General features: G+C 54.2%; 53 protein-coding genes and 1 tRNA gene (2 of these 54 cut by a window edge). 20 read left to right on the top strand and 34 right to left on the bottom strand.

Annotated features, from left to right (window positions below):
• The 5 genes in view from USH94_RS03040 to hemW are tightly spaced (at most 21 nt apart) and all read left to right on the top strand, a layout consistent with a single transcriptional unit that may run on beyond the window.
• Positions 1-589, top strand: partial view of a YggS family pyridoxal phosphate-dependent enzyme gene (locus tag USH94_RS03040; RefSeq protein ID WP_111963225.1) — the 3' portion only. The gene continues 113 nt to the left of window position 1, outside the view; only the last 589 of its 702 coding nucleotides appear in the window; its start codon lies beyond the left edge, outside the window; it ends in the stop codon at positions 587-589.
• A 21-nt stretch (positions 590-610) separates the two neighbouring features.
• Entirely contained in the window at positions 611-1,177 is a 567-nt protein-coding gene (locus USH94_RS03035) for a YggT family protein (RefSeq protein ID WP_111963226.1), read from the top strand.
• The gene (yggU, locus tag USH94_RS03030) at positions 1,174-1,470 is read left to right on the top strand and encodes a DUF167 family protein YggU (protein WP_023309131.1); all 297 of its coding nucleotides are present in this window, start codon (positions 1,174-1,176) and stop codon (positions 1,468-1,470) included. The genes USH94_RS03035 and yggU overlap by 4 nt, the downstream gene beginning before the upstream one ends.
• A gap of 3 nt (positions 1,471-1,473) precedes the next feature.
• A complete protein-coding gene (locus USH94_RS03025) occupies positions 1,474-2,067 on the top strand; it encodes an XTP/dITP diphosphatase (protein WP_111963227.1) in 594 nt (197 codons plus the stop codon).
• A complete protein-coding gene (gene hemW / locus USH94_RS03020) occupies positions 2,060-3,202 on the top strand; it encodes a radical SAM family heme chaperone HemW (RefSeq protein ID WP_111963228.1) in 1,143 nt (380 codons plus the stop codon). Before USH94_RS03025 ends, hemW begins: the two co-directional genes overlap by 8 nt.
• Positions 3,203-3,410: 208 nt before the next feature.
• Here hemW and USH94_RS03015 read toward each other — a convergent pair whose 3' ends face one another.
• From USH94_RS03015 to trmB, 3 genes are read right to left on the bottom strand one after another with little or no spacing between them, the layout of a single operon-like run.
• Positions 3,411-4,127 (bottom strand): DUF2884 domain-containing protein, encoded by a 717-nt coding sequence (locus USH94_RS03015; RefSeq protein ID WP_008499762.1) that lies wholly within the window; start codon positions 4,125-4,127, stop codon positions 3,411-3,413.
• Positions 4,128-4,183: 56 nt separating this feature from the next.
• Complete coding sequence (locus tag USH94_RS03010) at positions 4,184-4,510, bottom strand: YggL family protein (protein ID WP_003862421.1); 327 nt, start codon at positions 4,508-4,510, stop codon at positions 4,184-4,186.
• Entirely contained in the window at positions 4,510-5,229 is a 720-nt protein-coding gene (gene trmB / locus USH94_RS03005; protein WP_048224819.1) for a tRNA (guanosine(46)-N7)-methyltransferase TrmB, read from the bottom strand. Before trmB ends, USH94_RS03010 begins: the two co-directional genes overlap by 1 nt.
• Before the next feature lie 144 nt (positions 5,230-5,373).
• Here trmB and mutY point away from each other — a divergent pair, with 144 nt between their 5' ends.
• The 4 genes from mutY to USH94_RS02985 all read left to right on the top strand — a co-directional run bounded on the left by mutY (position 5,374) and on the right by USH94_RS02985 (position 9,385).
• On the top strand, positions 5,374-6,426 hold the full coding sequence (mutY, locus tag USH94_RS03000) for an A/G-specific adenine glycosylase (protein ID WP_181574011.1): 1,053 nt from the start codon (positions 5,374-5,376) through the stop codon (positions 6,424-6,426).
• Positions 6,427-6,452: 26 nt separating this feature from the next.
• Positions 6,453-6,725, top strand: a complete 273-nt coding sequence (locus USH94_RS02995; RefSeq protein WP_023309138.1) for an oxidative damage protection protein — start codon at positions 6,453-6,455, stop codon at positions 6,723-6,725.
• 56 nt (positions 6,726-6,781) lie between these two features.
• Positions 6,782-7,858, top strand: a complete 1,077-nt coding sequence (mltC, locus tag USH94_RS02990; protein ID WP_111963230.1) for a membrane-bound lytic murein transglycosylase MltC — start codon at positions 6,782-6,784, stop codon at positions 7,856-7,858.
• A gap of 270 nt (positions 7,859-8,128) precedes the next feature.
• Entirely contained in the window at positions 8,129-9,385 is a 1,257-nt protein-coding gene (locus USH94_RS02985; RefSeq protein ID WP_111963231.1) for a nucleoside permease, read from the top strand.
• Positions 9,386-9,464: 79 nt separating this feature from the next.
• Here USH94_RS02985 and citG read toward each other — a convergent pair whose 3' ends face one another.
• Genes citG through USH94_RS02945 form a run of 8 tightly spaced genes read right to left on the bottom strand, consistent with a single transcriptional unit; the run spans position 9,465 to position 16,776 of the window.
• A complete protein-coding gene (gene citG, locus USH94_RS02980; protein WP_111963232.1) occupies positions 9,465-10,268 on the bottom strand; it encodes a triphosphoribosyl-dephospho-CoA synthase CitG in 804 nt (267 codons plus the stop codon).
• Positions 10,246-10,785 (bottom strand): citrate lyase holo-[acyl-carrier protein] synthase, encoded by a 540-nt coding sequence (citX, locus tag USH94_RS02975; protein WP_111963233.1) that lies wholly within the window; start codon positions 10,783-10,785, stop codon positions 10,246-10,248. Before citX ends, citG begins: the two co-directional genes overlap by 23 nt.
• Positions 10,786-10,787: 2 nt before the next feature.
• On the bottom strand, positions 10,788-12,305 hold the full coding sequence (citF, locus tag USH94_RS02970; RefSeq protein ID WP_111963234.1) for a citrate lyase subunit alpha: 1,518 nt from the start codon (positions 12,303-12,305) through the stop codon (positions 10,788-10,790).
• Between the two features lie 10 nt (positions 12,306-12,315).
• Complete coding sequence (gene citE / locus USH94_RS02965; protein ID WP_039269783.1) at positions 12,316-13,191, bottom strand: citrate (pro-3S)-lyase subunit beta; 876 nt, start codon at positions 13,189-13,191, stop codon at positions 12,316-12,318.
• On the bottom strand, positions 13,188-13,481 hold the full coding sequence (citD, locus tag USH94_RS02960; RefSeq protein ID WP_111963235.1) for a citrate lyase acyl carrier protein: 294 nt from the start codon (positions 13,479-13,481) through the stop codon (positions 13,188-13,190). Before citD ends, citE begins: the two co-directional genes overlap by 4 nt.
• Before the next feature lie 16 nt (positions 13,482-13,497).
• On the bottom strand, positions 13,498-14,520 hold the full coding sequence (gene citC / locus USH94_RS02955) for a [citrate (pro-3S)-lyase] ligase (protein ID WP_111963236.1): 1,023 nt from the start codon (positions 14,518-14,520) through the stop codon (positions 13,498-13,500).
• 13 nt (positions 14,521-14,533) lie between these two features.
• Positions 14,534-15,397: a fumarylacetoacetate hydrolase family protein gene (locus tag USH94_RS02950; RefSeq protein WP_111963237.1), complete on the bottom strand. Its 864-nt coding sequence runs from the start codon at positions 15,395-15,397 to the stop codon at positions 14,534-14,536.
• Between the two features lie 17 nt (positions 15,398-15,414).
• Positions 15,415-16,776 (bottom strand): 2-hydroxycarboxylate transporter family protein, encoded by a 1,362-nt coding sequence (locus USH94_RS02945; protein WP_047173580.1) that lies wholly within the window; start codon positions 16,774-16,776, stop codon positions 15,415-15,417.
• Between the two features lie 345 nt (positions 16,777-17,121).
• Between USH94_RS02945 and USH94_RS02940 the strand changes: the two genes are divergently transcribed.
• The gene (locus USH94_RS02940; protein ID WP_111963238.1) at positions 17,122-18,747 is read left to right on the top strand and encodes a sensor histidine kinase; all 1,626 of its coding nucleotides are present in this window, start codon (positions 17,122-17,124) and stop codon (positions 18,745-18,747) included.
• Positions 18,737-19,429, top strand: a complete 693-nt coding sequence (locus USH94_RS02935; protein WP_111963239.1) for a response regulator — start codon at positions 18,737-18,739, stop codon at positions 19,427-19,429. The genes USH94_RS02940 and USH94_RS02935 overlap by 11 nt, the downstream gene beginning before the upstream one ends.
• Positions 19,430-19,483: 54 nt before the next feature.
• Here USH94_RS02935 and USH94_RS02930 read toward each other — a convergent pair whose 3' ends face one another.
• Complete coding sequence (locus tag USH94_RS02930; RefSeq protein ID WP_111963240.1) at positions 19,484-21,619, bottom strand: ornithine decarboxylase; 2,136 nt, start codon at positions 21,617-21,619, stop codon at positions 19,484-19,486.
• Positions 21,620-21,800: 181 nt separating this feature from the next.
• Here USH94_RS02930 and USH94_RS02925 point away from each other — a divergent pair, with 181 nt between their 5' ends.
• Both USH94_RS02925 and USH94_RS02920 read left to right on the top strand, forming a co-directional pair.
• A complete protein-coding gene (locus USH94_RS02925) occupies positions 21,801-22,514 on the top strand; it encodes a DUF554 domain-containing protein (RefSeq protein WP_111963241.1) in 714 nt (237 codons plus the stop codon).
• A 95-nt stretch (positions 22,515-22,609) separates the two neighbouring features.
• A tRNA-Phe gene (locus USH94_RS02920) sits at positions 22,610-22,685 on the top strand.
• Positions 22,686-22,923: 238 nt separating this feature from the next.
• Here USH94_RS02920 and USH94_RS02915 read toward each other — a convergent pair.
• The 10 genes from USH94_RS02915 to USH94_RS02870 form a co-directional block, all read right to left on the bottom strand.
• Positions 22,924-26,574: an ATP-binding protein gene (locus USH94_RS02915; protein WP_111963242.1), complete on the bottom strand. Its 3,651-nt coding sequence runs from the start codon at positions 26,572-26,574 to the stop codon at positions 22,924-22,926.
• The gene (locus USH94_RS02910) at positions 26,549-27,181 is read right to left on the bottom strand and encodes a response regulator transcription factor (protein WP_111963343.1); all 633 of its coding nucleotides are present in this window, start codon (positions 27,179-27,181) and stop codon (positions 26,549-26,551) included. Before USH94_RS02910 ends, USH94_RS02915 begins: the two co-directional genes overlap by 26 nt.
• A 100-nt stretch (positions 27,182-27,281) precedes the next feature.
• The gene (locus tag USH94_RS02905) at positions 27,282-27,755 is read right to left on the bottom strand and encodes a hypothetical protein (RefSeq protein ID WP_111963243.1); all 474 of its coding nucleotides are present in this window, start codon (positions 27,753-27,755) and stop codon (positions 27,282-27,284) included.
• Positions 27,755-28,354 (bottom strand): helix-turn-helix transcriptional regulator, encoded by a 600-nt coding sequence (locus USH94_RS02900; RefSeq protein ID WP_146749021.1) that lies wholly within the window; start codon positions 28,352-28,354, stop codon positions 27,755-27,757. The genes USH94_RS02905 and USH94_RS02900 overlap by 1 nt, the downstream gene beginning before the upstream one ends.
• A gap of 24 nt (positions 28,355-28,378) precedes the next feature.
• Complete coding sequence (locus tag USH94_RS02895) at positions 28,379-29,167, bottom strand: molecular chaperone (RefSeq protein ID WP_111963245.1); 789 nt, start codon at positions 29,165-29,167, stop codon at positions 28,379-28,381.
• Entirely contained in the window at positions 29,167-30,495 is a 1,329-nt protein-coding gene (locus USH94_RS02890) for a fimbrial protein (protein WP_111963246.1), read from the bottom strand. The genes USH94_RS02895 and USH94_RS02890 overlap by 1 nt, the downstream gene beginning before the upstream one ends.
• 19 nt (positions 30,496-30,514) lie before the next feature.
• Positions 30,515-33,082, bottom strand: coding sequence for a fimbria/pilus outer membrane usher protein (locus USH94_RS02885; RefSeq protein ID WP_111963247.1), 2,568 nt, complete (start codon positions 33,080-33,082; stop codon positions 30,515-30,517).
• A 52-nt stretch (positions 33,083-33,134) separates the two neighbouring features.
• Positions 33,135-33,845, bottom strand: coding sequence for a molecular chaperone (locus USH94_RS02880; RefSeq protein ID WP_111963248.1), 711 nt, complete (start codon positions 33,843-33,845; stop codon positions 33,135-33,137).
• Positions 33,846-33,913: 68 nt separating this feature from the next.
• A complete protein-coding gene (locus USH94_RS02875) occupies positions 33,914-34,444 on the bottom strand; it encodes a fimbrial protein (protein WP_111963249.1) in 531 nt (176 codons plus the stop codon).
• A 646-nt stretch (positions 34,445-35,090) separates the two neighbouring features.
• The gene (locus USH94_RS02870; RefSeq protein ID WP_181574013.1) at positions 35,091-35,618 is read right to left on the bottom strand and encodes a LuxR C-terminal-related transcriptional regulator; all 528 of its coding nucleotides are present in this window, start codon (positions 35,616-35,618) and stop codon (positions 35,091-35,093) included.
• A gap of 672 nt (positions 35,619-36,290) precedes the next feature.
• Here USH94_RS02870 and pgaA point away from each other — a divergent pair.
• From pgaA to pgaD, 4 genes are read left to right on the top strand one after another with little or no spacing between them, the layout of a single operon-like run.
• On the top strand, positions 36,291-38,729 hold the full coding sequence (gene pgaA, locus USH94_RS02865) for a poly-beta-1,6 N-acetyl-D-glucosamine export porin PgaA (protein WP_111963251.1): 2,439 nt from the start codon (positions 36,291-36,293) through the stop codon (positions 38,727-38,729).
• 8 nt (positions 38,730-38,737) lie between these two features.
• Complete coding sequence (pgaB, locus tag USH94_RS02860) at positions 38,738-40,675, top strand: poly-beta-1,6-N-acetyl-D-glucosamine N-deacetylase PgaB (RefSeq protein ID WP_111963252.1); 1,938 nt, start codon at positions 38,738-38,740, stop codon at positions 40,673-40,675.
• Entirely contained in the window at positions 40,668-41,999 is a 1,332-nt protein-coding gene (pgaC, locus tag USH94_RS02855) for a poly-beta-1,6-N-acetyl-D-glucosamine synthase (protein WP_111963253.1), read from the top strand. The genes pgaB and pgaC overlap by 8 nt, the downstream gene beginning before the upstream one ends.
• Positions 41,996-42,427, top strand: a complete 432-nt coding sequence (pgaD, locus tag USH94_RS02850; RefSeq protein ID WP_111963254.1) for a poly-beta-1,6-N-acetyl-D-glucosamine biosynthesis protein PgaD — start codon at positions 41,996-41,998, stop codon at positions 42,425-42,427. Before pgaC ends, pgaD begins: the two co-directional genes overlap by 4 nt.
• A 52-nt stretch (positions 42,428-42,479) precedes the next feature.
• Here the strand turns inward: pgaD and gss are convergent, their stop codons facing one another.
• The 6 genes from gss to USH94_RS02820 form a co-directional block, all read right to left on the bottom strand.
• Positions 42,480-44,342 carry a bifunctional glutathionylspermidine amidase/synthase gene (gene gss, locus USH94_RS02845; RefSeq protein ID WP_111963255.1) on the bottom strand — a complete coding sequence of 621 codons (1,863 nt, stop codon included), beginning with the start codon at positions 44,340-44,342 and terminating at the stop codon, positions 42,480-42,482.
• 110 nt (positions 44,343-44,452) lie between these two features.
• Complete coding sequence (locus tag USH94_RS02840) at positions 44,453-45,430, bottom strand: ABC transporter ATP-binding protein (RefSeq protein ID WP_111963256.1); 978 nt, start codon at positions 45,428-45,430, stop codon at positions 44,453-44,455.
• On the bottom strand, positions 45,427-46,404 hold the full coding sequence (locus tag USH94_RS02835) for an ABC transporter ATP-binding protein (protein WP_111963257.1): 978 nt from the start codon (positions 46,402-46,404) through the stop codon (positions 45,427-45,429). Before USH94_RS02835 ends, USH94_RS02840 begins: the two co-directional genes overlap by 4 nt.
• Positions 46,397-47,242, bottom strand: a complete 846-nt coding sequence (locus USH94_RS02830; RefSeq protein ID WP_111963258.1) for an ABC transporter permease — start codon at positions 47,240-47,242, stop codon at positions 46,397-46,399. The genes USH94_RS02835 and USH94_RS02830 overlap by 8 nt, the downstream gene beginning before the upstream one ends.
• A 5-nt stretch (positions 47,243-47,247) precedes the next feature.
• Positions 47,248-48,201, bottom strand: a complete 954-nt coding sequence (locus USH94_RS02825; protein ID WP_111963259.1) for an ABC transporter permease — start codon at positions 48,199-48,201, stop codon at positions 47,248-47,250.
• Between the two features lie 45 nt (positions 48,202-48,246).
• The gene (locus USH94_RS02820) at positions 48,247-49,836 is read right to left on the bottom strand and encodes an ABC transporter substrate-binding protein (protein ID WP_111963260.1); all 1,590 of its coding nucleotides are present in this window, start codon (positions 49,834-49,836) and stop codon (positions 48,247-48,249) included.
• Positions 49,837-50,081: 245 nt separating this feature from the next.
• Here USH94_RS02820 and yghU point away from each other — a divergent pair, with 245 nt between their 5' ends.
• Positions 50,082-50,948, top strand: a complete 867-nt coding sequence (gene yghU, locus USH94_RS02815; protein WP_111963261.1) for a glutathione-dependent disulfide-bond oxidoreductase — start codon at positions 50,082-50,084, stop codon at positions 50,946-50,948.
• Positions 50,949-51,108: 160 nt separating this feature from the next.
• The gene (locus tag USH94_RS02810) at positions 51,109-51,441 is read left to right on the top strand and encodes a hypothetical protein (RefSeq protein ID WP_029740720.1); all 333 of its coding nucleotides are present in this window, start codon (positions 51,109-51,111) and stop codon (positions 51,439-51,441) included.
• A gap of 73 nt (positions 51,442-51,514) precedes the next feature.
• Here the strand turns inward: USH94_RS02810 and USH94_RS02805 are convergent, their stop codons facing one another.
• Genes USH94_RS02805 through USH94_RS02795 form a run of 3 tightly spaced genes read right to left on the bottom strand, consistent with a single transcriptional unit; the run spans position 51,515 to position 54,383 of the window.
• Positions 51,515-52,417, bottom strand: a complete 903-nt coding sequence (locus USH94_RS02805) for an alpha/beta hydrolase (protein ID WP_111963262.1) — start codon at positions 52,415-52,417, stop codon at positions 51,515-51,517.
• Positions 52,407-53,303, bottom strand: a complete 897-nt coding sequence (locus tag USH94_RS02800) for an alpha/beta fold hydrolase (protein ID WP_111963263.1) — start codon at positions 53,301-53,303, stop codon at positions 52,407-52,409. The genes USH94_RS02805 and USH94_RS02800 overlap by 11 nt, the downstream gene beginning before the upstream one ends.
• Positions 53,304-53,327: 24 nt before the next feature.
• A complete protein-coding gene (locus USH94_RS02795; RefSeq protein WP_111963264.1) occupies positions 53,328-54,383 on the bottom strand; it encodes a sugar phosphate isomerase/epimerase family protein in 1,056 nt (351 codons plus the stop codon).
• Positions 54,384-54,524: 141 nt separating this feature from the next.
• Between USH94_RS02795 and USH94_RS02790 the strand changes: the two genes are divergently transcribed.
• Positions 54,525-55,115 carry a TetR/AcrR family transcriptional regulator gene (locus USH94_RS02790; protein WP_111963265.1) on the top strand — a complete coding sequence of 197 codons (591 nt, stop codon included), beginning with the start codon at positions 54,525-54,527 and terminating at the stop codon, positions 55,113-55,115.
• Positions 55,116-55,198: 83 nt separating this feature from the next.
• Here the strand turns inward: USH94_RS02790 and USH94_RS02785 are convergent, their stop codons facing one another.
• The 3 genes from USH94_RS02785 to USH94_RS02775 all read right to left on the bottom strand — a co-directional run.
• A complete protein-coding gene (locus USH94_RS02785; RefSeq protein WP_111963344.1) occupies positions 55,199-55,465 on the bottom strand; it encodes a hypothetical protein in 267 nt (88 codons plus the stop codon).
• Between the two features lie 137 nt (positions 55,466-55,602).
• Positions 55,603-55,857 carry a hypothetical protein gene (locus USH94_RS02780; RefSeq protein WP_111963266.1) on the bottom strand — a complete coding sequence of 85 codons (255 nt, stop codon included), beginning with the start codon at positions 55,855-55,857 and terminating at the stop codon, positions 55,603-55,605.
• Positions 55,858-55,986: 129 nt separating this feature from the next.
• Positions 55,987-56,817, bottom strand: the 3' portion of a protein-coding gene (locus tag USH94_RS02775) for a methyl-accepting chemotaxis protein (protein ID WP_045403971.1). Its footprint extends 717 nt past the window's final position; the window shows 831 of its 1,548 coding nt (coding positions 718-1,548); its start codon lies beyond the right edge, outside the window — the gene reads right to left on this strand; the stop codon is at positions 55,987-55,989.

Here is a 56,817-nt window from a genome sequence, read left to right as displayed (position 1 = left end):
GCCTGCGAGCGCCATCGCAGAAGCTATTGACGCAGGCCAACGCGCGTTTGGTGAAAACTACGTCCAGGAAGGCGTGGATAAAATTCGCTACTTCCAGGAACAGGGGAATACGGATCTGCAGTGGCACTTTATTGGTCCACTGCAGTCGAACAAAAGCCGTCTGGTGGCGGAGCACTTTGACTGGTGCCATACCGTTGACCGTCTGCGCATTGCGACACGCCTGAACGACCAGCGTCCGTCAGAGATGCCAGCGCTTAACGTGCTGATTCAAATCAACATCAGCGACGAAAACAGCAAGTCCGGCATTGCGCTGAGCGAGCTGGATGCGCTGGCAGCCGAAGTGGACGCCCTGCCGCGTTTAACCCTGCGTGGTTTGATGGCAATCCCGGCGCCTGAGTCAAGTTATGAAAGGCAGTTTGCCGTGGCACAGCAAATGGCTGTAGCATTTGAGGCGCTTAAAGCGCGCTATAACACGGTAGACACGCTTTCTCTGGGCATGTCGGATGATATGGAAGCCGCCATCGCGGCAGGCAGCACTATGGTGCGCATCGGCACGGCAATTTTCGGTGCGCGCGACTACTCAAAATAATAAGGAAACCTGAGGAACGCCATGAAGACGTTGACTTTCCTGCTCTCAACTGTGCTTGAGCTGTATACGATGGCGCTTTTGCTGCGCGTCTGGATGCAGTGGGCCCGCTGTGATTTTTACAATCCGTTCTCGCAGTTTGTCGTGAAAATCACGCAGCCTGTTGTCGGACCGCTGCGTCGTATTATCCCGGCGATGGGTCCCATCGACAGTTCGTCTCTGCTGGTGGCGTTTATTCTGAGCGTTATCAAAGCGATTGTGCTGTTTATGGTCATCACCTTCCAGCCGATTATCTGGATTGCTGCGGTCCTGATTTTAATCAAAACCGTCGGTCTGCTGATTTTTTGGGTGCTGCTGGTCATGGCCATCATGAGTTGGGTAAGCCAGGGCCGTAGTCCGGTAGAATATGCGCTGATCCAACTGGCCGAACCGCTGCTGCGCCCGATTCGCAACCTGCTGCCTTCGATGGGCGGTATTGATTTCTCGCCGATGATCTTGGTACTGCTGCTCTATGTGGTCAACATGGGGATCGCTGAGCTGCTGCAGTCCACGGGCAATATGCTGCTGCCGGGGCTGTGGATGGCGCTATGAGTGCAGTAAGCACCTGCGCTGACGGGCTGGTTTTGCGGCTGTATATTCAGCCCAAAGCCAGCCGTGACGGTATTGTTGGGCTGCATGGCGACGAGTTAAAAGTCGCCATCACCGCCCCGCCGGTTGACGGCCAGGCGAACGCGCATCTGACCAAATATCTGGCAAAACAGTTTCGCGTCGCCAAAAGTCAGGTCATCATTGAAAAAGGTGAACTTGGGCGACATAAACAGGTAAAAATCCTTAATCCGCAATCTATCCCGACGGAAGTCGCGGCACTGAAAGAACAGGACTAAACCATGCAGAAAGTTGTTCTCGCGACCGGCAACGCCGGTAAAGTGCGCGAGCTGGCCTCGCTATTAAATGATTTTGGTCTGGACGTGGTCGCCCAGACCGATCTTGGCGTGGATTCCGCCGAAGAGACGGGGCTGACGTTTATCGAAAACGCGATCCTCAAAGCACGCCATGCCGCGCAGATTACGGGCCTGCCCGCGATTGCCGACGACTCCGGCCTGGCCGTAGACGCCCTTGGCGGCGCGCCGGGGATCTACTCTGCGCGCTATTCTGGCGTTGACGCTACCGACCAGCAGAATCTGGAAAAGCTGCTTGTCGCCCTTAAAGACGTACCGGACGAACAGCGCTCCGCGCAGTTCCACTGCGTGCTGGTCTATATGCGTCACGCGGAAGACCCTACTCCGATCGTCTGCCACGGCAGCTGGCCGGGCGTGATTACTCGTGAAGCGGCTGGCAACGGCGGCTTTGGCTACGATCCGATTTTCTTTGTCCCGACCGAGGGCAAAACCGCTGCGGAACTGACCCGCGAAGAGAAAAGCGCGATATCCCACCGTGGAAGCGCGCTGAAACTGTTACTGGAAGCACTGCGTAATGGCTAATTTGCCGCCTCTGAGTCTTTATATTCACATCCCGTGGTGCGTGCAGAAATGCCCGTACTGCGATTTCAACTCGCACGCGCTGAAGGGCGAAGTGCCGCACGATGACTACGTTGCGCATCTGCTGGCCGACCTGGACGCCGATGTACCTTACGCACAGGGACGTGAAGTTAAGACCATTTTCATAGGTGGCGGTACGCCGAGCCTGCTGTCAGGCCCGGCGATGCAAACGCTGCTGGACGGCGTACGTGCGCGCCTGAACCTGGCAGCGGATGCTGAAATCACGATGGAAGCCAACCCCGGTACCGTTGAGGCCGACCGTTTTGTCGACTATCAGCGCGCGGGCGTGAACCGCATCTCCATCGGCGTGCAGAGCTTTAGCGAGCCGAAACTGAAGCGCCTGGGGCGTATTCACGGCCCGGAAGAGGCGAAGCGCGCGGCAAACCTGGCGACCGGTCTGGGCCTGCGCAGCTTTAACCTGGATTTGATGCACGGCCTGCCGGATCAGTCGCTGGAAGAGGCGCTGGACGACCTGCGCCAGGCGATCGAACTGAACCCGCCGCACCTGTCGTGGTACCAGCTCACCATCGAGCCCAACACCCTGTTTGGCTCGCGTCCGCCGGTGCTGCCGGATGACGACGCGCTGTGGGATATCTTCGAGCAGGGTCACAGGCTTTTAACCGCTGCGGGCTATCAGCAGTACGAAACGTCGGCGTATGCAAAGCCGGGCTACCAGTGTCAGCACAACCTGAACTACTGGCGTTTTGGCGACTATCTCGGGATTGGCTGCGGCGCGCACGGCAAGGTGACCTTCCCGGACGGGCGTATTCTGCGTACTGCCAAAACCCGCCACCCTCGCGGGTATATGGAAGGCCGCTACCTGGAGCGTCAGCACAACGTCGAGGCGGCGGATAAGCCGTTTGAGTTCTTTATGAACCGCTTCCGTCTGCTGGAAGCCGCGCCGCGCGCTGAGTTTGCGCTGTACACCGGGCTGGCGGAATCGGTGATTCGCCCGCAGATCGACGAAGCGCTGGCGCAGGGGTATCTCACGGAATGTGCGGAATACTGGCAGATCACCGAGCACGGCAAACTGTTCCTCAATTCCCTTCTTGAGCTGTTCCTCGCCGAAGAATCCTGAAGGCGGATTCAGGATTTTGCATCCCGTTCTGCCAGCTGAGGGAAAGGTTGGCAGAGTGTGGGGATGATCGACCTGAAGAGACAGTCGATCACCATGGGTAAAGGATGTTAAAAATTGTTCGCCATGTCCCCGGACCGTACACCCTGAAAGGGAGAGGGAGCAAACCATCCCCTCGCCCCTTTGGGGAGAGGGATAGGGTGAGGGGACCTTACTTCAGCGTCCCCACCAGCGCCTTACGGCTGTCTTCCAGCGACACCACGCGTTTACAAACGTCTTTGCCGAACTGCTGGAAATCATCTTCCTGGTTTTTCCACTCGTTCTGAATGGAGGTTTGCAGGCCGCCCAGACTGCCCAGCACGCCCTGCAGCGGGTTACCGCCGCCTTTCAGCACCGCTTTGGCACCCATCTCGTTGATGCTGTCCTGCAGGATGCCGCCCATCGCCTGGTTCACCAGCTGCTGCCCGTCGGCACGGACCTGATCGATCGCCTTATAGTGGAACGTCAGGCCGTCGGAGCGCGTCTCGATAATACGGTTCATCTGCTCTTTAAGCTGCTTGTCCAGCTTCGTCAGGCGGGTGCGCATGTTGCTGCTCTCCCCCACCTCTTTGGTGATGATCTTATCCAGCGCCACGCGGCTCTTTTCGACGCGCGTCAGGGCACCTTCATTAATCCACGGCAGCGCGGTACGCAATTCGGACTGATAGTCTTTCGCCTGCTCGCGCTGTGCGGCAGTCAGGTTGTACTGCTTGCCGTTATAGGTGACGTTCCCTTCTGGCGTAATCACCAGATTGCCGTTCTCGCCTTTGACCTGCACGGTTTGCGGGCTTAACACCACGTCATCACGCGGGGTGACGCTACATTGATAATCCGCATGGGCGGTGAATCCGGTTGCCATCAAAGCAACGGCCAGCAACGTTTTGCGCATCTTAAACACTCCCTCAGACAAAACGGGCCAGCTAATGCTGGCCCTTGACTGCTTTATTAGTCCCACCAAACGTCGAAAAGTTCGCTGACGCGGACATCTTCGAGCTTGTGGTCTTCAAGCCATTTACGGACCAGAGCCTGATGTTCTTCGGTGCATTTACCCACTTCCTGGGTGCAGATCAGACCTTCCCAGGCCAGATAGCCGCTACCGTCGAAGGCCAGTTTGTTTGGCTCGATCACCTCGTTGATGAACGCATCCACGTCCTGATCGATCTGCTCAACGCTGGTGCCTTCCGGGAAACGCCACGCAACGGAGAAGCCCACTTCCTGGAATTCTTCGATGTGCATCTTTTTACGCAGACGACGGCTACGATTCTTTGCCATTATTTCACCCTCTCGAACATTAAGTCCCATACACCGTGACCAAGACGATGGCCACGCTGTTCAAATTTCGTTACCGGACGCGATTCCGGACGCGGTACATAGTCGTTGCTCGCAGACTGGTTTTTGTAACCGTCCAGCGACGACATCACTTCCAGCATATGTTCCGCATACGGTTCCCAGTCGGTCGCCATATGGAAGACACCGCCCAGCTTCAGCTTACTTTTAACCAGCTCGGCAAACGGCGCCTGAACGATACGGCGTTTATTATGACGCGCTTTGTGCCACGGGTCAGGGAAAAAGAGCTGAACCATGGTTAAAGAATTGTCAGGAATCATTTTGTGCAGCACTTCCACCGCGTCGTGACACATCACGCGCAGGTTCTCAACGCCCTCTTCATGGGCCGTTGCCAGACACGCACCGACGCCCGGGGAGTGGACTTCGATACCGAGGAAGTTCTGCTCCGGGCGCGCTTTCGCCATGGTCACCAGCGAGGCGCCCATACCGAAGCCAATTTCCAGCGTGATCGGCGCGTCGCGGCCAAACAGCTCGGCAAAATCCAGAGGCTGCTCGCTGAACTCAACGCCCATCACCGGCCAGTAGTTGTCCAGCGCGTGTTGCTGACCTTTTGTCAGGCGGCCCTGACGACGGACAAAGCTGCGAATACGGCGCAGCGGGCGACCGTTTTCATCAAATTCCGGTGAAATGACGTCGTTTTTCATAAAAGAGTTGTCTGCTTGTGAGAATGTTCGGGAAACGGGCATTATCCAAAGTTAAGGCTTCTATGCAAGCATGGGAAAGATCCGGTTTACAGCAGATTGACGCTGTGCTGCAATCTGCGTCCCTGATTATGCGAATCGATGACCATGCAAGCATCTCAATTTTCAGCCCAGGTGCTGGACTGGTACGACAAATACGGGCGTAAAACCCTGCCCTGGCAAATTGAAAAAACGCCTTACAAAGTATGGCTCTCCGAGGTGATGTTGCAACAAACGCAGGTCGCCACGGTGATCCCTTACTTCGAGCGTTTTATGGCGCGCTTCCCGACGGTGACCGATCTGGCCAACGCGCCGCTGGACGAGGTCCTGCACCTGTGGACCGGTCTTGGCTATTACGCCCGCGCGCGTAACCTTCACAAGGCCGCACAGCAGGTCGCCACGCGCCACAGCGGGAAGTTCCCGGAAACCTTCGATGAGGTGGCCGATCTCCCCGGCGTCGGACGTTCAACCGCAGGCGCTATTCTCTCCCTGTCTTTAGGCAAGCATTTCCCGATCCTCGACGGCAACGTGAAGCGCGTGCTGGCGCGCTGCTATGCCGTCGACGGCTGGCCGGGGAAGAAAGATGTTGAAAAACGTCTTTGGGAAATAAGTGAAGCGGTTACTCCGGCTAACGGCGTCGAGCGTTTCAACCAGGCGATGATGGATCTCGGCGCAATGGTCTGCACGCGCTCAAAACCAAAATGCGAACTCTGCCCGGTGAATAATCTCTGCGTGGCGTATGCCAACCATTCATGGGCGCAGTATCCGGGTAAGAAACCCAAGCAGACGCTGCCGGAGCGCACCGGCTATATGCTGCTGATGCAGCACGGTGACGAGGTCTTCCTCGCCCAGCGTCCGCCGAGCGGTCTGTGGGGTGGTCTATACTGCTTCCCACAGTTTGAAGATGAAGACTTGCTGCGTGAATGGCTTAAAAAGCGCGGGATTGCTGCCGATAACCTGACGCAGTTGACCGCGTTTCGCCACACCTTCAGCCATTTCCATCTGGATATTGTGCCGATGTGGCTTCCCGTGTCCTCCTTCGCCTCGTGCATGGATGAAGGCACCGCTCTCTGGTATAACTTAGCGCAACCGCCATCAGTCGGACTGGCGGCTCCCGTGGAGCGCCTGTTACAGCAATTACGTGCCGGTGCAATGGTTTAGCATCGACAAGAAAAAGAGGAATGAGTATGGCCAGAACGATTTTTTGTACTTTCCTGCAGCGTGACGCTGAAGGCCAGGATTTCCAGCTTTATCCGGGCGACCTGGGTAAACGCATCTACAATGAAATCTCCAAAGAAGCCTGGGGACAGTGGCAGAAAAAGCAGACCATGCTGATCAACGAGAAGAAACTCAGCATGATGAACCCGGAACACCGCAAGCTGCTTGAGCAGGAGATGGTGAGCTTCCTGTTCGAAGGTAAAGACGTGCACATCGAAGGCTATACGCCACCGGAAAAATAACAGCGTGCGGGGGAAACCCCGCCGTTAAAGCAAACACAACACGCACTCCCGGAATGATGAAAAAACTTTTAGCGCTAGCCCTTGTTGCGCCGTTGCTTGTCTCGTGTTCGTCAAAAAAAGGCGAAGATTACAACGAAGCCTGGATCAAGGACACCAACGGTTTTGACATTTTGATGGGGCAGTTTGCCCACAACATCGAGAACATATGGGGATTTAACGAAGTTCTTATTGCCGGACCTAAGGACTACGTTAAGTACACCGACGCCTATCTGACCCGTAGCCACATCAACTTTGATGAGGGGACGATCACGATTGAGACCATTGCAGGCACGGACCCTGCGGCACGACTCCGTCAGGCGATAATCAAAACCCTGCTGATGGGTGACGATCCTGGCTCTATCGATCTCTACTCCGATGCCGACGATATCACCATCTCGAAAGAGCCGTTCCTGTACGGCCAGGTCGTCGATCAGACCGGCCAGCCGATCCGCTGGGAAGGCCGCGCCACGAAATTTGCCGACTACCTGCTGCAGACGCGCCTGAAGAGCCGCTCTAACGGTCTGAAGATCATCTATAGCGTCACCATCAACCTCGTCCCGAACCACCTCGACAAGCGTGCGCATAAGTATCTGGGCATGGTTCGTCAGGCCTCGCGTAAATACGGCGTGGATGAGTCGCTGATCCTGGCGATTATGCAGACCGAATCCTCGTTTAACCCGTATGCGGTAAGCCGTTCCGATGCCCTGGGGCTGATGCAGGTTGTGCAGCACAGCGCCGGTAAAGACGTCTTCCGCGCGCAGGGTAAATCCGGCACGCCGAGCCGCAGCTATCTGTTCGACCCGCAGAGCAACATTGATACCGGCACGGCCTATCTGGCGATGCTGAACAATGTCTACCTCGGCGGCATAGACAACCCGACGTCGCGCCGCTATGCGGTGATCACCGCCTATAACGGCGGCGCGGGCAGCGTGCTGCGCGTCTTCTCAAATGACAAAGTGCAGGCCGCGAACATCATCAACAGCATGGCGCCGGGGGATGTCTACTCTACCCTCACCACCCGCCACCCGTCTGCGGAATCCCGTCGCTATCTGTATAAGGTGAATACGGCGCAGAAGAACTACCGTCGTCGATAATCAACACACCTTTTCCTGCAAGGGGAAGGTGTTCTGCTTTCCCTCTCCCCGTGGGAGAGGGTCAGGGTGAGGGCATCAGACCGCACTCACTCACCCCACCCATACGAAAATGTTATTTGCATCACAATCCAAACTGCAAATTAATGTGGATTGCATTTTTTTGCGGGAGGTAACAAAACATATCGTTGCCAACTGATAGAATTGCATCAAATAACAACCCTGAATGTTCCCAAAACAACATATCTCCCGCTCACTTGTGAGGAAAGTAACATGAACCTTAAGCTGCAGCTTAAAATATTGTCGTTTCTGCAGTTCTGCCTGTGGGGTAGCTGGCTGACTACACTCGGCTCCTATATGTTTGTGACGCTCAAGTTCGATGGTGCGTCAATCGGTGCCGTCTACAGCTCGCTCGGTATTGCGGCTGTCTTCATGCCAACGCTGCTGGGCATCGTGGCGGATAAATGGCTAAGCGCAAAATGGCTGTACATGCTTTGTCATCTGGTGGGTGCGGGGACGCTGTTTATGGCAGCCCAGGTGACCACGCCGGGGGCGATGTTCATGGTGATCCTGCTTAACTCGCTGGCATATATGCCAACGCTTGGGCTGATCAACACCATCTCCTACTACCGCCTGAAGTCTGCGGATATGGATATCGTGACCGATTTCCCGCCAATCCGTATCTGGGGCACCATCGGCTTTATTATGGCGATGTGGGGCGTGAGCTTCGCGGGCTTCGAACTGAGCCATATGCAGCTCTATATCGGTGCGGCGCTCTCCGTGGTGTTGGCGATCTTGACCCTGACGTTGCCGACCATTCCGGTTTCTAACCAGCAGAAAAACCAGAGCTGGAGCACCATGCTCGGCCTGGACGCCTTCGCGCTGTTCAAAAACAAACGCATGGCGATCTTCTTTATCTTCTCCATGCTGCTGGGCGCGGAGCTGCAGATCACCAACATGTTCGGCAACACCTTCCTGCACAGCTTCGATAACAACCCGCTGTTCTCCGGCAGTTTTATCGTTGAACATGCGTCGGTGATGATGTCCATCTCTCAGATCTCTGAGACGCTGTTCATCCTGACCATCCCGTTCTTCCTGAGCCGCTACGGCATCAAGAACGTCATGCTGATCAGTATCGCGGCGTGGATGTTGCGCTTCGGCCTGTTCGCCTACGGCGATCCAAGCCCGTTCGGCACCGTGCTGCTGGTGCTGTCGATGATTGTTTACGGCTGCGCCTTCGACTTCTTCAACATCTCCGGTTCGGTGTTTGTGGAAAAAGAAGTGAAGCCTGAAATCCGCGCCAGCGCGCAGGGTATGTTCCTGATGATGACCAACGGCTTCGGCTGTATTCTGGGCGGCGTGGTGAGCGGTAAAGTGGTTGAGATGTACACCACTAACGGTATCACCAACTGGCAGCCGGTGTGGCTGATCTTCGCGGCGTACTCGCTGGTGCTGTTCTTCGCGTTCATCGCGCTGTTCAAGTACAAGCACGTGCGCGAGCCGCACGGTGCGCAGCCGATCGCGCATTGATTGTTGTGCCCGGTGGCGCTGCGCTTACCGGGCCTACAAAACAAGACCGTAAGCCGGGTAAGGCGAAGCCGCCACCCGGCTATTTTATTCCAGACAGCACCCAACCCACCGACAGCAAATCCGCGCTACCGCCCGGGCTCAGGTTCCGTTCAATCAGTGCGTTATCCATCTTAAGCAACGCCTCGCGGTCCCAGCCGTTAGCCAGCAGTTCCCGCGCGTAGCCCTGAACGTAGCGCAGCCCTTCCATGCCGCCGCGTGAAACCAGATTACTGTCCTGATTAACCGCCATCAGGCGTAACAGCAGGCCGTGAAGTGAATGTCCGTTCCACTGCGCCAGCGCCTTACGGACCGTCGCAAAGCCGCTCTCAGCCTCGCCGCGCGCCCCGGTTAAGCCGTACTGCTGAAACTGCCGCTCGCCCGCCGTCGCCTGCCCGCTGCGTGCGGCCAGCTCCCGCGACACCAGCCCGCGGCAGATGTTACTCACCTCACAGCAGAGGCTGTCTGCGGAGATATTTTTCACACGACCGGCAGCGAAGCACAGTAAACCCAGGGCAAAAATCCCGCCCTTGTGGGTATTCACTCCGTTCGTCGCGGCGTACATCGCCTGCTCGCAGGCCATCCCCATCGGGCGGAGAAGCCGTAGCTGTTCGCCAGCGGGTTTATCCGCATGCGCGCTGCCCAACTCGGCAAAGCGCGTAAACCACGGCGTAATCGCCATAATGCTGCGAATGAACAGCGCATGGTCCATATCGCGATGGGAACCGTTATTGAGCTTGTCCACCAGCCCCGGCTTGGGCGTTAGTTCCAGCTCCTGCCACAGCGCCGCTTCGGCAAGCGCAGGCACGTCAACCGGGCGCGGTTTAGTCGCGAGCAAACCAGTCATCGATCATTTTCTCCACGCGGGAAACCACCTGCTCCACAGGATGAGCGCGCGAACGGGAGCAGGCATGAGCGGGCTCGTCGCAGATCAGGCAACGCCTTAGATTTGCGCCCAGCGACTGACGCCCGACGTGGCCGTGCTGAGGGCAGATCACGTCCAGATCCCACAGCCTGCCGAGCGGGTGCGTCTGCTCCAGGTCCGCACAGTGCGCTTTGATTTCCGCCGCCGGATGGGCCACGCACCACAGGGCTTCTGGCCCGGTCGGGAGCCATAGAACCTGGCGGTCCAGCACCTGCCAGCGTTTTTCCCACAGCAGCTGGTCGCACATCTGCAGCGCCACGCCCATGGTATTGCGATAGCGCAGGCTGTCCTTGATTTCCCCAGGCGTGACCAGCGTGAGGGAAATCACCGGTTGTTGATAGTGCTCGAGCATGTCAGCCTGGCGCGCTGCGCGGCGCTCTTTCGCCGCCAGCAGTTCGTCCAGGCTGACACCCGTCCGCACGGGTGTCGCTGAAATCATACTTACTCCTTCACCTGTCGCACGGTGTCGATCACGCTGCCGTCGCGGTAGCGGATCACCCCGACGATTTTGTCGGTAAACTCTATCGGTTTAGGGATGCCGGTCAGGGAGATCGCCCGCTCGTACAGCGCGTTGATATCCACAACCTTCAGCCCGGCTTCCAGCAGCCGCTCGCGGATTTCCGGACGCGCCGGGTTAACCGCGATGCCGTGGTCGGTGACCAGCACGTCGATGCTTTCGCCCGGCGTGAGGCGCGTGGTAACCCGCTTCACGACCGTGGGAATGCGGCTGCGCAGCAGAGGAGCAACGACGATGGTCAGATTCGCCGCGGCGGCCACGTCGCAGTGCCCGCCGGACGCGCCTCGCATCACCCCGTCGGAGCCGGTGATGACGTTGACGTTGAAATCAACGTCGATTTCCAGCGCGCTGAGGATCACCACGTCGAGCTGGTCGCAGCTTGCCGCCTTGCTGCCGGGGTTGGCGTAGACGTTGGTGGAGATCTCCACGTGGTTCGGGTTGCGCGCCAGCGAAGCCGCCGCCTGGCCGTCAAAGCACTGGGTATCGAGCAGCTTTTCGATCAGCCCCTTCTCGTGCAGGTCCACCAGGCTGCCGGTGATGCCGCCGAGCGCAAAGCGCGCCTTCACGCCGCTGCGCTCCATCTTCTCTTCCATAAAGCGGGTGCAGGCCGTGGCCGCCGCGCCGGAGCCGGTCTGCATCGAGAAGCCCGGTTTGAAGTAGCCGGAATGCTCAATCACGTCCGCCGCATAGCGGGCGATCATCAGCTCGCGCGGGTTGCTGGTGACGCGCGCCGCGCCGACGCTGATTTTCGCCGGGTCGCCTACGCTTTCAACCTGCACGATGTAGTCCACCTGGTCCTGCACCAGGCTGGCGGGCATATTGGGGAACGGTACCAGTTCTTCGGTCAGCAGCACTACCTTGCGGGCAAAGTGCGCGTCCACCATGGCGTAGCCCAGCGAGCCGCAGCACGATTTTCCGTGCGTCCCGTTGGCGTTGCCAAACTCATCGCTACACGGCACGCCGAGAAACGCCACGTCGATATTCAGCTCGCCGTCCTGGAGCAGCTTCACGCGACCGCCGTGGGAGTGGATTTGCACCGGCTCGTCCATCAGGCCGTGGGAGATGGCATCCGCCAGCCTGCCGCGCATGCCCGAGGTGTAAATCCGGGTGATGACGCCACTTTCAATATGCTCGATCAGCGCGTCGTTGCAGGTCATCAGCGAGCTGGAGGCCAGGGTCAGGTTTTTAAAGCCCATGCGCGCCAGCAGCGCCACAACGGTGTTGATCACCCGATCGCCTTCGCGAAACGCGTGGTGGAAGGAGATGGTCATGCCGTCCTGCAGGCCGCAGCGCTTAACCGCCTCTTCAATAGAGGCGCACAGCTTGCGGCTGTGTTTCGCGTCGCTGTCCGCCAGCCACGGCGTGGCGCTGTGGGCGGTATCAAACGGTTTTAGGTCCCGCAGATGGGGAAAATTCACGTGAAGAAGTTCAGTCTGATTCATTGTCTTATCCTTACCGACGCACGCCGGAGGCCGCCGCGCGCTCCAGCACCACCTGCGCGTGGTTAATAATCGGTGCATCCACCATTTTGCCGTTGAGCGACACCACGCCCAGGCCGTTACGCTCGCCCTCTTCTGCCGCCTCAATCACCCTTCTGGCGTGATCCACCTCTTCCTGCGTCGGGGCGTAGGCGTTGTGCAGCAGGTCAATCTGGCGCGGGTTGATCAGCGATTTGCCGTTAAAGCCCATCTTGCGGATCAAATCGACCTCGCGCAGGAACCCGGCCTCGTCGTTAACGTCTGACCACACCACGTCAAAGGCGTCGATACCCGCCGCGCGGGCGGCGTGCAGCACGGCGCAGCGGGCGTAGAACAGCTCGGTGCCGTCGCCGCGCTCGGTCTGCATGTCCATCACGTAGTCAAAGGCGGCCAGCGCAATGCCGATGAGGCGCGGAGAGCTGCGGGCAATCGCCACGGCGTTGATGACGCCAATGGCCGACTCAATCGCCGCCATTACGCGGGTGGAGCCGACCTCGCGGCCACACTCCTGCTCAATGCGCTCAAGGTGGCCTTCCAGCTCGTAGATGTCGTCCGGCGTGTCGGTTTTCGGCAGTCGGATCACGTCCACGCCTGCCCGCACGGCGGCTTCCAAATCCAGCAGGCCAAACGGCGTGCTCAGCGGGTTAATGCGCACCACGGTTTCGATATCCTGATACATCGGGTGCTGCAGGGCATGGAACACCAGCATGCGCGCGGTATCCTTCTCGCGCAGGGCAACGGCGTCCTCAAGATCAAACATGATGGAGTCGGGACGGTAGATAAAGGCGGTGGAGAGCATGGCGGCGTTGGCACCCGGCAGGAACAGCATACTGCGGCGGAGTTTGCTCATTTCAGCGCCCCCCAGTTGATGGCCTGTTCACCGGCGGCACGCATAAGCGCGCTTTGCAGGCGGGCGCGGATCACACAGTCCAGCGCCCCTTTGTCTTCAATAATAATTAATCCCTGGTGCACGTTCATGGCGCGCAATGTGTCGTTGACCACCTGGCGAATTTGTTCGCCAAACTGCTTAATCACTTCACTGTGGATGACTATCTCCAGCTCGCCTTGAGCGGGAGCGATTTTCACCATCAGGTCGCTGGACTCCTGCGTTCCGGCCAGCGCCTCCCTTACAATTTTCATGATAAATTCCTGGTAGTTAAGCGACTTCCGCACTCGCACGGTAATGCGTTTCGAGATGCGCGAAGGTGGAGTCCGGGACAATCTCCCGGATCCGGGAAAACTGCTGTGTCTTCAGTAATCGACGCACTTCGGACGCCGATATGGCGTTACCGGTGGCCTTGATGCGCGGCATTTCCACCACCTCAATATGCGAGGCCAGCAGGTCGTGCAGCGTCTGGTTGTACTGGCGGGTAATGTCGCAGAACGGCTCCGAGCCGATGAAGCGGTGCGTGATGCCCAGCGCCGGGGCAATGAAGTCCCGGAAGATCAGCACGTCGATCTCGCTCCACGCCTGCTGCACTTTGCCGGTCTCCTTCAGGAAGTAGGCCGGGAAGGTGGCGCGAGAGATGATGTACTGCGAGCCTTCATGCACCACGACGTTCGGCAGATGCGCCACCCCCGCGCGCACCATCTCCAGACGGGCGCTGAACGGAAAGAACGAGGCGTCCTCACGCACCACGAACAGGTGCAGGGCGTCGCACCGCTGCACCGCCTGCTCCACCAGATGGCGGTGGCCGAGGGTGAACGGATTGGCGTTCATCACTATCGCGCCAATGTTCTCCCCGCACTTGCGCTTCGCGCGCAGGGAACGGCAGTAGCGCTCGATCCCCTGCGGGGTGTTCTCCATCAGCACCGCGTTGTTCCCGCTCTGGGCAATCGGCCAGAAGCCGCTGCGGGCAAAGCGCTCCCGGTTGCACGGACGGGTGCAGAGGAAGAGGTGAAAATGGCCGCACTCCAGCGCCGCATTTTCCACCTCTGCCAGCAGCCGCGCGCTGAGGTTCTCGCCGCGAAGCTGCTCGTTGACCGCCACGCATTTGATGACGTTGGCAGCAAGCCCTGCGCAACCCACCAGCTGCGAGCCGGACCAGGCTTCGACGAACAGCGTGATGTCGTTGTCCAGGCCAAGGCCGCTGTCTGCCAGCAGGTAGCGGATCTGGCTTAAGCGTTCCGGGTGTTTCGCCACGAGGGTGTGGCGAAAATCGATGGGTTGCGATTGCATGCTGCCGCCTTACTTAATGTGCTGCCGCAAGCCCGATGGCTGGCGCTTCCACGATCACGTTGCTGAGATGACCGATATGCTCGATCTCCACCTCAATGCGATCGCCCTCTTTCATAAACAGCGGCGGATTGCGCTTTTTACCCACCCCGCCCGGGGATCCGGTGATGATCACATCGCCAGGACTTAAGCGGGTGAAGGTGCTGATGTACTCGATCAGCTCAGCAACCTTGTGGATCATGCTGCTGGTGTTGTCTTCCTGCACCATGCGGCCGTTGAGCCAGGTGCGGATTGCAAGCCTGTGCGGATCGGGGATCTCATCTGCCGTGGCCATCCACGGGCCAAACGCGCCGGTTTTGCGCCAGTTTTTACCGGCGGTAAACCAGGTGTGCTGCCAGTCGCGGGCGGAGCCGTCCATGTAGCAGCTGTAGCCCGCCACGTGACGCAGGGCGTCGTCACGGCTGATGTTTTCCCCGCCTTTACCGATGATCACCGCCAGCTCGCCTTCGTAGTCGAATTCACTAGAGTGGCGCGGCTTCAGCACCGGTTCGTTGTGGCCGGTCTGTGAATCCGGAAAACGGACAAACAGCGTTGGGGCCGGGTTGTGCTGGTCAAACTCCTTGCGCTTGTCGGCGTAGTTCATGCCCACGCAGAGGATTTTTTCCGGCTGCTCAATCACCGGTAAGAAGGTGATGGCGCTCATCGGCACGTCCACGGCATCGTTCAGGTAGCGGGTAGCCTGTGCCAGCCCGTTGCCCTGCAGCAGCGCTTTAAGGTCGCTGTAGCGGTCGCCAAGACGGCGGCCTAAATCAATCACGCCGTCGGCCTGGACGATGCCGTAGCTGCGTTTTCCCTGGAATAAAAAGCTTGCGAGTTTCATTGTTCTTTCCTGAAAACTTAAACGAGGAAGTTGCCCAGAATCAGCAGTGAGACAGAGACGTTAATCGCCCCGCCGATACGGGTAGCAATCTGGGCGAATGGCATCAGGCTCATGCGGTTGCCTGCGGTCAGGATCGCCACGTCGCCGGTACCGCCCTGACCGCTCTGGCAGCAGGAGACGATGGCGACATCAATCGGGTGCATACCAATCTTTTTGCCGACGAAGAACCCGGTCGCCACGAGCGCGGAGACGGTGCTGATAATCACCAGCAGGTTGGTCAGCGTGAAGGCGGCCACCAGTTCATGCCACGGGGTGATAGCCACGCCAACGGCAAAGAGAATCGGATAGGTCACAGAGGTCTGGAAGAATTTGTACACCACCTGAGAGCCTTCCAGCAGGCGTGGAGAGGCACCGTTACAGAGCTTCACCAGAACCGCCATAAACAGCATGCCGACCGGAGCAGGCAGGCCAATCAGCTTGTGGCCGAGCATGCCCAGCATGTAGAGCAGCACCGCCAGCAGCGCGCCGGAGGCGATAGTGGTCACGTCCGCCTTGCCGGAGAATGCAGGCTGAGAGACGGTGGCATCGGCATTGGCGCGGTTAGGCATCAGCTGGCCTTCACCGGTCAGGTGCGGGTAGCGTTTACCGAGCTGGTTCAGGCAGCCGGAGATGATGATTGCCGTCAGCCCGCCGAGCATGACCATCGGCAGCACGCGGCCGAGCGCCACGCCCTGATCCATATGCAGCAGGGTGGCATAGCCGATGGAGAGCGGGATTGCACCTTCGCCCACGCCGCCCGCCATAATCGGCAGAATGATAAAGAAGAAGATCTGGAAAGGCTCAAGGCCCAGCGCCAGGCCGACGCCCATCCCTACCAGCATGCCGACGATTTCGCCGCACAGCATCGGGAAGAAAATGCGCAAGAAGCCCTGGATCAGCACCGTGCGGTTCATGCTCATGATGCTGCCGACGATAATGCAGCAGATGTAGAGATAGAGAATGTTGGTGGATTTGTAGAACTTGGTGGTGGACTCGACCACCACGTCCGGCAGCAGGCCGTAATAGACCAGCGCGGAAGGGATAAAGGTGGCGCAAATCGCCGCCGCGCCGAGCTTGCCGACAATCGGCAGGCGTTTGCCAAACTCGCCGCAGGCAAAGCCGAAGAAGGCCAGCGTGGCGACCATCACCACGATATCGCTCGGCAGTTTTCCGCCCAGGCAATCAATCGCAATCAGCACGCCCGCCAGAACGAACAGCGGCAGAGGAATAATCCCGATTTTCCAGGTGTCCATAATATGCCACCAGCGCTCTTTGAGCGAAGGTCGCTGAATTTCAATCGGGTCGTGGGTAACAGAGAAAGAATCGTCAGTTGTGCTCATAATAAGCCCCTTGGTTATTTTGTGCGTTCAGCTTAGAGTCACAAAGGCTTACTTTATGTGAGGGATGGCATATTAAAAGCGAAGTTTTAATGGCAGCTATGGTTTTAATGGTTTCTTTTATTTAATGTGATTTACACCTTATTTATTGCCGTGGTTTTAATGGTTTCTTTTCCGAATTGAACAAAGAAATAACATTTGTTCATGCAGCCCAAAGCACGTTAGCCTTTTGGATAACGCTTTTACAGCGCCCGCTGTGCAAGGGATCACAAGTTTTCGGCAAAGCGGGCGTACGCGCAAAAAAAGATGATATATTGGCGATCTTTGTCGCTACCTTGCGTGATAGTTATGAAAGTCTCTTTCCAGATCAAGCTGTTTATTTCGCTGGTTGCCTTTTTCTCAGTGCTTTTTGCGTTACTGGGCGGATATTATTATGCCGACGTAGGGAAACAGCTTTATCAGGAAATGAGTACGCGAGCCAAAATACAGGCTGAAGAGATTGCGCTTATTCCGACATTGCGTAATGAAGTTGAACAAAAGAATATCAACGCCATCCATGATTTTATGCAGAAGATTTCTGCGCATAGCGACGCCAGCTTTATTGTGATTGGTGATAATAAAGGCCAGCATCTTTTTCACTCCGTCTTTGCCGACAGAGTGGGCACCACGCTGGTAGGCGGTGACAACGAAGCCGTATTGCAGGGTAAAAGCATCACCACCATCCGCAAAGGCGGGCTGGGCATTTCGCTGCGCAGTAAAGCCCCCATCTTCAACGCTGCAGGACAGGTGGTCGGCATCGTTTCGGTCGGCTATCTCACCAGCTACCTGGACACCATTACCGTCAGTAAGGTGGTCAACATTCTGATTGCCGCCGTGCTGCTGCTGATTGCTCTCTTTATCTTCTCCTGGTTCTTTACCCGCAGTATTAAGAAGCAGATCTTCTCACTTGAGCCGCGCGAGATCGGCCTGCTGGTGCGTCAGCAGAAGGCCATGATGGAGTCTATTTATGAAGGGGTAATTGCCATTGACGATCAAAGGCGGATTGAAGTCATCAACCAGGCGGCGCGCAAGCTGCTGGGCCTGAGCCAGCCGGCCCGTGAACTGCGCGGGCAGCTGATAAGCCAGGTGATCGATCCGGTCCCGTTCTTCGACACGCAGACGATGCTGGCGAAAGATACCCATGACGAGATTTGCCGTTTTAACGATCTCACGGTGATTGCCAGCCGGGTACACATCATGCTTGAGGGGTCGCTGCAGGGCTGGGTGATCACCTTCCGCGATCGCAACGAGATCGACTCGCTGAGCGCCCAGCTCAGCCAGGTCAAACGCTATGTCGATAACCTCCGGATTATGCGCCACGAGCAGTTAAACCGGATGACCACCCTCTCCGGCCTGCTGCATATGGGCCGCTATGAGGAGGCGATTGGCTACATTCAGGCGCAGTCTGAACACGCCCAGGAGCTGCTGGACTTTATCTCTTCACGCTTCAGCTCCCCGACCCTGTGCGGTCTGCTGCTGGGGAAAGCCGCCCGCGCGCGGGAGAAAGGCGTTGAATTGTGCTTCGATCCGGCCTGTCGGCTGGATAAATCATTCCTTCCCCTCGGGGAGCAGGAACTGATTTCGATTATTGGTAACCTGCTGGATAACGCCATCGAAGCGACGCAGCGGTCGCCGCATCCCCACGCGCCGGTGGAGGTGCTGATAAAGCTCAGCGACCAGGAGCTGATTATTGAAGTCGCCGACCAGGGCGTTGGCATTACACCGGAGATCCGTGAGCGGATCTTTGAACGCGGCATCACCACCAAGACGCGCGGCGATCATGGGATTGGTCTGTATCTGATCGAAAGCTATGTCACACAGGCTGGCGGCGCAATAGAAGTTGCCGATAATACCCCGCGCGGCGCCATTTTCTCCCTGTTTATCCCGGCCACGGGAACCGCCCGGCAACTGGAAGACACCGACTATGCAACATGAACTTATCGACGTACTGATTGTTGAAGACGAGAACGAACTGGCGCAACTGCACGCGGAGCTGATAAGCAAACATCCGCGTCTGAGGCTGGTGGGCATTGCCTCGTCGCTGGCTGCGGCCCAGGCAGAACTTGCAAATAAACAGCCGCAGCTGGTGCTGCTGGATAACTACCTGCCGGACGGCAAAGGGATCTCGCTTATCAATAACCCCATGCTGGCCCGCGCCAACTGCTCGGTGATTTTTATTACTGCCGCCAGCGATATGGACACCTGCAGCCAGGCCATCCGCAACGGCGCGTTCGACTACATCCTCAAACCCGTCTCCTGGAAGCGGCTCAGCCAGTCGCTGGAGCGGTTTGTGCAGTTTGCCGAACAGCAGCGGGTCTGGAAGATTGTCGACCAGCAAAACGTCGATTCTCTGTATCAGCTGCAGGCGAAAAACTACCGCCTGGACAACGGCAGCAAAGGCATTGAGGAAAATACGCTGGCGCGGGTGCAGTCGCTGTTTAACGACAAGGCAACGCACTGCTTTACCGTGGATGAGGTGGTGAGCGAGACGGGGTTGAGTAAAACCACCACCCGTCGCTATCTGGAACACTGCGTCGAGTCGGGTTTTCTGACGGTGGAGATGCTGTACGGCAAGATCGGGCATCCGAGGAGGATGTACAAGCGTAGTGCGGTTTGATGAGACGTTCCCTCTCCCAGGGGGAGAGGGTTAGGGTGAGGGCAGCAGCCCGCACTATCTCAGCACATACCCATACAGCCGCTTAATCCCGTCGGCATCCTTCTCGCTGTAAACGCCTTGCAGTTCCGGCGAGAAGCCCGGCAGCAGGTTGATGCCCTCCTCCAGCGCCAGGAAGTAACGCTGTACCGCCCCGCCCCAGATTTCACCCGGCACCACGCACAGCAAGCCTGGCGGATAGGGCAGCGCCCCTTCGGCAGCAATCCGCCCTTCGGCATCCCGTATGCGAACCAGCTCCACGTCTCCGCGAATATACGCCTGATTGGCATCCTGCGGATTCATCGCCACCTCAGGCAGGCTCTCCTTGCGGAACATCGCTTTCTGCAAATCCTTCACGTCGAAGCTGACGTAGAGATCGTGCATCTCCTGACACAGCTGGCGAAGGGTGTAATCCCGGTAGCGCACCGGGTATTTCTGGAAGATCGTCGGCAGCACGTCCGCCAGCGGCGTGTCGTCTTCAATATGCTGTTCAAACTGTCCCAGCATCGCCACCAGCTGCGCCAGCTTCTCGCTGCTTTCGGCAGGGGTCAGCAGGAACAGGATCGAGTTAAGGTCGCATTTCTCCGGCACAATGCCGTTTTCACGCAGATAGTGCGCCAGAATCGTCGCCGGGATCCCGAAATCCGTGTACTCGCCGGTTTCGGCATTGATGCCCGGCGTGGTCAGCAGGAGCTTGCACGGGTCGACAAAGTACTGCTCGCTTGCATAGCCCTCAAAGCCGTGCCATTTGGCCCCCGGCTCGAAGCTGAAGAAGCGCAGCTCGCTGGCAATGGCGTGCGTCGGATGATCCTGCCACGGCCGCCCCGCTACCACCGGTGGGATAAACGGTTTGATCATATGACAGTTGGCAATGATTGCCTTGCGCGCTTCAATCCCCAGCTCGACGCACTCCGCCCACAGCCTGCGTCCGCTTTCCCCTTCGTGGATCTTGGCATTCACATCCAGCGCTGCAAACAGCGGATAAAACGGGCTGGTGGAGGCATGCAGCATAAACGCGTTATTCAGCCGCTTGTGCGGGCAGAAACGCGCCTGACCGCGAATGTGGTTATCCTTTTTATGGATCTGCGAGGTTTGCGAAAACCCGGCCTGCTGTTTGTGCACAGACTGGGTTACGAAAATCCCCGGATCGTTCTCGTTCAGCTCCAGCAACAGCGGGGACGTTTCTGCCATCATCGGAATAAATTGCTCGTAGCCCACCCAGGCGGAGTCAAAGAGAATGTAGTCGCACAGATGGCCGATCTTGTCGATCACCTGACGGGCGTTGTAGATCGTCCCGTCGTAGGTGCCAAGCTGAATGATCGCCAGGCGGAACGGACGCGGCTCGTCGGCTTTCTCCGGCGCCGCCTCTCGGATCAGGTTCCGCAGATACGCATCGTCAAAGCAATGGTCGTCAATCCCGCCAATAAAGCCAAACGGGTTACGCGCGGCCTCAAGGTAAACCGGCGTGGCACCCGCCTGGATCAGCGCCCCGTGGTGGTTAGACTTATGGTTATTGCGGTCGAACAGCACCAGGTCGCCGCGGGTCAGCAGCGCGTTGGTCACTACCTTGTTGGCCGCTGACGTGCCGTTCAGCACGAAGTAGGTTTTATCCGCGTTAAAAACTTTCGCCGCGAACTTTTGCGCGTGCTTGGCGGAGCCTTCGTGGATCAGCAGATCGCCCAGCTTCACGTCGGCATTGCACATATCGGCGCGAAACACGTTCTCACCGAAGAAATCATAGAACTGCCGCCCTGCCGGGTGCTTTTTGAAAAAGGCGCCGTGCTGGTGTCCGGGACAGGCGAAAGTGCTGTTGCCCATCTCCACATACTGGCTCAGGGTGTCGAAAAAAGGCGGCAGCAGATTCTCTTCATAACGGCTGGCAGCGCTCTCCAGTTCCAGAAACTCCTGAGCTTTGCCCGAGATGACCGCGGTGGCGCCGTCGGGCACCTCCGTTGGCTCCGGAGAGAAAATAAACACCGGCAGCTGAAAGCCCGTGCGTTTCAGCAGTGCAAGGATACCGCTGCGGCTTTCAGCCGTTGTGATGACGACGGCCGCCACATCGGTAAAATCAGTGCTGTCCAGCGTCACCTTTTCGCGGTGCGTAGACACAGTGGAGAGCAGCTCGCGGCTGACGGCAATTTTCATGGTTTTCATAGGCGCAGTTACCCTCACCGGGCGGTGAGACAGGGAGGAGAAAATTCGCGCAATAATGTCACCTTTTATTTTGAGGTGCAAGAAGGAATCAGTATGCACGAAATCAGCCAAAGCTAAGGCCCGCGAAGCCCTGCCGTGCCATAATAATGCAATATCAATGATTAAATAACAGGAGTTAACTTTGGTTATCGGGCCATTTATTAACGCAGGAGCCGTATTGCTGGGCGGCGTACTCGGCGCCGTGCTGAGCCAGCGGCTGCCGGAGCGGATTCGCACCTCCATGCCCTCAATATTCGGCCTGGCATCGTTAGGGATTGGTATTCTGCTGGTGATCAAATGCGCCAACCTGCCGGTGATGGTGTTGGCCACCCTGCTCGGCGCGCTGATTGGCGAATTTTGCAATCTGGAAAAAGGCATTAACAGCGCGGTGAGTAAAGCCAAAAACCTGATTGCCCGACCGGGCAAGGCGAAACACGGCACGCACGAGACGTTTATTCAGAACTATGTCGCCATCATTATTCTGTTTTGCGCCAGCGGCACCGGGATTTTCGGTTCGATGCAGGAAGGGATGACGGGCGACCCGAGCATTTTGATTGCAAAAGCGTTTCTTGATTTCTTCACCGCCACTATTTTTGCCACCACGCTCGGCATCGCCGTCGCGGCGATTTGCGTCCCGATGCTGCTTATTCAGCTGGCGCTTGCCACCTGCGCCACGTTAATTCTCCCGCTCACTACGCCAGCGATGATGGCAGACTTTACCGCCGTCGGCGGCCTGCTGCTGCTGGCTACCGGGCTGCGCATCTGTGGGATTAAGATGTTTGCCGTGGTGAACATGCTGCCCGCGCTGCTGCTCGCCATGCCGCTCTCCGCGCTCTGGACGCACTTTTTCGCTTAAGGATGCGGCGAAATGGTGAGAGATTGCGCAGTCCGTAACGAAAACAACATTTTTCGTTGACGCCACCGGGCAGATCGGGTTTAATGCGCCCCGTTGCCCGGATAGCTCAGTCGGTAGAGCAGGGGATTGAAAATCCCCGTGTCCTTGGTTCGATTCCGAGTCCGGGCACCACTATTTAAAGAACCCGCCCTCGTGGCGGGTTTTTGCATTTTAAATACCGATTAAACAGATGGGGGCGCTCGTTTCCCACCTCTGCCTGCCACTTCCAGCCTGATTGATTCTTCACTGCGTACATGCCCTTAAAGCGATATTCATTATAACTGCATGGTTTATAGACCACTATCCTGAAAGAGATGTATAACGAAAATTACAGCGCAATCAGGCCTCCCCGCAAAGATGGTACTTATCATCACGGCTGAAATGCCGAGACCGCTTTTTCTATGCGACTTTTGACTCTTAAAAATTCATCATGCCAGCGATATAAAGCCGCTGGTTCAGGCATTTCCTTGTGCAAACTGATGTTCGAATTGATCTCTTCGCTTAATTCAATTAGCCTCTCTTCCTGAATAAGTCGCGCCATTCCTTTTATTTTATGAATAAGGTTATTAATCTCGTCAATATTTTTATCCTGAAATATTTTAGTGAAATAATCTTCATCTTCTTTATTCGTTTTATCAATCAAGATAAGCATCTGCTGAACATGTTCCTGGCCCCCCCTAAAGCGCCTCAATGCCTGAAACAATGCAGGCAGAGGAGGGAAAGCTACTAACTCATCTGTCTCCTTAGAGAATATATCTCCTTTTACAGAATAAAATTGCATCAGCATCTGGCTTAATTGCTTTATTCCGATAGGCTTTATAAGACAGTCATTCATCCCCACTGCCAGACAGTGCTGGTAAGTTTCTGGTCTGGCGTCAGCAGTGCAACCAATAACGGTAATATGTGCCAGTTCAGGCGTGTCACGAATTATTTTTGTAAGCTGTAGTCCATCCATTATCGGCATATTACAATCGGTTATGACTAAATCAGGGAGATGCTCCTGCATAAGACCGAGCGCCTCGCTTCCATTGCTCGCCTGCCTAAAATGAATCAGTCCCAGATACTCCAGCTGCTGTTGCAATAAAATTCTATTGGCTTCCAGATCATCAACGATCAGTACTTTCAGTATTTCCCTGCATATTTCCCCTTCGGAAAAGTCAGAAACCGTCTGCAAATCACTTTTTGCCTCAGTTGATATCAGAACAGGAAGCCGTAAAAAAACCGTAGTCCCGCCCCCCTCTTTACTTTCAAGCTCAAGAGTGCCAGACATTTTTTCAACCAAATGTCGACATATCCAGAGCCCCAGGCCTGAGCCGCCGGGCTGAGCCCTTTCAACGTCATGCACCTGGCTAAAGGGACGGAACAAACCTTGCTGGGCCGCAGCGGTCATACCAATCCCTGTGTCTGCAATATCAATCTGTAACTCCCCTTGCTCCAGAGAGTTGGCAGACCACAAGACATCCACGCTAACCCCTCCTCCTGGCGTGAACTTAATGGCATTGCTCATCAAATTCCCTACAACCTGGCGAATACGAAGCATGTCCGCAATGACATATTCTGGCATTTCGTCATCGACCCAAAAACCGAACCGTAGTCCTTTTTCAGCCGCAACCGGCTGATATATTGCTGATAGTCGTTGTAGCTCTTCCTTAAGGTTGCATGTTTCCGGATGAATATCCATCTGATCGGATTCAATGCGGGCAGTATCAATAATATCATTAAGTAAACGTAACAACATTTGCGCAGAAGCAAACACTGTTGTAAGTGCCTGACGACTTACTGGTTTACTACTTTTAATCTCAAGCTCAAGTAAACCAAGAATAGCGTTCATTGGTGTACGTAGCTCATGACTTACCGTTGCAAGAAACTTACTTTTAGCTCTATTTGCAGTATCTGCTTCAATACGAGCCGATACCAGCTGGCGTTCAACTTCCTTTCTGTGGCTAATATCCAGCCAGCCACCAAGAAGATTTTCATCCGCATCGCCTAAGGGAATAATCCATAAATACAGATCGCGCTCAATCCCCCGGACAAGAATGTTCATATCACGTAACAAAGCTTCCCCTGTATGCTGAACGACATTACATAGTCGATCAATTTCCAAACTCAAGGGTGTATCCTTCGGCCACCCCTGTTCTGGAGAAAATTGCCAGTGATGCCCTTGAGAATCTGCAAAATGCTGGTTATATGTTTCCAGACTGCCACTTGCCGTTCGGATAAAAACAGCAAAAGGTAATCCATTGATTAATGTTTCTCTCAGCTTGAGCCGCCGTCGCAAGCCGATTGTTTGTCGCCATTTTTTAAAAAGCATATACCCGAGCCATATTCCCCCTACAAGTAGAATGATAGAACCGACTTCCAGAAATCTAATTATCAAGCCTGATTGGTGTCCATCCAGGGAATAGAGACTATTATCCTGATAAACACTCCAGTCGCTGAGAAGATTCTCGGTTTCCTCCTGCGTCAAAGAACCGATAACTTTATTAATAATACCTAGCAGGATTGGAGATGTATCCTGGACGCCGAATGTCAGAGGAATTGCCGACTCGCTAGCTATTGTTGCAACTTTCAACGGTGGCTGAAGCGGCAAAGCCGCAAGGTAATTGGCTGTGAGTAAATCCGCCACTACAGCATCAACTTTCCCTTGTTGCAACCATGTCTGTAACGTCAACATGTTCGGTGAAGGAACAAATTCAATTCTTTTATATACAACCTTGTCAAGAATGACAGATTCAGGATTATTTACAGATAAATAACCGACTTTACGTCCTGCAAGATCGCTAATTGCGTTAATCTGTTCATTATCATTACGCACTAAGACAGACCACAACATGCGCGCAAGCGGTGCAGAAAAACTCATATGTGACTTGTCTTTCCGTATGGTATTTGTAACGAGCAGGTCTACTTTTCGGTCGTGAAATTTCTCATAAGCCTCGTCAGCGGTACTGACAGAAACAGGCCGGAAGATAATACCAGTTCGTTTACTAATGAGATCGAGATAACTTACAGCCAAGCCGCCAAATTTCTCGGCACCTGGCATGTTGAACATCACTGGTATCCAGTCTTGCTGGGCTGAATAGTAGACAACCGGGTTTTCCTCAATCCAATTTCTTTCTTGTTGATTAAGACGAACTGTATCAGCAATATTGTAATGCGGTTTGAATCCTGACCATCGTATTTGTATATCCGCCGCGGCTCGGGTTGATATATTAAGAAGCGCCGAGTTTAGTGCGTTAATTATTTTTTGCTTGCCTTCCAAAGCAGTAAAAGTGTATTGAGCCTGATGAAAAGAGGCGAAATTTCTTATTTCAAGATTTAACAACTGCATACGATCAATGATAAAATTGGTTGCAGTTGCATTTCCCACATATAAGTCCGCCTTTCCAGAAGAAACAGCAAGCATGCCCTGTAACTGAGAGGGAAAGATATTTATATGATCATTTTTATAATTTGATAGTAGCTCAGGAGAAAGAGGAACCGTTCGTGAAATAGCTATACGCTCTGGGTGACGTCGCGAATTCCCACGCCATTTTTTTTGGCGTACCTCAACCAATAAATTGGTAAAAAACGGCCGAGATACTATCTGATCATCCTGAGGTGGTAATGGTGTCCCCATAATTACATCTACTTCGTGATTCTTTAATGCATTTACCATTAAAGCGTAATCACAATAGGAAATGACGTTGAACTTAACAGATAAAATTTCAGATATAACATTCAAATAATCAGGAACAATACCTCTGGCCACATGATCGCTAGTCTGGAAAATGAAGGGAATATTTCCTACACCTACAACACCAACGTTGATAACAGGATTGCTTTTGTTGAATTCTGTTACTTCGGGCACAGGCTCAAACGGTTCAACAAAATTCTGCGCTGAACTGAGCACTTCCAGGGGAATCCCTTGCTTACATGTTTGGGCATTAGCAATTGGAGACAGTACCACGAGGAGAAGCAAGCAAACAGAGGTAACAATAAAAAAAATTTTATCGTTTTTAAGCCAAGTTATGAATATGGGCATAATTAGTCAATTCCATCAATGATGAGACATTAAGCTTATCCATTATCCTTATTTTATATGCGCTCACAGTTTTGTTACTAATTGCCATCACGCCTGCTATTTGTTTATTTGATAAGCCACTCACCAAATATTTAAGGACTTCAATCTCTCTTGTTGTCAACCGCATAGCTGAGTCGATTGGCTTATCTGGATCAAGTCCCTTAGATATCATATTAATTACATCAGGGGAGAAAAAAGAATAACCTCGAAGAACATTTTTTGAGGCAAAAAGTATATCATCAATATCTTTATCCTTGCTAATAAACCCATCTGCGCCTAATTTCATGGCTCGATAAGCATAGACAGTTTCATTTTTCGCTGAAAGAAAAAGGACCTTTCCTGTCACTTTCATGCTACGCAATTTCTTTAATAATGTGAAACCGTCATAATGCGGGAGTGAAATATCAATAAGAAACAAATCAATGATATTAGAACGTACAATTTCAAGAGCCTCATCACCACTACCGGCTTCAAATATCTCGACAAACTGTGGATCCTCAGACAATAAAGAACCCACCGCCATACGAATAGCCGGATGGTCATCAACAATGATTGCTGTACTCATCAGCACCTCCCCATCTTTAGATATGCTGCCACCATTAATTTTGACAGAGCAAGTATGGCGTAACGCATAGTTTTCTTCAAGGAAAGCCCCCTAAATTAACACCTTAGCCGCTCAATGCTTGATCGGTTTCACTTTCCCCATAAATATCATTCGCTAAATCATCAGGCCAGTTTTGCATGAGCCCACAGTCGTAGCTATGTGAACCTAGCGATAGGGTATAGTGAAAATCATTTTTATCATCCTGTGATTTCCCCCAAAGCACGAACATTTTTTTATTATCTTGCTTAATAAACGTACGTGAAAGTGCGTCAAATTTAGCAGGCTGATATTTTGCATAAGAAAATTCTTTCGTAACTGGATTTTCTGAGATAAAAGTATCCCATTCGTTATTATTTTTATTCAAAATACCAATCATCACTGACGCATCATCCAATGTTACAACCTGAACTTCAATTTTTTTGCCACAGACCTGGTGACTTTCAGACTTTATATTACCAAGCATAGGTGCATCAATAGCGTAAGCCACAACTGAAAATGCACTAAAGGCAACAAGCGTAGTTAACTTAAATCTCATCATCAAATACTCATCTCACTCATAAAATTAGCGTGCTTTATTTTTTTATGCTTTACCAGCAAAGAATATTTCAAGAATAACTCAGCGGTTGTTCTCACCCCAAGCTTAAACATTGCATTTCTTTTATGTCTGCTAATTGTTTGTACGGAAAGGCCAACCTTTTTTGATAAAAATTGAGGTGCTATTCCATCTGCCAAAAAGGACAAAACTAATGACTCAAGATAGGTAAACTCTATCTTCTGAACGCTTTCATCTCTCCGCCTTTTAAGATAACGCAGTATCGTTTTTTTAACGACACCAAAACTCGCGCGAGATGAAACAAAAAAAACACGATCAGATTCATAAATCTTATCAAGCAGCCTAATGACTGATTCCCTTGCAAATATAATAGCACAATCATGAATTGGAATTGTCATCATAACATTACATACTTCAGCAATACTTTCACCGGAAAAAATATATACCGAAAGAAATGAAGTGCCTTTCCTCCTTAAAAAATCAACAACGTATTTACGGAGAGAACTATCGAAAATAGAAGTTACTCCTGATTCAAAAAAAGCATCCTGACAATATGAAAATTTTATTATTCCGGGAAATTCCACAGGAGTCCCTTTCACACATTAGAGTTATTGTAAACGTGCGCTATGCTTAATGCTGTCACCGCGGTCATCATATAAAATATAATTCAACATTTTCCCTTGAAGTGATCCCACCATTTTAGGCATCACTATCCGATAATCATGAGTAGAATAGGGTGCTGTCATCATATCCATTTCCTGCTCAGCGAAATACTTCTTCTCACCTACATCAACATCCATTTGGCCAAATGACGCAAAATACGGAGTATCATTTTGACAATGTATAATTTGCACCCCATTTCGCTCACGAACAGTAAACTTCAGCTTCTTCAATGCCGCTTGAGGATCGTCGGTGAGCATTTTTGGCCGATAGAAAATCTTTAACTGCGTGTTAATTGCCAGTTCAATATGTGCTCCCTCCTCTTTTTTAGAAACTGGCGGAATCTCATAGATATTCAACCAATAAACTGACTCTCTATCCTGAGGAAGGCGATCGCCTCTATTTATTACCTTTATTCCTTTAATACCGGCAGGCTCCATGCGAAAAACTGACGGAACAGGAATAAATGGGGCATTTGCCTGATCGGATGTACTTGAGGTATCACCATTATCAGCCCATGTTTGCACAATAATGGGATACTTATTAGTATTTGCGAGCATCAACGTCCGCTCGTTTTTATCATCTTTGAAAACTAATCGCGTACTTGATGCCACTATGCCAGCCTGCGCATGGTTAACAAATGTGATAACACCAAGCAGCATCAGCATGTACACAATAGACTGTAACGCCTGAAAGCAAAATCGCATTATTTTTTTTTGGTGGAAATCAATTACCATTACTGCACCTTCACGAGTACATAAGCTGTAGCATCAACTTTTCCAGCCTTTGGAGTCTGGCCTGGGATGGCTTCAAGAATAGCCGTATAGGTACTTTCGTAAGTGGTATAACCCCCACTCTCTCCAACCGAGTCGGCATTGCTGAGGACAGGATACCAGCCTGAATTATCCGAACTGGCACAAGTGCTATCGCAAGGTGCCCAACCGGTGAAATACCGGGTTACTCCCTTACTATCCTCAAGTCTAATTCCGACGCCTGTCGCGACTGAAGAATCGGTGCCATAGCCATCTGACAGCAAATAACTCACGCCACCAGAGCCATTGACTAGATTAATTTTTTGTGCCGCAACATACGCAGGCATAGAAGTTTGGATAGCTATTGATGTTTGACCATGCTGAACACCCGATTCCACACCATCCTGACATTTTATTTGAACGTTAAAACTGCCGGTTCTGTTGCCTCCCGCAGTCAGCTCGGCTGGTGAAATTTTCGCAAATGTAACCAGAGGCGTTGTGCTCACAACACCGCAGGTATTGTTGTTAGTTAAAGTAGATACAGGGCCCAAATTCATCCCAAGCGCGTAGTAGCGCACCAATCCCCAGCTAGTCCAGTCCAGGTTGGCGTCATGCCCAAGCTCTGCCAGCTCAACGCCTGGGCCGCTAAAGGCAACATAACCATTCGGCTGTGGACAAGTATAATTACCTGTGTATCCAATCGCTGAAGGTCCTGGGCATCCAAATGAGTTTGTTGCTGGAGTAGGATCATATTTATCCGTTTTAATTAATTCAGCGCGAATAGGGCTGAAATCCCTGCCTCGAATCTGAATTTTATTCCCAACAGTAGCATAATGAGTAATAGGCACCTTCTGCCATATGCGGGTAAATTCCACACCAGATTCGACGTTGGTTAATTTTAGCGCTGTATAACGAAAAAAAGTCTGAAAATAGTTGTCACCAAAGTTAGTAAAACCTCCGACGTTACTATCTCCATTGGTCGCAAATGCCTGATATATATTATTTGCATCTGCTAAATCACACTCAAACATTACCGTGTCGGGATTTGTTAAACCAACCGATGGAAAAAGGTTGACGACAGATGTTGCCAGAACAGTTCCTACTGGTTGTAAATCATCGCTGGTCAAGTTTATGTTACCCAGACGAAGCGATGTACCATAAAGATCGCCTCCGCTATCGCTAAAGTCTTTACGTACACACGTTGCTGACGCATTAAATGTTGTAGTAATTAGCAACAATGAAAGCAGAAGCAGTCCCCTGGTTCTCAGCGCCACGCTGTTGCTACTTATAATTGATTGAAAAAAGCGTTTCATTTTTTTTCCTGCAATTTGATCAATTAGCCAGACACACGGCGGTGGTTTTAATTAATGACTGATTTTTGTCCGGATTACCCAGATCGTAATTCACATAACACTGCTGATCATCGTCCCATTTGATGGTTAATTTGCCGGTCACTCCAGAGGCACGAAGATAAGCCTGCCCAGCCTGACCCATCATTCCGACTAGCTTTCCTTTGTCGTAAACATCCGCCCCCATAGGAATGATTTGTCCGTTAGGCAGCGTTGTTTGCAACAAGACCGGGTAACCCATTAGGGTACGGAATTTAAGTTTTACGGCTGCCCCAGCGGAAGGCGCAACCCGGCGCTCACCATCCTGCAGCTCGGCATAAGGGGATATATTGGCCGGATCTAAACTCACGGTGTTATAACGATAAGGCATCAACGTCGGCACTAATGCGTATCCAGAGCTATCGATCGCTGCAGCCTGGCCGTCCATGATTCGCGCCCCTTCGGCTCCTTTGGCTTCGACCAGGCCAAACGTATCACTGAGGTAAGGCCCGAATGTAATACCGCCACTGTGTACAGCAAAAGAACCATGAGCAGTAGCGGAAGCCTGCGTGTAATCCCGACTTTTTGAACCACTCACTCCCAGTTGGGTGTAAGCAAAGCGCTGCTCCAGGCTCCCGCCAATCGTGTTTTCATCCCCAATCTCCTGGCGCGCAATATTCGCACTGTAGGAAAGATCGTGATTCTCACCTGCCGTACCGGAGATGGAAGTCTGATAGGTGCTTCCTCCCTCATGGCTATGTGCGAGCGAAGAAGTCATAAACGGTGAGTTCGTACTTCCTCCTAGCGGGAATGAGATAGTTAACTGGGTTAAGGTTTCTTTCGATGTTTGTGAAGTCCCCTGCTTAGCAACCCATGTATTTTCGTCGTCGGAATCCCATGAGCCCAGCGACGCTTGCTGGTAACGAGTCGTACGCTGTCGGGACACGTTTAGCCCTAAAGATACGTTTCCCCAGAGCATGGTGCTATAGCCAAACTGCAACTGGGTATCGCGGGATCGACCATCGCGATAATCCTGTGAAGAACCAGACAAAAAAAGGGAACCTAAGCCTTTCAAGCTTTGGTTCAATGAAATTTCATAGCGAGAACGTTGCAAATAGCTTGGCGACTGCCAGTGTGCACCAGCATTCCTTACCGCAAATACATCGCTAAGTTCACGATAACCTCTGGTTGAGTAGCGGTAGCCTGCAATACCCAGCGTTGTACCGGTGGGTTGGAAAGTTCGGCTATAAGCAGCTCTGGCCATCCAACCAGCCTGAACTCCGGCATTATCAAAATGCGCGTGGGAATAGGTTGCATCAAGACTAAAGGCTCCAAGGAAGTTTGTTAAAACTCCGCCCATCATGGCCGCCGTATAGCCATTGGCTACTCGAAGTCCTGAGTTACCGGTGACGGTGTTACTGATGCCGTGTTGGTATGTCACTTCACCAAACACATCTTTACTGCCAACGTCGCGGACGCGTCCCATAGAAACGTTATAGCGACTTGTCCCCGGGCGCAGCGACTCAGGAACAGACGCGTAAGGTACATCGAAGGTGCTCTCTGAACCATCCGCCTCTTTAACAATAACGGTCAGATCGCCGCCATAGGTCGTCGCGGAAAGATCGTTAATCTCGAAAGATCCCGGAGGGACGGTACTTTCATAAATTGCTCGTCCCTTTTGATAAACCGTGACTCGAGCGTTCGTCTTCGCAATGCCACGAATGGTCGGTGCGTAACCGCGCATAGAATCAGGGAGCATTCGCTCGTCAGTACTAAGTGAGGCACCGCGAAAACCAAGACTTGAGAATAACTGTCCCGGCGTGAAGGTTTCACCCAACGTCAGTTCACTACCGATAAAAGGCAATGCCCGCTGCACATAGGTCCGGCTTCGCTCCCATTTACTACCATTATCATCATGACGCCATGCGCCCTGCTGGCGGAAACGCCACATTCCGGCGTTCACTCCCCCCGAAAGACCTATATATGATGAGTCCATTCGCATATTGCCCGCGTCAGGACTGGTCTGTACGTGATATTGGTTTGCATTATAGTTAACAAACCCTATTGATTCGCCTTCGTCCAGGTTAGCAGGATCGACATAACCTCGCGGTAGCGTTACAACCAGCTTTTGAGGAATAGACAAATCTAGACGTAAATGGCTGAAGTCAAAATCACTCTGACTACCAGGTAGAAAATCTGTGACGAAAACACACTGAGATTGATCCGTGAGTTTTGCCAATACTTCCGGTTTAACACCAAAACGTAAAAGCTGTTTTTTTGTCAGACAGCCTTCAGATTTCTGATTGTGATCGTCGAATTTAACTTCCATACGACCAACCGGACGCGAATTAATATAGACATCAACCTGATAATTACCTGGTTCTACATTATTGGCAGTGTTAAACCGGGACAGTGATTTTATATTTAAACTACTGCCACGAAGGAGTGAATCATCAAAGGTATATTCTTCATTATTTCTAAACGGTGCAGTCGCTGCGCTCACAGCAGAGGCCACCGGAGATAAAGCCAGTAAAAGTGTCAATGGGCATGACAGCCAATAGCAAAGTTTCACAACGCCACCCGTTCGACTATAATTAAATCGAAAACTCTAAAATCAAAGAAAATTAAATCGTAAAATCAGCTGAATGATCAGCACCATAATCATCAACTATCTTAAGCGTTAAAGGTGATGTTCTCTTTCCTTTCGGTAATTCAATTTTTTGTATTGACTTCGGCGCAACGATGGCTCCGTTTGCGAACGACAACTTATTCCCATTCACTGTCATCTCAGCACGACGAAGATTAACAAAATATCCAGTTGGATTTTCAATGGTAACTGAGTTTAACCCATCTGCCTTAACTTTGATTTCATGGCCTAAATCATTAACATTGCCGTTCAAATGGTCGGGACGATAAAAAACTTTTACTCTGTTATCTAAAACCAGAACCACTTTATTGGCTCCCTGCTCACTCGTCTTCAACGAAGGGATTTGCACAAAGTTAAAATAAAATAAAGACTCGCGATCCTCAGGCAGTTTCGGTCCTACATACTTAATCCGAATTATCTGCCCCCCCTGTGGTTCAATGCGAAACATCTGAGGAGTCAGGACGAATGAACTGTCTGCATTCCCTGGAGTTGGATTTTTTCCTCCCTTATCAATCCATGCCTGCACAATATTTGGATAAGAATCCTTATTACTTAATTGCACAATCTTTTCATGTCCGCCGGCAGGATAAATAATTCGTGTACCTGTCATTACTACACTAGCATGAGCCGTAGCGACTAATGTGGCCATTGTCAGAAAAGAAAAAGACAAATGCTTGATGATCTTCATAGATTACCTGCAAATGAATCTCTGACAGCCAGAAGGCCGTCAGAGCTTACTTATAAATAAATAGAGAATTATGGATAGCTAATAGCGTACTGAGCAGAGGCAATAACCGTACCAGCGGTCGCATTACCCTCTTCAGAAATATACTGAACAGCCAGATCCTGAGTTGCTGACGTTTGGCCTTGGGCCAGCGTAATACCGGGAACTTCAGTCATACCATTAGCCAGATTAACAGGTTTTGAATCACTACCAAGCAGTTGAACCTCAACATTAGTCGCTGTACCGGAGTTACCCATATTGCCCGCGGTAGTAACATCAGTACCTGCAAAAGTCGTACTAATTTTAGTATCAGCAACAGCAGCGGTACAGTTGGTCAGATTGATGCTAAAGTTGGTTTTACCTGTAATAGAATTTACATTTTTCAAAGCAGACGCTGCCGCAGTAGGCATAAGAACAACTGGCTGGCTGGAGGTGCCGTTCACATCAACGCTGCAGGTCTGGTCAGCAACTTCACCCTGGAATCGAACCGTATTGTCAGACATTTGAGCGAAAACCATACCCGGTAATGCTACCAGTGCCAATGCCAGTAAAGACTTCTTCATTATTGAACTCCAAAAATATTATTAGCAACTATTATGCACATCGATACTTTTATCGCTTAAGGCTCAAATATGTTGTTCTTTATTCAGAACAGGTATTCTGAAGCACGTATCGAATGTGGGGCATATTTTGATTAGTTCAGAAATATTAGAAATAAGATACGGCTAATCATCCGTAAGTTTGGTCTTTTTGTTCCAGGGAAATTTCTCAAGGTAGTTAGCACATCATGCGATATGTATTTTTACCCGAAGAGAAGTATGCAAATTGTTAAAGCGTGGTGGTTTGCAGAAACATAAGATTAACCATTTTGCTTAATCTGCAATAATGATGAGATACCAATGTGTAATATTAGTTCCCGATAAAGATGAAATTTGAGAATCTGTATATTCTGCATCTGCATCACTATGCCAGGAACCTGGTCAAAAGAAGAGGTACAGCTTTTCTCTTCAACAACCAGGATTTCCCTTCTTCAGTATCTTACCCACCACAATGTCACGCTCGCAGTAGCGCCTCAAAAGACCAGCAGTAACTCTGACGTTACTCGTCCCGAGTTGAAATAATTGCCAGGCATATCATCAGTATGTGGTAATAAATCATCCTTATCAAAACATCGCCCACCGGGCGTCTGCATGTTTGTTTCAAGCAGCCTCAGGGATCGTTCCCACCTGCGCCCAGCAGTTTGTTTTTGAAGATAAACAGACACGCCTCATTGAAGTTCTCCGCCCCCAGCCGTTCCGAGAGCGCCGTACGTTTGCGGTAGAGGCTTTTCACCGACGTATTCAGCTCGCCTGCAATCTCCTCCATTGACATGCCTGCCCTCAGCAACCGCAACATGATCGTTTCATGCGTGCTCAGCCGTAAATTCAGCAGCCACTTCGTGGTCAGGCGCCGGCCCTTCATATTGAGCACCAGGTTAAACAGCGAGGCCATGTCCGGCTCCGTCAGCGACGTATTCATAAACAGCTTCATACTGAGCAGATTCTCCTCGCGATGGCGCATATCAAGCATAACGCAGCAAATCGTTTTTCTCGTTCTGGCCGGATGGCGTATCAGGTAATCATATAAACGGAGCGGCGCACGACTATCAATCAATACAGAATATTCATCTGCACCGTTATCAAATATGTTTCTGTCAATCGAATCGAGCAGGATAATATCCGGAAAAAATATCCGCATCCCCCTGACAAGGTAGCGATCCTGAGTCACTAACACTATTGAAGTTGCCACTAACCATCCCTTTTAGATTAAAGCAAGAACGATCCTGCGAAAAGAAGACCGCCTTCGTTTTATAGCGCTGTTATATTAACGATAAATGTATTCTGGCTTTGGACATCCCTCAATACACACATTGATGAGTAAGACTTCCTGTAGACTATCATTCAATGTCTGCCTTTAATTATAAATAAAAAACAATCCCAGAAAAGTCACTTCTCTAAACATTAAGAATTTTTGTCATGAAACGTCCCAAACATGCACCAGAAAGTACTTTAATTGATACAGATTAGCGTCATAAAAAATATATACAAAACTGTCACAATAAAAATAAATGACAATTATTTCAATGAGTTATAATTAATAAATCAATTCAAGTTAAACACAAAAACACGCCTATTACAGAATTATCTCAAAACTACACAGCAGCTTTTCAGCATATTTATCCGGCAACATATCAGGTGTACATTACCTCCCATCAAGACCACTGAGATGAGGTTTCATAATTACCTTTAAGTAAGTACCCCATAACGTTACTGCATTCAGATTTAATGTTCCCATTTATGGCCTTTAAAGCAGAGTTAAAAGGCGGCCGTGTTATGCAATGGATTCATGATAAACAAATGGCAAATAGATATGGAAAGATCGCTTCGCTTAAGTACATTATTCTTTTATCGCACCCCAACATTATTGTTTCTGTTATTACTCTTTCCTGTTCTGGTTCAGGGTTCGGAATCCGTTTATGAGCAACAGATTCAACAGGCACGTAACGGTAATTACACGTCGTTTCTCGATTATCTTCAGCGTTATCAGCAGCAGCATGCCCTGACGCCTGAACACGTTGCGGACTGGTTACAGGTGGCGGCCTGGGCAGGTCATGATGACGAGGTTATTCAGGTCTGGCAGCGCTACAGCATTTATATGCCGCTGCCCGCCCGTGGCGTAGCGGCTGTCGCACAGGCCAGGAGAAATCAGAAAGCGTGGCAGCCAGCTCTGGCGCTCTGGAAAGAAGCGCTGAGCCTTGCGCCGGATAACGACGATTATCGTATCGGCTATATCAAAACCCTGGCCGATGCCCGTAAAGATACGCTTGCCCTCAAGGAAGCCCGACAGCTGGTGGCGGAGGATCCCTCTCAGGCGCATCTTCAGACGCTGGGGTATGTCTGGTTACGCCAGGGAAAAAGCTGGGATCGGCTTTTAGCAGACACGCGCGCGCTGAATATCGCGCCAGAAAATCACGCGCTTCTTCGCGAGCTGATCGACGCGCTAACGGATAACCGGGTCAATACTCCCGCTCTCCAGCTTTCAAAAAAGGTGGCGCTGTCCCCAGCGGAGCGTCGTCGTCTAGAGCTGAATGCCGCAGCCGAAAGCGTTCGCCTTGCAGATGTGCCTGGCAGAACAGAAAAAGAGCGCCTGCAGCTTGCGCAATCTGCGCTGAATCGTTACGACGCGCTGCTGTCTCGCTGGAAAAGCGAGCCGCAGGCGGCCGAAGACATTATCCTTGCGCGTATCGACCGACTCGGCGCGCTGTATGCCCATGCTGAGTACCCGCGGGTCATCAGTGAATATCAGGATCTGACGGCAGCCCGGCATCCGCTGCCGGGCTGGGCAATCGGCTGGGTGATCTCGTCCTACCTCCAGGAGAAAAATACCGCTGCCGCCTTCGCGCTTCTGCAGCGCTATCCGCAATACGCTTCCGATCCGCAGGACGAGGAACACGCGCTTTTCTACGCCTGGCTGGATACGGGAGAGTATCAGGCCGCCCGCCAGTACGTTGAGCGCCAGACCCGCAACGTCCCCTGGACCCGTTACGATTTCGGCTCCCCTACCCCTCAGCCGAACGATCGGTGGCTTGCCGGCCAGTCGCTCCGTTTTAACTATTTGCTGGCGACGAATGCCCTGCCGGAAGCCGAAAAGCTGGCGCGACGTCTGGCGACAACCGCGCCGGGCAATCAGGGATTGCAGATTGACTACGCCACGCTGCTTCAGGCGCGAGGCCTGCCGCGCGCGGCCGAGCAAACGCTGAAAATGGCGGAGGCGCTGGAGCCCTCGAATCTCGAACTTGAGCAGCAGCAGGCTTACGTCGCCATGGATCTGCAGGAATGGCGGCAGATGGATTTACTGGCCGACGACGTAGTCGCCCGCGCGCCGCGCGATCGCAGCGCAAGGCGTCTGGACAGGCTCCGCACCGTCCACCATATGTCCGAGCTGCGCCTCAACGCGAGCAAGGGTTTGCACTCCGATAACCCCGTCAGCGGGACGCACGACCTCAACTGGGACGCCACGCTCTATGGCCCACCCGTGGCGGATAGCTGGCGGCTGTTTGCCGGCACCCGCTATGCAGAGGGTAATTTCGATGAAGGCAAAGGCTCCAGCCGTCACCTGTTGGGCGGCGTCGAATGGCGGCCACGCAACCTCCAGCTCGAAGCCGAACTCTCCAGCAACCGCTATCACGGGGCAAACAAGCCGGGCGCTCGCCTCTCAACTACGTACGTTCTGACAGATAACTGGCAGGTCAGCGGCAGCCTTGAACGCCTGTCGCGCACCACGCCCCTGCGGGCGTTACGCAACGGGATCAACGCCAACCGGGGGGAAGGCGGCGTGCGCTGGTATCAAAACGAGCGTCGTGAGTACCAGTTCAGCGCCGCCCTCAGCCGCTTCTCGGATCATAACCGCCGCCAGGAATACACCCTCACGGGCAAGGAGCGTCTCTGGCAGACCCCGTCACTGACGCTGGATCTCGAACCGGGGATCGCCGCCAGTAAAAATAGCCTGCGGGACACGCTCTACTACAACCCGGCGCGGGATCTCTCCGTGACGGCGGCCCTGGCCGTTGACCATGAGATGTACCGCCATTACGACACCCTCTGGAGCCAGCAGTTCGTGGCGGGAGGCGGCAGCTACTGGCAGAAAAATCAGTCCGCTGGCGCCATCGCCCTGCTGGGTTACGGACAGCGCGTCCAGTGGAACAACGTTATTGATACCGGCGTGATGCTGAACTGGGACAAGCGCCCTTACGACGGCAAACGCGAGAGCAACCTCTCCGTCACGTTAGACGCGACTTTACGCTTTTAAGGATGATTATGCTTAACACACGTTTTTCCGCGAGCCTGATACTTCTCGGCTGGCTCTGCCTCAGCGCGAGCGTCTGCGCGCAGGCATTTTCGTTTATTGCGCCCAAAGCGCGGCCACAGCTGGAGGCGAGCAAACCCTGGCCGCAGAACCAGTTTCTGGTGCTGGCCTACCACGATGTAGAAGACGATGCCGCCGATCAGCGCTACCTCTCCGTGCGCACCAGCGCGCTAAACGAGCAGATAAGCTGGCTGCTGCACAACGGTTATCACATCATCAGCGTGCAGGACATTCTGGATGCCCATGACGGAAAAAAAACGCTGCCGCCGAAAGCCGTTCTGCTCAGCTTTGACGACGGCTACAGCAGCTTTTACACCCGCGTCTGGCCGCTGCTTCAGGCGTGGAACGTCCCTGCGCTCTGGGCGCCGGTGGGCAGCTGGGTGGATACGCCAGAAAATCAAAAAGTTAACTTCGGCGGTCTGATGACGCCCCGCGATCGCTTCGCGACGTGGGACATGGTGCGCGAGCTCAGTCGGTCCTCGCTGATTGAGATCGGATCGCACACCTGGGCCTCGCATTACGGCATTCCGGCCAACCCGCAGGGCAGCCGCGAACCTGCCATCGCCAACCGCTTTTATGACAAAGCCACTGGCAGCTATGAAACGGACCAGCACTTCAACCAGCGGATCGGCGATGACGTTCGTAAAGTGACAGAAAAAATCACGCAGGTGACGGGCAAGGCACCGCGCGCCTGGGTCTGGCCCTACGGCGCCGCCAACGGCACGTCGCTCGCGATCGCCAGACAGCAGGGTTATCAGCTGGCCTTTACCCTTGAGGACGGGCTGGGGAACGTGCAGGAGCTGGGGAACATCCCTCGTCTGCTGATCGCTGGCAATCCCTCGCTCAAGGCGTTTGCCAGTACGGTAAGCCAGGTTCAGGAGCACGATCCCGTTCGCGTCATGCACGTCGATCTCGACTACGTTTACGATCCCGATCCGGCCCAGCAGACCCAAAACATCAACAGGCTGATCCAGCGGGTCTACGACATGAAAATCAGCCATGTTTTTCTGCAGGCGTTTGCCGACCCGCAGGGCGACGGCAGGATCAAGGCGCTCTATTTCCCCAACCGTCGTCTGCCGGTCCGGGCCGATCTCTTTAATTTTGTCTCCTGGCAGCTGCAAACCCGCGCGGGGGTGAAAGTCTTCGCGTGGATGCCGGTGCTCTCGTTCGATCTCGATCCTGCCCTGCCGCGCGTGCAGCGCCGGGATCGTCAAACCGGCCAGCTGCGCGAAGCCACCGAGCCCTATATCCGGCTCTCCCCGTGGGACCCGCAGGTGCGCCAGCAGGTAACGGACATCTACGAAGATCTGGCCCGCTATGCCAGCTTCAACGGGATTTTGTTCCATGACGATGCGGTGCTGACGGACGTGGACGATGGCGCTCAGAGCACAACACGTCAGAAAAGCCAGACGCTTATCGGGTTTACCCATGCCCTGAGCCTGGCGGTGAAGCATATCCGTGGCCCGCAGATAAAAACCGCGCGCAACATGTTCGCCTTACCCATTCTGCAGCCCGAAAGCGAGGCGTGGTTCGCGCAGAATCTTGACGATTTTCTGGCGGAGTATGACTGGACGGTGCCGATGGCCATGCCGCTAATGGAGTCCATTCCGGCTGACGAGAGCGATGCCTGGCTGGCGCGTCTGGTTAAAGCGGTCGCCACACGTCCCGGCGCGCTCGATAAAACCATTTTTGAACTGCAGTCCAGGGACTGGGATAAGAAACCGCAGCGCGCCGTTTCTGATAGCCAGCTTGCGCAGTGGATGCGCGTGCTCCAGCTGAACGGCGTCAAAAACTACGGTTACTACCCCGATGATTTCATCAACAACCAACCTGATATCACACGCATCAGGCCTGTATTTTCTTCGTACTGGTACCCTGACAATGACTGATCGCATTATCGCCTTTTCCATTTTATGTCTGGTATTCGGGTTGCCATTGGGCGTGGCCGCCCTCTTTACCGGCGAGCTGATTCTGGATTTTGTGTTCTTCTGGCCGCTGTTCATGTCCGTGCTCTGGATAACCGGCGGGCTCTATTTCTGGTTTCAGCTTGAACGCCACTGGTCGTGGGATAAAGAGACGCCCGCCCCGACGCTCGCCGGTGAGCCGCTCATCTCCATTCTGATCCCCTGCTTTAACGAGGGACGAAATGCCCGGGAGACCATCAGCGCCGCGCTGGATCAGCGGTATGAAAATATAGAAGTTATCGCCATCAATGACGGCTCGTCTGACAACACGGCGCAGGTGCTGCAGGCGCTGGCGCTGGAACAGCCGCGCCTGCGGGTGATTAATCTCGCGGAAAATCAGGGGAAAGCGCTGGCGCTCAAAGCCGGGGCAGCGGCGGCACGGGGAGATCTGCTGGTCTGCATTGACGGTGACGCCCTGCTCGATCGCGATACGGCAGCGTATCTGGTGGCACCGCTGATTCAGTATCCCCACGTCGGGGCGGTCACCGGGAACCCGCGTATTCGCACGCGCTCCACGCTGATCGGCCGCATTCAGGTGGGCGAGTTCTCATCGATTATCGGGCTCATCAAGCGGACGCAGCGGATCTATGGCCGGGTCTTTACCGTCTCCGGCGTCATCGCCGCCTTTCGCCGACAGGCGCTGGCGGACGTCGGGTACTGGAGCCCGGACATGATCACCGAAGACATCGACATCAGCTGGAAGCTCCAGCTGCGCCACTGGGATATCTTTTTCGAGCCGCGGGCGCTGTGCTGGATCCTGATGCCGGAGACGCTCAAGGGCCTGTGGAAACAGCGTTTGCGCTGGGCTCAGGGCGGCGCGGAGGTGTTTCTGGTCAACCTTCGCAGGATTGTGCGCTGGGAGCATCACCGCATGTGGCCCCTTTTTATCGAGTACGCCCTGTCAACGCTGTGGGCCTTCGCGTACGCCATGACGGTGCTGTTATTTATTCTCAGCCATATCGCCCCTGTTCCTGCCAGGCTGACCGTGGAGAGCCTCTTTCCACCGGAGTTTACCGGGCTACTGCTGGGCGTGATGTGCCTCCTGCAGTTCCTCGTCAGTTTGTACATTGAGCGGCGCTATGAACGGAAGGTTGCCAGCTCGCTTTTCTGGGTGATCTGGTTCCCGATGGTGTACTGGATGATCGGCCTGTTCACCACCCTCGTCGCCTTTCCAAAAGTCATGCTTAAACGCCAGCGCGCCCGCGCGCGCTGGATCAGTCCGGACCGGGGAAAAGGAAGCCTTCAATGAACGAAAATACCTTAATTCTGACCGAACATCGCCTGCTGCCACGTCTTTTCGATGCCGCGTTAACGCTGGTGGCGTGGGGAGGCTTCCTGTTTTTCCTGTATGCCCGGCTCTGGATGCAGCTAACCGAGGAGAGCGACCACAGCTGGGGCGTGATTATTGCGTCCTTTAATACGGTGTTGCTCTACCTGCTGTTCGCCGCGCTCAACGGCTGGCTGCTGATTTTGTGGTATCAGTACAATCGCCGCCGCGCCCACGTCAGGCGGCGTCAGCCGGGTTATTTGCAGGAGGAGGAGCTGGCCCGCAGCTTTAATGTCTCACCGCAGATCATCTCCGAGATGAGCCAGTACAACCTGCTGACGGTCTATCATGACCAGATTGGCCGCATCATCGATCTGAAGATCAACGGGCAGGAAGAGGAAGAACAGTAACGAAAAGCCCCCGCAGGATGCCCTGCGGGGGCTTTTTTAAAGCGGCTAAGAACTACTTATCTTTAACCACGATCAGCGGCTCGATATCGCTCTCTTTCTTCACCACCAGCGAGTCATCGCCGCGCAGACAGGTCCCACCGTAGTTCCCGCCCACGGTAAAGGTACAGACCTGAATGTACTTCCCGTCGACCTTCGGCAGGCACCATAGCTGCTGGTAGATGTTTTTACGGTCGACAAACTTGCCGCTGGATTTATCCAGAAGCTCGTCCTGGGCGCTGATCAGGTCGATATTGCTGCCGCAGCGTCCGGCAATCGGCTTAACGGCATATCCGGTCTGCTTCAGCAGATCGTTGACCTCAAAATCGGTGTCGAGCAGGTAACGGTGATTCGGGAACAGTTGCCACAGCACCGGAAGAATCGCCTTGTTGCCTGGAATAACGGTCCACAGCGGTTCAAAGACCAGCACCTCCGGGCGCAGCAGAACGTCAATCAGGCGCACTTCGCCTTCAGGATGTCCGGTGCGGATCGGCACGGCGGCGTATTCGGTTTCGCTGACCTCGCGGATCTGCTCTATCGCCGTTTCCCACGCCCAGGTTTTCCACACGCAGTTGACGTGGCGACCTTCGTCGTCGATCAGCTGCCCGGCGGCATCCCAGCTGAGCGCCCCCAGCCCGTGGAGGATTTTGGTCTCGAACCCGGCCTGCATCAGCGAACGCTGAATAAAGAGCGCGTGATAGTCCTCTTCGACATCATTGTCCTGCATGATGTGGACGAACGGCCGCGCGTGGCTGTGCTTCCAGGCGCCGGTCAGCTCTTCCAGCAGGCCTTCCGCCGGGTTATGCCCGTTGCCGCGATAGCCGTTTTTCACCCACTCTTCGAGAATCAGCCCGCCCTCGGTATGGCAGGAGGCGGAGTCGGCGTTGTACTCGTAGACCTTGATGCCGCGCTCATCCATGCAGAAATCCATACGACCGGTGATCATATGGTGACGACGCCACTGCCAGGAGAGGCGCAGGCGCGGCCAGAGGATTTTCGGGATGTCGAAAAGCGCCAGCAGGCTGTCGTCTTTCAGCACCTTGTCCGTCGCGTGCAGGTACATCAGGTGCAGTTCGTTGGTGGCCTTGATCAGCTCCTGCTCGGCGCTTTCGGTAATGGTGAAGTACTGGCAGGGATCTTTGTTGATCACGTGGCCGTTGGCGCGAACATACGCCTGCTGCAGCGCGTCATTTTCGTTGAGCCACTTGCCGTCGAACTGACGTTTGTTTTTCAGCCGCGCGCCGCTGATTTTCAGCAGTTCGCCGTCGATTTCCGGCTGGGGAATGCTGTGTTCCGTATCCTCGGTCTGGATCATCCAGCCGAGAATTTCCGTGTCGCTGAAGGTGTCGTGGAGGGTGTAACACCCGTTCTCCACGCTCAGGCGCAGCTCGCGCGTCCACTGCTGCCCGAGCGGCAGCGGGGAGTGAATCACGTTCTGCTCCGCAATACGCACCCTATCGTCCAGAAGCTGGGTGATCACCGCCACGTGGCCGGTCTCGTGAAACTCGCCGCCCTTTTGCCAGATCAGCAGCGCTCCGGCGCGCGGCGCGCGTTTTGAGCCGTTGGCAAAAGCCTGAAGGGGCAGAATGTTATCGTTCACCACCTGACGCAAAAAGCGCAGAGAGAAAATTTCCCACGCCATACCGACGTCGGTAAACACGAAGCCATAGTTGAGGAACAGGAAACGGCGGGCAAACTCAACGCACTGCCACTTGTGGCCCATGTATTCATTGCCGATGTAGCTGCGAAAATCCGCGTCTTCCGGGTATTTTCGCGGGTCCAGACTGCCGTAATTTGAAGAGTAAATCGCCACGCCACCGGGCGCATAGCCTAACAATGTCCCGAATGGCGCATCACTGCTTAAATTTCCTTTACGCATGTATCCAACCTAAAACAGGCAGGCGGCAATTTTTTATGGGTTGTCGTCGTCTGCACGTTGTAATTAACCTGACAGAGGGACATTTATCATACACCTGCGCGGCGCATTAACTACATGTTAAACAGCCAGCACGCCGCGAAATGCCCTGGCGCGATCTCCTGCATCGCAGGCTCCTGCGTCTGGCAAACCGGCATGGCGTGCGGGCATCGGCTGCAAAACTTACAGCCCGGCAGCGCGGACGTAGGGCCGGGCATTTCACCGCGCAGGGTCGCGTCTTCAAGGTTGCGAATCCGCGGATCGGGCTGGGGAACCGCCGCCAGCAGCGCGCGGGTATAAGGGTGCGCCGGACGCTGATACAGCTCATTCGCCGGGGCCACCTCCACCAGCTTACCGAGATACATCACCCCAATGCGGCTGGAGATATGGCGCACCATGGAGAGATCGTGGGCGATAAACAGATAGGTTAGCCCCAGCTCCTGCTGCAGGTCCTGCAGAATATTCACCACCTGCGCCTGCACCGAGACGTCCAGCGCCGAGAGCGGTTCATCGCACAGCACAAATTCAGGATTCACGGACAACGCGCGGGCAATACTGATGCGCTGACGCTGCCCGCCGCTGAACTCATGCGGGAACCGTTCAAGGTGCTCCTGCTTCAGCCCCACTTTGTAGAGCAGCGTTTCCGTCCGTTCCCGCTGTTCTTCACGGCTGTAGCCGTGGATCTGCATCGGCTCGGCCACCAGCTGTCGCACCGTCATGCCCGGGTTGAGCGAGGAGTAAGGATCCTGAAAAATCGCCTGCATCCGCTTGCGCAGCGGCTTGAGTTCTTTTTCGCGGGCGTGGGCAATCGCCTGCCCGGCGAAGTGGATCTCGCCCGCGGTAATATCGAAAAGGCGCAGAATGGCGCGTCCGAGCGTCGATTTCCCGCAGCCGGACTCTCCCACCAGGCCAAACGTCTCGCCGGGCTGGATATCAAAGCTCACGCCATCAACCGCCTTCACGGCCGCGCCTTTACGCAGCAGACCGCCGTTAAGTTGATAGTGCTTGCGCAGATCGCGCACGCTCACTAATGGTGCCTGTTGTTCACTCATGCATGAGTCTCCTTATCGGCCCATAGCCAGCAGGCGGCGCGATGGCCCTCTCCGGCGGTGTAAAATGCGGGCTGCCGTTCACACTGGGGCATGCGTTTTGGGCAGCGTTCGGCGAACGGGCAGCCCGGCGGCGGGTTAAGCAGGCCGGGCGGCGAACCTTCAATAGGCGATAGACGCTGATTGACCTCATCCGGGCGCGGCAGCGAGGCCAGCAGCCCTTGGGTGTAAGGATGCGCAGGGCGATAAAAAATGTCCTCTACGCTGCCCTCCTCCATCACCAGCCCGCCGTACATCACCACCACGCGGCTGCAGACCTGCGCCACCACGCCGAGATCGTGGGTGATCAGCAGAATCGCGGTTTGGGTCTGCTGCTGCAGGCTTTTCAGCAAACGCAGGATCTGCGCCTGAATGGTGACGTCCAGCGCGGTGGTCGGCTCATCGGCGATAAGCAGCTTCGGGTTGCAGGAGAGCGCAATGGCGATCATCACCCGCTGGCGCATCCCGCCGCTGAACTCGTGAGGATACTGGTCGTATCGGCGTTCCGCCTCGGCAATCCCCACCTGTTCCAGCATGGCGATCGCCGCCGCTTTGGCCGCTCTTTTGGTGAGTCCTTTATTGCGCATCAGGATCTCAGACATCTGCTTGCCGATGGTCAGCACCGGGTTCAGGGCGGTCATCGGATCCTGGAAAATCATCGCGATCTCATTGCCGCGAATGGCGCGCATCTGCGCAGGGGTTTTCTGCGCCAGATCGTCATTCTGGAAGCGAATGCTGCCGCCGGTTATCCGTCCGTTGCTCCCCAGAAGCTGGATAATCGACTTACAGGTGACGCTTTTTCCGCAGCCCGACTCGCCAACAATGCCGACAAGTTCTCCCGGCTGCACCTGAAAGCTTACGCCGCGCACCGCGTGAACCTCGCCCTCGCGGGTGCGGAAGGTAGTTTGCAGGTTCTCAAGCGCTAATAAGCTACTCATCGCGATTCGCTCCCGGCTCAAAGGCGGTACGGAAGACATCGCCGAGCACGTTAAAGCTGAACACCGTCAGCAGGATCAGGATACCGGGGAACATCGCCAGCCACGACGCTTCGCCAATATAAGACTGGGCGTTGTTGAGCATGCTTCCCCACGACGCCGCCGGTGCCTGTACGCCCAGCCCTAAGAAGCTGAGCGTCGACTCCATCAGAATGGCCGAGGCGATATTGAGCGTGGCGGCAACGATAATGGTCGGCAGCACGCCGGGAATAATGTGGCGCACGATAATACGCAGCGGGTTTTCCCCCGACGCGCGGGCATAAAGCACGTACTCGCGCTCTTTCACCGATAGGGTTTCGGCACGCACCAGCCGCGACATGTTCATCCACGTCAGCAGGCTGATGATCAGAATGATGTTATCCACGCCCGGCTTGAGGTAAGCATTCACCACCAGCAGCAGGAAGAAGGCCGGAATGGCCATCAGGATATCCACGGTGCGCATCATCAGGTTATCCAGCCAGCCGCCAAAATAGCCGCTCACCGTGCCCACCACCGTGCCGATAAGCGTGGAAAAGAGCATGGCGAGAAAACCAACCATCAGGGAGATCTGGCCGCCATACAGCGCGCGGGTGAAGTAGTCACGTCCGTACTCGTCGGTGCCGAACCAGTGTGCGGCATCCGGCGGTAACGTGCGTGCGCCGAGCGCCATCCGATCCGGATCGTACGGACTTAACCCCGCACAGAGCGCGGCGACAATGAAAATAAAAAGCACAAACAGGGAGAACTGCGCCGGACGGTTGCGGCGCAGCTGGTGACGAACCTGCTGCCAGCGTCTGCTCATCCGGGTTACCTCAGCGTACGAATGCGTGGATCGGCGAAGCGATAAAGCAGATCGGCGATCAGGTTACCGACGATCAGCATCATCGACGAGAGCATGATGATCGCCATGATCAGCGGGTAGTCCAGCGAGGCGATCGACTGGATCCCGAGCAGCCCCATCCCCGGCCAAGAGAAGACGCTTTCCGTCACGTAGGCCCCCACAATCAGCTCACCGAACGACAGTCCGAACAGGGTGATCACCGGCAGCAGCACGTTTTTCAGCACGTGCCTAAACAGAATGCTGGAACGCGTAGCGCCGTAGGCAAGCTGGGTTTGCACGTAGTCGGCCGAGAGCTGCGAGATGGTATTGGAGCGGATGTAGCGCACATAGCTGGAGAGGTTGTAGAACGTGAGGGCAATACACGGCAGTACGCCGTGACGCAGCACGTCCAGCGCGTTATCTTCCACGCCGATGGTGCGCATCCCCATGCTGGGGAACCAGCTAAGCTGCACGGCAAAGACCGTAATGAGCAAGATGCCGAACCAGAAAATCGGCACCGAGATGCCGATATAGGCGAACAGGTTAAGCAGGTGATCCAGCCAGCGATGCTTGAATGCCCCCGCCAGCAGGCCCAGCGGGATCGCCAGCACGATCGCCAGCAGCAGCGACGCGCCCATCAGCCCCAGCGTGGCCGGAATGCGTTCGCCGATCATCTCCAGCACCGGGCGGTGGTAGATCAGCGAATAGCCGAGATCGCCCTGCAGGACATTTTTCAGCCACAGGACGTACTGCGTGACCAGCGGCTTATCCAGCCCCAGGCTCTGGCGAATACGTTCGATATCTTCCGGAGCCATACGCGGCGTAATGTACGCCGCCACCGGATCGCCGGGCGCCAGTTTGACCAGCAAAAACGCCACCAGCGAAATAAAAAACAGCATCGGCAGCAGCTGCAGCAGCCGACGCGTGAGAAGTGTGTTCACGACGTGCCCTTACCAAGGCCCCGACCCGACGGCCGGGGCAATTACTTATTTCTGATAGATTTTTGACAGATCCTGGAACAGATAGACCGGTTTCGGCTCCGCTTCCTCGGTGCCGCCAAAACGCTTGTCCACCGCGACGGTCGCATTGGTATAGGCGATTGGGTAGTACGTCATGTCGTTCGCCACGGTCTGCTGAATTTGCTTGTAGATATCGGCACGTTTTGCGGCGTCGGTTTCCACGGCGCCTTTATCCCACAGGGCATCAAACTGCGGATTTTTGTAGTGCGCGTAGTTATAGGCCTCGTTGCTCATGAACAGCGATTTGTAGCCGTCCGGCTCTGAGCCCATGATGTAGCCGCCCAGGTTCAGCTCCCAGGCGGTGTTGTTCATATCGAGGCTGCGCTGGGACATGGCGTTGGAGTCCAGCGGCATCAGCTCCACGTTCACCCCAATGCCCTTCAGCGCCTGCTGAATGTAGAGCGCCATGCTCTCCTGGGTTTTGTTGGTGTTCACATACGCCAGGCGCAGCTTGAGGTTGTCCGGCGCGCCGGACGCTTGAAGCAGCTCTTTAGCTTTTTGCAGATCGAATTTGTACTGCTCTACGTCATCCGTCTTGTAAAGCGTATCGGGCGTCAGGAACGAGGTCGCCGGTTTGGCGTAGTCCAGCGAGGTAAACGCGGTCTGGGTCAGCTCGTCCTTGTTGATGGCGTAAGCAATGGCCTGGCGCAGCGCTTTGCTCTTCATCACCGGCACGTTCTGGTTGAACGTCATATAGGCCAGGCGGCCTTCCGGATAGACCACGAAGTCAAACTTACCGGTATTTTTCAGGCGGTTCACGTCCTGCGGGTCAACCATCTTGAGGTTGATTTCACCGTTTTGCAGCGCCAGGTTGGCGGCGTTACTGTCTTTGGCGAAACGGTAGGTCACCGAATCTAGCTTCGCTTTGCCGTTCCAGTAATCGTCAAAACGGGTCAGGGCGTAATATTGTCCGGCGCGGTACTCTTTAAATTTGAACGGCCCGGAGCCGACCGGTGCATCGTTTTTGCTGCTCTTTTCCAGGTCGCCTTCACCGGCGAACACGTGCTGCGGGATCGGGTAAATCTGTACCAGGGTGCCGGTAAAGGCCGCGCTAACCTGCGGTAAGGTGAACTTAACGGTGCGGTCGTCAACCTTGCTTACCTGTACCGGCTTATCGCCGTAGGTGAACATGCTGCGGAAGAAGCTGTGCTGTTTGGCATCCAGCAGCTTATTGAAGGTGAAGACCACGTCGTCCGCCGTCAGCGGCTGTCCGTCCTGCCATTTCAGGTTGGGTTTTAACGTCAGGGTGTAGCTCAGGTTGTCGGCGGAGGGCGTGAGGCTTTCCGCCAGGCCCCACTCAATCTTGCCGTTATTAAAGCTGTACAGCGGGGCATACAACGCCTGCATGATGGTTAACGTTGTGCGGTCGCTGGCATAAAGCGGATTAACGGCTAACGGGTCGCCGGAGGTAATTCCAATAATTAGCGAACCGCCCTCTTTTGGCGCGTCGCTTTTTGCCGCCGCGGCCGTATTTGTCTCTTTATTTTTCGCATCATCACAGCCCGCCAGGCCTAACGCGAGCGAAACGACCACTGCCGATAACAGAAGCTTGCGCATCTCACTAACTCCTTGCCTAATAAAGTGTTTATGACTGCATCTTTTATTTATGTTGAAGCATCATATTCAGCTTTATCGTTTTACGCATTAATTATGAAAATGCGATTTTCGATTAAGCTTATGCCTGATTTGTTATATATAAGCGCCGGAAGGAATAGCGGTTAATTGATTGCGCTCGCAACGTTAAACGGTTCACAAATCTCCTGCTACACTGCCTCAACACATCACTCAAAAGGCAGGCCAACATGTCAGACAACACGTATCAGCCACCCAAAGTGTGGGAATGGAAAAAGAACGGCGGCGGCGCGTTCGCCAACATTAACCGCCCGATTTCCGGCGCAACGCATGAGAAAGAACTGCCCGTGGGCTCCCATCCGCTGCAGCTTTACTCTCTCGGGACACCGAACGGCCAGAAAGTGACGATCATGCTCGAAGAGCTGCTGGCGCTTGGCGTGACGGGCGCGGAATACGACGCATGGTTGATCCGCATCGGCGAGGGCGACCAGTTCTCCAGCGGCTTCGTTGAGGTGAACCCGAACTCGAAAATACCGGCGCTTCGTGACCACTCCACGAACCCGCCAACCCGTGTCTTTGAATCCGGCAATATCCTGCTCTACCTGGCAGAAAAATTTGGCCACTTCCTGCCTAAAGATCCGGCAGGACGCACCGAGACCCTGAACTGGTTGTTCTGGCTGCAGGGCGCGGCGCCGTTCCTCGGCGGCGGTTTTGGTCACTTCTACAACTACGCGCCGGTAAAAATTGAGTACGCAATTGACCGCTTTACCATGGAAGCCAAACGCCTGTTCGACGTGCTGGATAAACAGCTGGCGCGCGGTCGCTACGTGGCGGGTGAGGAGTACACCATTGCGGATATGGCAATCTGGCCGTGGTTCGGCTGCGTGGCGCTGGGCAGCGTGTACAACGCCGCCGAGTTTCTGGATGCAGAGAAGTACACCAACGTCCAGCGCTGGGCGAAAGACGTGGCGAATCGCCATGCCGTTAAGCGCGGACGTATCGTTAACCGCACCAGCGGCGAGCTGAACGAGCAGCTCCACGAGCGCCATGCGGCGAGCGACTTCGAGACCAATACGGAAGATAAGCGTCAGGCGTAATGTTCCGCCGGGCGGATCCCCGCCCGGCAGCTGAGATCCTTGACCAGGGCATGATTAGCTTAAAGGTTGAACCGGTATTGCTGGCACTATCTGGACGTTTTTCTCGCGTCAGAGAGTGAGAAATGACGTATCAACCGACAGCAGTCACAAAGGATCTGTTATGAAACTTATTAAAACAACGCTGGTTATCAGCGCCCTCATTTTCTCCACCTCGGGAATGGCCATCGACAAAACTGCAGCTGGCGCGGTAGCAGGCGCGGCGATTGGCGCAGCCACTGGCAAAGATCTGAAATCGACCGTTGGCGGCGCCGTTGTTGGCGCAGGCACGGGTGCTATGTTCAAAAACGGCGGCAAAGGTAAAGCCGCGCGTAAAGGCGGTGCGGTAGGTGCTGCCGTGGGCGCAGGTGCCGCGGCGGTGACCGGCAAGAGCGTGCTGAAAGGTGCAGCCGTTGGCGCGGGCACGGGTGCGCTGATTGGTGAAGCGACGCACTGATACAGTGTGCCACCTTGTGAACCGATATGAATAATAAACCCAGCGATCGCGCTGGGTTTTTGTGTAGTCTGAATCAAATACGCGCACGTTCGAACAACCGACGCGCGGCTGGCGTTAACTCTGACATATGGATGCAGGCATGCACCATTCCCGGCAACCGTTCACAGCGCACAGGCACCCCCGCCTCCTCAAGCCGTCGCGCATACGCTTCAGCCTCATCGCGCAGGGGATCATATTCACAACTCAGGATGGTTGCTGGCGGTAACCCCCTCAGCGAGGCCATATGCAGCGGCTCGGCATAGGGATGACGACGGTCTCCCAGATAGTTTTCCCAGCAAAACGCCATAGCATCACGCGTTAAAAAATAACCTTCAGCAAATTCACAATAACTTTTGGTCGACATATCGCGACTTAACGCCGGGTAGAGCAGCAACTGATGCTCTATATGGGGTCCGCCGCGATCCCGGGCCAGCAGCGCTGTCGCTGCTGCGAGATTTCCGCCAGCACTGTCGCCGCCCACCGCCAGACGGGTGGCATTAATGCCCAGAAGCGCGGCCTGTTCACTGACCCAGCACAGTGCCTGATAAACATCTTCTAACGGCCTTGGGAAGGGGAACTCCGGCGCCAGACGGTAATCCACGGAGAGTATTTTCCGGCCAGTGGCATTAGCCAATGCCTGACAGGGTCGATCGTAGAGCGACAGCGACCCCAGGCACCATCCACCGCCGTGAGCAAATAGCATTGCAGGCTGCGCACTTTCAGCGTTTGAGGCTGCAGGGGTATAGAGGCGAAGGCCAATAGCATAGCCATCATCTGCGATAACAACGTAATGTTGAATGGCGACACCGGTTTCCGCCTCGCCCTGTAGCCGCATCAAATCCGCTTCGGTGGCGGCACGCAGTTCGGCCAACGATGTCGGCTGCGGCACCCTTGATGACGCAGCCAAAATGTCAGCAATATGTTTATCAAGCGGCATGATGCACAACCTCTGAAAGAAATGGCACGATCAGCCCGATAAACGCCTCATGACACTCTTCGGTAATAAAATGCCCGCAATCAGCCACCGTCTCGCCACGCAGATCAAGGGCATTGCCCTGCAGGGTTATCAGCGGTGCATCGCGCGTGGCATGTTCGGCCCCCACCGTTAATACCGGCATGGTTAAAGGCGTTTGCGCGCGGCGCTGGTTCTGCCGGATGGTTTCCGGGATAGCGCGATAATAGTCGAAACCCGCGCGCAGCCCGCCGGGTGTCGAATAGGCGGCGATATACACCTCTGCAGCGACCTGTTCACGGCGATGCGACCAGCGATCGAAAATATAGCTGAGATACTGTGATTCGCGCCCGCTGGTCAGGGTCTCGGGTAAATCCGCCAGTTGATTGAACATGAAGTGCCAGAGAAAGATGTTCTCTTCCGGTGCAACGAAAATCGGTGGCGGCGGTGCCAGTCCAGGGATCACCGCTTCTGTCAGCACAAGCCGTTCTATCGCCTGTGGAAAATCGCTCGCCATGGCATAACCCACCCACATGCCGATATCGTGGCCCACTATGCTATAACGCGCATGACCCAACTGCGCCATCATGGTATGCAGCATGGCACCGACACGTCCGGTGTCATAGCCGTCGCGCGGTTTATCGGACTCACCAATACCCGGAGGGTCGACCGCTATCGCCTGAAAACCCGCCGCCGCCAGCGCCTGAAGAACATAGCGCCAGGTATACCAAGTCTGCGGCCAGCCCGGTATCAGTAATACTGGTTGACCTTTTCCCGCCACGACGCAATGGATGCGCTGTCCGTTTACTTTCGTATAGACGTGTTCTGCCCTGAGATCCGCAGGCAGGATCTCACTAAATTGGTGTTCCATGGGGACTCCCTGTAATGTCGTGACTTAGCGAATGCCGAGTAATGCGTTGATTTGCTGGAGGTTAACCGGCGCACCGGCGAAATCATCGAAGACTTTATCTGTAATGTGAATAATATGGTTGCGGATGAACGCAGCCCCTTCTCTGGCGCCGTCCAGCGGGTTTTTCAGACAGCACTCCCACTCCAGCGTTGCCCAGCCAGCATAATCGTATTGGGTCAGCTTCGAGAAAATGGCCCTGAAATCCACCTGACCGTCACCCAATGAGCGAAAACGTCCTGCACGATCAACCCATGACTGATAGCCGCCATAAATACCCTGACGACCGGTCGGATTAAATTCAGCGTCTTTGACGTGGAACATGTTGATCATGTCCTTATAGATATCAATAAATTCCAGGTAGTTAAGCTGCTGGAGCACCATGTGGCTGGGGTCGAAAAGTATCCGGCAGCGGGGATGTTCTTTCACCCGCTGATAGAACATTTCAAACGTTATCCCATCATGCAAATCTTCACTCGGGTGGATCTCATAGCAGAGGTTAATGCCCTGCTCTTCACAGGCGTTGAGTACCGGCATCCAGCGTCTGGCCAGCTCGTCAAAAGCAGTTTCAATTAACCCTTCCGGACGCTGCGGAAACGGGAAAAGATAGGGCCACGCCAGCGAGCCAGAAAAGGTACCCAGATCGCTGAGGCCAAGCCGGGCGGAGGCCTTGACCGCCATCAGCAGCTGCTGGCGTGCCCATTCGCTACGGGCTTGTGGGTTGCCATGGACTTCCGGCGGTGCAAAGCTGTCGCATAAGCTGTCGTAAGCAGGATGTACCGCCATCAGTTGGCCGAAGATATGGCTGGTCAGTTCACTTACCACCAGGCCATGCTCCGCCAGCATACCGGTCAAATCATCACAGTAGGTCTGGCTTTCTGCCGCCGTTGCCACGTCGAAAAGACGGCGATCCCATGCCGGAATTTGCAGAGCGCTAAAACCCATTTCCGCCGCCCACCGGGCGATCGCAGGCAAATGATTAAAGGGGGCCGCATCGTCGCTGAACTGAGCAAGATGGAGAGAGGGACCTTTAAGGGTTTTCATCGTATACTCCTATTGTTTGTCGATTGACAAACAATAGGAGTAAAGCCGGATAACCGCAAGCGAAAATTATAAATTCGTTGGTAATCCAGATGATTTAGGCGATCCTGTGGCACAGAATTCAGGACCAACCGGAGCAACAAAATGGCAGGCAGACCGCGCCAGTTCGATCGTGACCAGGCGCTTATCAAAGCGCGCAACCTGTTCTGGCGACAGGGTTATGAAGGAACGTCGATGTCAGATCTGGTGGCAGAGCTGGGGATCGCGTCGGCACGGATTTACAAGGCGTTTGGTTCAAAAGAACAACTCTTTCGGGAAGCTATCGCTGATTACGAAAATCAGGAAGGCAGTTTTGCGGATCGGGCCTTAGCCGCTGGAGGCACAGTGCGGGATACCCTCCAGACGCTGTTAATGGATGCGGTTCACCTGTACTGCCATCCGGATTTGCCGCAAGGATGTATGGTGGTGGCCTCTGCAGCCAGCGTCAGCGCAGAAAATGAGACGATCAAAAACTGGCTGGCGCAGCATCGCCTGCAGCGTACACAGCAGATCATCGACCGTCTCCATCAGGCAGTGCAAAACGGTGAACTGCCGGATACGACCGATGCAGAGAGTCTGGGAGACTATTTCGCCGTCTTTTTACACGGTTTGTCGGTACAGGCCCGGGACGGTGTTTCGGAATCACGTTTGCAGGCGGCGGTTAAGCAGGCGCTTAACCTGCTGCCGCATTCCTGAGTGCGACGCTGAGGAAGGCCGCGCAGCGTGGCCTTAGCGCGTTCTGCCGGAAGGCGGATACTGAGACGTCACGCAAAACCGCATCAATGGCGATCGTCATACTGATACTCAATCACCATACCTTCCGCCACGCTCGCAACATGGCGTGCACGCGGATGATAGACCGGTGCAGGGGCGGCATATGCTGTTTGTGCAGGCGCAACGCTTACCATCTCAGGAACCGTGGCTGACTGCGGAACAATCACGACCTTATACCCGGCAGGGACATCGACCGTGACGCTCTGGGCCATCGCTGTATTGACCCCGGCAAAACCTGCCAGGGCAGCAAATAAAATAATACGGTTTTTAATAAATTGAATTTTTTCCGTTATCAAGAAAATAATTCATTATATTGTTACAAGCGAATAACTTAATATTTAAAAAACATTGAGTTACGTTTTTTAAAAGGCGACAAGAAATACGCTTGCATGCCGCCTCACCTGTTATGTTAATACTTAATATCCCGCGCTTTTTGCCGTCCGGCCTGTTTCATCTGACGTTTATCCTGGCGGCAGTCGTGATTACTCTGGTTATTGTTCGCCACGCAGGTCTGCTTCACCTGCCGTGATGCGTCGCGGGTTTCCTGCCTGACATCACGCGCCACGCGCCGTTCCTGCGCCTGTTGGGTCGCATCGGCAAAAACCGAGAACAGCATCAGAAAAATGAAAGAGAGAACAGGGATGAGAGATAACGATCTGTTCATAGCAACACCTCACAGAAGAGAGCCCAGAACGTCAGGGGGGGCTAGCAAAAGAATAGCAGTTTCAACGCGAGCTGAATGGGGAAGGCGTTAATAATACAAGGCCGCATCCGGCGGCCTTGAAACGTTGCGTTATGCCGTCAGGCGGAACTTTTGCACCGAGCGCTGAAGCTCTTCGGTCTGACGCTCCAGCGCCGCCGCCGCCGCGGAAACCTCCTCCACCAGCGAGGCGTTTTGCTGGGTAACGCCGTCCATCTGGGTAATGGCAATTCCGACCTGCGAAATGCCTTTACTCTGCTCCTCAGAGGCCGAGGCAATTTGCTTCATAATGGTCGTCACTTCCGTTACGTCCCGCAAAATCGCATCCATGGTGGTGCCGGTGTCGCTCACCAGCTGCGCCCCCTGCTCTACGCGGGAAACGGAGTCGGTAATCAGCCCTTCAATCTCTTTTGCCGCGTTGGCGCTGCGGCTTGCAAGGTTGCGAACTTCACCTGCCACTACCGCGAAACCACGCCCCTGTTCACCCGCGCGCGCCGCTTCAACCGCCGCATTGAGCGCCAGAATATTGGTCTGGAAGGCAATGCTGTTGATAACGTTAGTGATTTCAGCGATTTTCTTCGAGCTTTCCGAAATACCGCTCATGGTGGTCACCACCTCTTCCACCAGCGAGCCGCCGCGGCTGGCGGTAGTTGAGGCCACGTCGGCCAGCTGGCTGGCCTGACGCGCGCTTTCCGCATTTAGTTTCACCGTGGCGGTCAGCTGTTCCATGCTGGCTGCCGTCTCTTCCAGCGCAGCCGCCTGCTCTTCGGTACGGGAAGAGAGATCGTTGTTACCGCTGGAGATTTCCGTCGCGCCGCGCCAGATATTTTCACTGCCGGAGCGGATCGTGCTGACCGCTTCGCGCAGGCTGTCCTGCATGGCGCTCAGCAGCGGCACCAGCTGGCCCACGCAGTTGCGGCCGAA

The sequence above is a fragment of the Enterobacter sp. 148H3 genome (assembly GCF_034107425.1).
GTDB lineage: Bacteria > Pseudomonadota > Gammaproteobacteria > Enterobacterales > Enterobacteriaceae > Enterobacter > Enterobacter vonholyi.
Note: the sequence above shows the minus strand (reverse complement) of the source record. Positions and strands in the feature narration are given on the sequence as shown.

What these genes read in the sequence shown, in the direction of transcription:
- USH94_RS02895 (WP_111963245.1), bottom strand. Translation starts at nt 29,167, where the DNA reads ATGGTAATTGATTTCCACCAAAAAAAAATAATGCGATTTTGCTTTCAG.
- USH94_RS02995 (WP_023309138.1), top strand. Translation starts at nt 6,453, where the DNA reads ATGGCCAGAACGATTTTTTGTACTTTCCTGCAGCGTGACGCTGAAGGC.
- USH94_RS02820 (WP_111963260.1), bottom strand. Translation starts at nt 49,836, where the DNA reads ATGCGCAAGCTTCTGTTATCGGCAGTGGTCGTTTCGCTCGCGTTAGGC.
- USH94_RS02835 (WP_111963257.1), bottom strand. Translation starts at nt 46,404, where the DNA reads ATGAGTAGCTTATTAGCGCTTGAGAACCTGCAAACTACCTTCCGCACC.
- USH94_RS02985 (WP_111963231.1), top strand. Translation starts at nt 8,129, where the DNA reads ATGAACCTTAAGCTGCAGCTTAAAATATTGTCGTTTCTGCAGTTCTGC.
- yggU (WP_023309131.1), top strand. Translation starts at nt 1,174, where the DNA reads ATGAGTGCAGTAAGCACCTGCGCTGACGGGCTGGTTTTGCGGCTGTAT.
- citC (WP_111963236.1), bottom strand. Translation starts at nt 14,520, where the DNA reads ATGCAATCGCAACCCATCGATTTTCGCCACACCCTCGTGGCGAAACAC.
- USH94_RS02780 (WP_111963266.1), bottom strand. Translation starts at nt 55,857, where the DNA reads ATGAACAGATCGTTATCTCTCATCCCTGTTCTCTCTTTCATTTTTCTG.
- USH94_RS02840 (WP_111963256.1), bottom strand. Translation starts at nt 45,430, where the DNA reads ATGAGTGAACAACAGGCACCATTAGTGAGCGTGCGCGATCTGCGCAAG.
- pgaD (WP_111963254.1), top strand. Translation starts at nt 41,996, where the DNA reads ATGAACGAAAATACCTTAATTCTGACCGAACATCGCCTGCTGCCACGT.
- citF (WP_111963234.1), bottom strand. Translation starts at nt 12,305, where the DNA reads ATGAATCAGACTGAACTTCTTCACGTGAATTTTCCCCATCTGCGGGAC.
- USH94_RS02875 (WP_111963249.1), bottom strand. Translation starts at nt 34,444, where the DNA reads ATGAAGAAGTCTTTACTGGCATTGGCACTGGTAGCATTACCGGGTATG.
- citD (WP_111963235.1), bottom strand. Translation starts at nt 13,481, where the DNA reads ATGAAAATTGTAAGGGAGGCGCTGGCCGGAACGCAGGAGTCCAGCGAC.
- gss (WP_111963255.1), bottom strand. Translation starts at nt 44,342, where the DNA reads ATGCGTAAAGGAAATTTAAGCAGTGATGCGCCATTCGGGACATTGTTA.
- USH94_RS03035 (WP_111963226.1), top strand. Translation starts at nt 611, where the DNA reads ATGAAGACGTTGACTTTCCTGCTCTCAACTGTGCTTGAGCTGTATACG.
- mltC (WP_111963230.1), top strand. Translation starts at nt 6,782, where the DNA reads ATGAAAAAACTTTTAGCGCTAGCCCTTGTTGCGCCGTTGCTTGTCTCG.
- citE (WP_039269783.1), bottom strand. Translation starts at nt 13,191, where the DNA reads ATGAGCAAACTCCGCCGCAGTATGCTGTTCCTGCCGGGTGCCAACGCC.
- pgaB (WP_111963252.1), top strand. Translation starts at nt 38,738, where the DNA reads ATGCTTAACACACGTTTTTCCGCGAGCCTGATACTTCTCGGCTGGCTC.
- USH94_RS02795 (WP_111963264.1), bottom strand. Translation starts at nt 54,383, where the DNA reads ATGAAAACCCTTAAAGGTCCCTCTCTCCATCTTGCTCAGTTCAGCGAC.
- trmB (WP_048224819.1), bottom strand. Translation starts at nt 5,229, where the DNA reads ATGAAAAACGACGTCATTTCACCGGAATTTGATGAAAACGGTCGCCCG.
- USH94_RS03010 (WP_003862421.1), bottom strand. Translation starts at nt 4,510, where the DNA reads ATGGCAAAGAATCGTAGCCGTCGTCTGCGTAAAAAGATGCACATCGAA.
- USH94_RS02805 (WP_111963262.1), bottom strand. Translation starts at nt 52,417, where the DNA reads ATGCCGCTTGATAAACATATTGCTGACATTTTGGCTGCGTCATCAAGG.
- citG (WP_111963232.1), bottom strand. Translation starts at nt 10,268, where the DNA reads ATGACTGGTTTGCTCGCGACTAAACCGCGCCCGGTTGACGTGCCTGCG.
- USH94_RS02950 (WP_111963237.1), bottom strand. Translation starts at nt 15,397, where the DNA reads ATGAAACTCGCAAGCTTTTTATTCCAGGGAAAACGCAGCTACGGCATC.
- USH94_RS02945 (WP_047173580.1), bottom strand. Translation starts at nt 16,776, where the DNA reads ATGAGCACAACTGACGATTCTTTCTCTGTTACCCACGACCCGATTGAA.
- citX (WP_111963233.1), bottom strand. Translation starts at nt 10,785, where the DNA reads ATGATTTCAGCGACACCCGTGCGGACGGGTGTCAGCCTGGACGAACTG.
- USH94_RS03015 (WP_008499762.1), bottom strand. Translation starts at nt 4,127, where the DNA reads ATGCGCAAAACGTTGCTGGCCGTTGCTTTGATGGCAACCGGATTCACC.
- mutY (WP_181574011.1), top strand. Translation starts at nt 5,374, where the DNA reads ATGCAAGCATCTCAATTTTCAGCCCAGGTGCTGGACTGGTACGACAAA.
- USH94_RS02810 (WP_029740720.1), top strand. Translation starts at nt 51,109, where the DNA reads ATGAAACTTATTAAAACAACGCTGGTTATCAGCGCCCTCATTTTCTCC.
- USH94_RS02830 (WP_111963258.1), bottom strand. Translation starts at nt 47,242, where the DNA reads ATGAGCAGACGCTGGCAGCAGGTTCGTCACCAGCTGCGCCGCAACCGT.
- USH94_RS02935 (WP_111963239.1), top strand. Translation starts at nt 18,737, where the DNA reads ATGCAACATGAACTTATCGACGTACTGATTGTTGAAGACGAGAACGAA.
- USH94_RS02940 (WP_111963238.1), top strand. Translation starts at nt 17,122, where the DNA reads ATGAAAGTCTCTTTCCAGATCAAGCTGTTTATTTCGCTGGTTGCCTTT.
- USH94_RS02870 (WP_181574013.1), bottom strand. Translation starts at nt 35,618, where the DNA reads ATGCGGATATTTTTTCCGGATATTATCCTGCTCGATTCGATTGACAGA.
- USH94_RS02905 (WP_111963243.1), bottom strand. Translation starts at nt 27,755, where the DNA reads ATGATGAGATTTAAGTTAACTACGCTTGTTGCCTTTAGTGCATTTTCA.
- pgaC (WP_111963253.1), top strand. Translation starts at nt 40,668, where the DNA reads ATGACTGATCGCATTATCGCCTTTTCCATTTTATGTCTGGTATTCGGG.
- USH94_RS02880 (WP_111963248.1), bottom strand. Translation starts at nt 33,845, where the DNA reads ATGAAGATCATCAAGCATTTGTCTTTTTCTTTTCTGACAATGGCCACA.
- yghU (WP_111963261.1), top strand. Translation starts at nt 50,082, where the DNA reads ATGTCAGACAACACGTATCAGCCACCCAAAGTGTGGGAATGGAAAAAG.
- USH94_RS02915 (WP_111963242.1), bottom strand. Translation starts at nt 26,574, where the DNA reads ATGCCCATATTCATAACTTGGCTTAAAAACGATAAAATTTTTTTTATT.
- USH94_RS02890 (WP_111963246.1), bottom strand. Translation starts at nt 30,495, where the DNA reads ATGAAACGCTTTTTTCAATCAATTATAAGTAGCAACAGCGTGGCGCTG.
- hemW (WP_111963228.1), top strand. Translation starts at nt 2,060, where the DNA reads ATGGCTAATTTGCCGCCTCTGAGTCTTTATATTCACATCCCGTGGTGC.
- USH94_RS02790 (WP_111963265.1), top strand. Translation starts at nt 54,525, where the DNA reads ATGGCAGGCAGACCGCGCCAGTTCGATCGTGACCAGGCGCTTATCAAA.
- USH94_RS02800 (WP_111963263.1), bottom strand. Translation starts at nt 53,303, where the DNA reads ATGGAACACCAATTTAGTGAGATCCTGCCTGCGGATCTCAGGGCAGAA.
- USH94_RS03025 (WP_111963227.1), top strand. Translation starts at nt 1,474, where the DNA reads ATGCAGAAAGTTGTTCTCGCGACCGGCAACGCCGGTAAAGTGCGCGAG.
- pgaA (WP_111963251.1), top strand. Translation starts at nt 36,291, where the DNA reads ATGGAAAGATCGCTTCGCTTAAGTACATTATTCTTTTATCGCACCCCA.
- USH94_RS02930 (WP_111963240.1), bottom strand. Translation starts at nt 21,619, where the DNA reads ATGAAAACCATGAAAATTGCCGTCAGCCGCGAGCTGCTCTCCACTGTG.